Source organism: Actinomyces sp. oral taxon 181, from assembly GCF_018370895.1.
Lineage (GTDB): Bacteria > Actinomycetota > Actinomycetes > Actinomycetales > Actinomycetaceae > Pauljensenia.
Window position 1 is genome coordinate 57672 of record NZ_JAGYZL010000002.1, and the last position, 57671, is coordinate 115342.

53 protein-coding genes, 1 tRNA gene and 2 pseudogenes (2 of these 56 cut by a window edge) are annotated in these 57671 nt (G+C 55.9%); 21 read left to right on the forward strand and 35 right to left on the reverse strand.

Annotated elements, in window-relative coordinates:
- Positions 1-443, reverse strand: the beginning of a protein-coding gene (locus KHW85_RS01175) for a class I SAM-dependent DNA methyltransferase (protein ID WP_291458449.1). 1486 nt of this gene lie to the left of the window's left edge; only the first 443 of its 1929 coding nucleotides appear in the window; it begins with the start codon at positions 441-443; the stop codon falls past the left edge of the window.
- A gap of 682 nt (positions 444-1125) precedes the next feature.
- Between KHW85_RS01175 and KHW85_RS01180 the strand changes: the two genes are divergently transcribed.
- Entirely contained in the window at positions 1126-2637 is a 1512-nt protein-coding gene (locus KHW85_RS01180; protein WP_291458450.1) for an AAA family ATPase, read from the forward strand.
- Between the two features lie 178 nt (positions 2638-2815).
- Here KHW85_RS01180 and KHW85_RS01185 read toward each other — a convergent pair.
- From KHW85_RS01185 to KHW85_RS01215, 7 genes and pseudogenes are all read right to left on the reverse strand, one after another.
- Positions 2816-3610: pseudogene (locus KHW85_RS01185) on the reverse strand (DUF5692 family protein); the annotation flags it as partial.
- Between the two features lie 200 nt (positions 3611-3810).
- Positions 3811-5295 carry a HEPN domain-containing protein gene (locus tag KHW85_RS01190; protein WP_291458451.1) on the reverse strand — a complete coding sequence of 495 codons (1485 nt, stop codon included), beginning with the start codon at positions 5293-5295 and terminating at the stop codon, positions 3811-3813.
- Between the two features lie 136 nt (positions 5296-5431).
- A complete protein-coding gene (locus tag KHW85_RS01195) occupies positions 5432-6154 on the reverse strand; it encodes a hypothetical protein (protein WP_291458452.1) in 723 nt (240 codons plus the stop codon).
- Between the two features lie 83 nt (positions 6155-6237).
- On the reverse strand, positions 6238-6573 hold the full coding sequence (locus KHW85_RS01200) for a HigA family addiction module antitoxin (RefSeq protein WP_366494486.1): 336 nt from the start codon (positions 6571-6573) through the stop codon (positions 6238-6240).
- Positions 6533-6814 carry a type II toxin-antitoxin system RelE/ParE family toxin gene (locus tag KHW85_RS01205; RefSeq protein ID WP_291458454.1) on the reverse strand — a complete coding sequence of 94 codons (282 nt, stop codon included), beginning with the start codon at positions 6812-6814 and terminating at the stop codon, positions 6533-6535. The genes KHW85_RS01200 and KHW85_RS01205 overlap by 41 nt, the downstream gene beginning before the upstream one ends.
- A 147-nt stretch (positions 6815-6961) precedes the next feature.
- A complete protein-coding gene (gene ychF, locus KHW85_RS01210) occupies positions 6962-8044 on the reverse strand; it encodes a redox-regulated ATPase YchF (RefSeq protein ID WP_048714130.1) in 1083 nt (360 codons plus the stop codon).
- 81 nt (positions 8045-8125) lie between these two features.
- Entirely contained in the window at positions 8126-9178 is a 1053-nt protein-coding gene (locus KHW85_RS01215; protein WP_291458455.1) for a 4-hydroxy-3-methylbut-2-enyl diphosphate reductase, read from the reverse strand.
- Positions 9179-9289: 111 nt separating this feature from the next.
- Between KHW85_RS01215 and xseA the strand changes: the two genes are divergently transcribed.
- From xseA to KHW85_RS01230, 3 genes are all read left to right on the forward strand, one after another.
- Positions 9290-10552 (forward strand): exodeoxyribonuclease VII large subunit, encoded by a 1263-nt coding sequence (gene xseA / locus KHW85_RS01220; protein ID WP_291458559.1) that lies wholly within the window; start codon positions 9290-9292, stop codon positions 10550-10552.
- A gap of 46 nt (positions 10553-10598) precedes the next feature.
- A complete protein-coding gene (locus KHW85_RS01225) occupies positions 10599-10808 on the forward strand; it encodes an exodeoxyribonuclease VII small subunit (RefSeq protein WP_291458456.1) in 210 nt (69 codons plus the stop codon).
- Between the two features lie 93 nt (positions 10809-10901).
- Positions 10902-11849 carry a carbohydrate kinase gene (locus tag KHW85_RS01230; protein ID WP_291458457.1) on the forward strand — a complete coding sequence of 316 codons (948 nt, stop codon included), beginning with the start codon at positions 10902-10904 and terminating at the stop codon, positions 11847-11849.
- A 97-nt stretch (positions 11850-11946) separates the two neighbouring features.
- Here the strand turns inward: KHW85_RS01230 and KHW85_RS01235 are convergent, their stop codons facing one another.
- Complete coding sequence (locus KHW85_RS01235) at positions 11947-12708, reverse strand: isoprenyl transferase (protein ID WP_019126418.1); 762 nt, start codon at positions 12706-12708, stop codon at positions 11947-11949.
- 203 nt (positions 12709-12911) lie between these two features.
- Between KHW85_RS01235 and KHW85_RS01240 the strand changes: the two genes are divergently transcribed.
- Positions 12912-13589, forward strand: a complete 678-nt coding sequence (locus KHW85_RS01240; protein WP_291458459.1) for a hemolysin III family protein — start codon at positions 12912-12914, stop codon at positions 13587-13589.
- Between the two features lie 117 nt (positions 13590-13706).
- On the forward strand, positions 13707-14186 hold the full coding sequence (greA, locus tag KHW85_RS01245; RefSeq protein WP_291458460.1) for a transcription elongation factor GreA: 480 nt from the start codon (positions 13707-13709) through the stop codon (positions 14184-14186).
- Positions 14187-14284: 98 nt separating this feature from the next.
- Here the strand turns inward: greA and KHW85_RS01250 are convergent, their stop codons facing one another.
- The 12 genes from KHW85_RS01250 to galK all read right to left on the reverse strand — a co-directional run bounded on the left by KHW85_RS01250 (position 14285) and on the right by galK (position 27895).
- On the reverse strand, positions 14285-15814 hold the full coding sequence (locus KHW85_RS01250) for an AI-2E family transporter (RefSeq protein ID WP_291458461.1): 1530 nt from the start codon (positions 15812-15814) through the stop codon (positions 14285-14287).
- A gap of 25 nt (positions 15815-15839) precedes the next feature.
- Positions 15840-16238, reverse strand: a complete 399-nt coding sequence (locus KHW85_RS01255) for an FKBP-type peptidyl-prolyl cis-trans isomerase (protein ID WP_291458462.1) — start codon at positions 16236-16238, stop codon at positions 15840-15842.
- 260 nt (positions 16239-16498) lie between these two features.
- Entirely contained in the window at positions 16499-17461 is a 963-nt protein-coding gene (locus KHW85_RS01260) for a Bax inhibitor-1/YccA family protein (protein ID WP_291458464.1), read from the reverse strand.
- Positions 17462-17497: 36 nt separating this feature from the next.
- Positions 17498-17571 (reverse strand) — tRNA-Leu (locus tag KHW85_RS01265).
- A gap of 8 nt (positions 17572-17579) precedes the next feature.
- Positions 17580-18560 (reverse strand): Ppx/GppA phosphatase family protein, encoded by a 981-nt coding sequence (locus tag KHW85_RS01270; protein ID WP_291458465.1) that lies wholly within the window; start codon positions 18558-18560, stop codon positions 17580-17582.
- Positions 18561-18590: 30 nt separating this feature from the next.
- Positions 18591-19109 (reverse strand): DUF501 domain-containing protein, encoded by a 519-nt coding sequence (locus KHW85_RS01275; protein ID WP_291458466.1) that lies wholly within the window; start codon positions 19107-19109, stop codon positions 18591-18593.
- 171 nt (positions 19110-19280) lie between these two features.
- Complete coding sequence (locus KHW85_RS01280) at positions 19281-20054, reverse strand: septum formation initiator family protein (protein ID WP_291458467.1); 774 nt, start codon at positions 20052-20054, stop codon at positions 19281-19283.
- 150 nt (positions 20055-20204) lie between these two features.
- Positions 20205-21485, reverse strand: a complete 1281-nt coding sequence (gene eno / locus KHW85_RS01285; protein WP_178705348.1) for a phosphopyruvate hydratase — start codon at positions 21483-21485, stop codon at positions 20205-20207.
- A gap of 222 nt (positions 21486-21707) precedes the next feature.
- Positions 21708-22280 carry a hypothetical protein gene (locus KHW85_RS01290; protein WP_178705351.1) on the reverse strand — a complete coding sequence of 191 codons (573 nt, stop codon included), beginning with the start codon at positions 22278-22280 and terminating at the stop codon, positions 21708-21710.
- Between the two features lie 54 nt (positions 22281-22334).
- A complete protein-coding gene (gene mfd / locus KHW85_RS01295) occupies positions 22335-25832 on the reverse strand; it encodes a transcription-repair coupling factor (RefSeq protein WP_291458560.1) in 3498 nt (1165 codons plus the stop codon).
- A 135-nt stretch (positions 25833-25967) separates the two neighbouring features.
- Positions 25968-26576, reverse strand: a complete 609-nt coding sequence (gene pth / locus KHW85_RS01300) for an aminoacyl-tRNA hydrolase (RefSeq protein ID WP_291458468.1) — start codon at positions 26574-26576, stop codon at positions 25968-25970.
- An 80-nt stretch (positions 26577-26656) separates the two neighbouring features.
- Complete coding sequence (gene galK, locus KHW85_RS01305; RefSeq protein WP_291458469.1) at positions 26657-27895, reverse strand: galactokinase; 1239 nt, start codon at positions 27893-27895, stop codon at positions 26657-26659.
- 158 nt (positions 27896-28053) lie between these two features.
- Here galK and KHW85_RS01310 point away from each other — a divergent pair, with 158 nt between their 5' ends.
- The gene (locus tag KHW85_RS01310; protein ID WP_178705363.1) at positions 28054-28596 is read left to right on the forward strand and encodes a 2'-5' RNA ligase family protein; all 543 of its coding nucleotides are present in this window, start codon (positions 28054-28056) and stop codon (positions 28594-28596) included.
- Positions 28597-28600: 4 nt separating this feature from the next.
- Here the strand turns inward: KHW85_RS01310 and KHW85_RS01315 are convergent, their stop codons facing one another.
- Positions 28601-29431 carry an exodeoxyribonuclease III gene (locus KHW85_RS01315; RefSeq protein WP_178705366.1) on the reverse strand — a complete coding sequence of 277 codons (831 nt, stop codon included), beginning with the start codon at positions 29429-29431 and terminating at the stop codon, positions 28601-28603.
- A gap of 303 nt (positions 29432-29734) precedes the next feature.
- Here KHW85_RS01315 and KHW85_RS01320 point away from each other — a divergent pair, with 303 nt between their 5' ends.
- Positions 29735-30772 (forward strand): cation diffusion facilitator family transporter, encoded by a 1038-nt coding sequence (locus KHW85_RS01320; RefSeq protein ID WP_178705369.1) that lies wholly within the window; start codon positions 29735-29737, stop codon positions 30770-30772.
- A 144-nt stretch (positions 30773-30916) separates the two neighbouring features.
- On the opposite strand, the gene pgi is transcribed toward KHW85_RS01320, so the two are convergent.
- The 4 genes from pgi to KHW85_RS01340 form a co-directional block, all read right to left on the reverse strand.
- Complete coding sequence (pgi, locus tag KHW85_RS01325) at positions 30917-32584, reverse strand: glucose-6-phosphate isomerase (protein ID WP_291458473.1); 1668 nt, start codon at positions 32582-32584, stop codon at positions 30917-30919.
- Positions 32585-32626: 42 nt separating this feature from the next.
- The gene (locus KHW85_RS01330) at positions 32627-34921 is read right to left on the reverse strand and encodes a 6-phosphofructokinase (RefSeq protein WP_291458476.1); all 2295 of its coding nucleotides are present in this window, start codon (positions 34919-34921) and stop codon (positions 32627-32629) included.
- A 103-nt stretch (positions 34922-35024) separates the two neighbouring features.
- Positions 35025-36365 (reverse strand): dicarboxylate/amino acid:cation symporter, encoded by a 1341-nt coding sequence (locus KHW85_RS01335; RefSeq protein ID WP_291458478.1) that lies wholly within the window; start codon positions 36363-36365, stop codon positions 35025-35027.
- Positions 36366-36470: 105 nt separating this feature from the next.
- Complete coding sequence (locus KHW85_RS01340; protein WP_009408904.1) at positions 36471-36761, reverse strand: DUF3017 domain-containing protein; 291 nt, start codon at positions 36759-36761, stop codon at positions 36471-36473.
- Positions 36762-36890: 129 nt separating this feature from the next.
- Between KHW85_RS01340 and pta the strand changes: the two genes are divergently transcribed.
- From pta to KHW85_RS01360, 4 genes are all read left to right on the forward strand, one after another.
- Positions 36891-38384, forward strand: a complete 1494-nt coding sequence (gene pta, locus KHW85_RS01345; protein WP_291458479.1) for a phosphate acetyltransferase — start codon at positions 36891-36893, stop codon at positions 38382-38384.
- Between the two features lie 149 nt (positions 38385-38533).
- Positions 38534-39727, forward strand: coding sequence for an acetate kinase (locus tag KHW85_RS01350; RefSeq protein WP_291458481.1), 1194 nt, complete (start codon positions 38534-38536; stop codon positions 39725-39727).
- Between the two features lie 99 nt (positions 39728-39826).
- Positions 39827-40561, forward strand: a complete 735-nt coding sequence (locus KHW85_RS01355; RefSeq protein WP_178705518.1) for an NAD-dependent protein deacylase — start codon at positions 39827-39829, stop codon at positions 40559-40561.
- Positions 40562-40644: 83 nt separating this feature from the next.
- Positions 40645-42726, forward strand: a complete 2082-nt coding sequence (locus KHW85_RS01360) for an NAD(+) synthase (protein ID WP_178705516.1) — start codon at positions 40645-40647, stop codon at positions 42724-42726.
- 62 nt (positions 42727-42788) lie between these two features.
- Here the strand turns inward: KHW85_RS01360 and KHW85_RS01365 are convergent, their stop codons facing one another.
- The 5 genes from KHW85_RS01365 to efeU form a co-directional block, all read right to left on the reverse strand.
- Complete coding sequence (locus KHW85_RS01365) at positions 42789-43163, reverse strand: cupin domain-containing protein (protein WP_178705513.1); 375 nt, start codon at positions 43161-43163, stop codon at positions 42789-42791.
- Positions 43150-44001 (reverse strand): class I SAM-dependent methyltransferase, encoded by an 852-nt coding sequence (locus tag KHW85_RS01370; protein WP_178705510.1) that lies wholly within the window; start codon positions 43999-44001, stop codon positions 43150-43152. Before KHW85_RS01370 ends, KHW85_RS01365 begins: the two co-directional genes overlap by 14 nt.
- Before the next feature lie 10 nt (positions 44002-44011).
- Positions 44012-45355, reverse strand: a complete 1344-nt coding sequence (gene efeB / locus KHW85_RS01375; RefSeq protein WP_178705507.1) for an iron uptake transporter deferrochelatase/peroxidase subunit — start codon at positions 45353-45355, stop codon at positions 44012-44014.
- 93 nt (positions 45356-45448) lie between these two features.
- The gene (efeO, locus tag KHW85_RS01380) at positions 45449-46648 is read right to left on the reverse strand and encodes an iron uptake system protein EfeO (RefSeq protein ID WP_291458484.1); all 1200 of its coding nucleotides are present in this window, start codon (positions 46646-46648) and stop codon (positions 45449-45451) included.
- Positions 46645-47520 carry an iron uptake transporter permease EfeU gene (gene efeU, locus KHW85_RS01385; RefSeq protein WP_291458485.1) on the reverse strand — a complete coding sequence of 292 codons (876 nt, stop codon included), beginning with the start codon at positions 47518-47520 and terminating at the stop codon, positions 46645-46647. Before efeU ends, efeO begins: the two co-directional genes overlap by 4 nt.
- Positions 47521-47686: 166 nt before the next feature.
- Between efeU and tatA the strand changes: the two genes are divergently transcribed.
- Together tatA and tatC are read left to right on the forward strand one after the other, a co-directional pair.
- Positions 47687-47887 (forward strand): Sec-independent protein translocase subunit TatA, encoded by a 201-nt coding sequence (gene tatA / locus KHW85_RS01390; protein WP_291458487.1) that lies wholly within the window; start codon positions 47687-47689, stop codon positions 47885-47887.
- 37 nt (positions 47888-47924) lie between these two features.
- A complete protein-coding gene (gene tatC / locus KHW85_RS01395) occupies positions 47925-48704 on the forward strand; it encodes a twin-arginine translocase subunit TatC (RefSeq protein ID WP_291458488.1) in 780 nt (259 codons plus the stop codon).
- 58 nt (positions 48705-48762) lie between these two features.
- Here tatC and KHW85_RS08265 read toward each other — a convergent pair.
- Positions 48763-48846, reverse strand: a pseudogene (locus tag KHW85_RS08265) (hypothetical protein); the annotation flags it as partial.
- A 210-nt stretch (positions 48847-49056) separates the two neighbouring features.
- Between KHW85_RS08265 and KHW85_RS01400 the strand changes: the two are divergent.
- The 5 genes from KHW85_RS01400 (at position 49057) to KHW85_RS01420 (ending at position 52192) form a co-directional block, all read left to right on the forward strand.
- On the forward strand, positions 49057-49215 hold the full coding sequence (locus KHW85_RS01400; protein WP_291458489.1) for a hypothetical protein: 159 nt from the start codon (positions 49057-49059) through the stop codon (positions 49213-49215).
- Between the two features lie 58 nt (positions 49216-49273).
- Positions 49274-50683 carry a class II fumarate hydratase gene (fumC, locus tag KHW85_RS01405; protein ID WP_178705492.1) on the forward strand — a complete coding sequence of 470 codons (1410 nt, stop codon included), beginning with the start codon at positions 49274-49276 and terminating at the stop codon, positions 50681-50683.
- Between the two features lie 110 nt (positions 50684-50793).
- Positions 50794-51135: a hypothetical protein gene (locus KHW85_RS01410; RefSeq protein ID WP_291458490.1), complete on the forward strand. Its 342-nt coding sequence runs from the start codon at positions 50794-50796 to the stop codon at positions 51133-51135.
- Positions 51136-51240: 105 nt separating this feature from the next.
- Positions 51241-51492: a hypothetical protein gene (locus tag KHW85_RS01415; protein WP_291458491.1), complete on the forward strand. Its 252-nt coding sequence runs from the start codon at positions 51241-51243 to the stop codon at positions 51490-51492.
- Between the two features lie 220 nt (positions 51493-51712).
- Positions 51713-52192: a hypothetical protein gene (locus KHW85_RS01420; protein ID WP_291458492.1), complete on the forward strand. Its 480-nt coding sequence runs from the start codon at positions 51713-51715 to the stop codon at positions 52190-52192.
- A 53-nt stretch (positions 52193-52245) separates the two neighbouring features.
- On the opposite strand, the gene KHW85_RS01425 is transcribed toward KHW85_RS01420, so the two are convergent.
- Positions 52246-53367, reverse strand: a complete 1122-nt coding sequence (locus KHW85_RS01425; RefSeq protein WP_178705482.1) for a GuaB3 family IMP dehydrogenase-related protein — start codon at positions 53365-53367, stop codon at positions 52246-52248.
- A 379-nt stretch (positions 53368-53746) separates the two neighbouring features.
- On the opposite strand from KHW85_RS01425, the gene KHW85_RS01430 reads away from it, so the two are divergent.
- Together KHW85_RS01430 and KHW85_RS01435 are read left to right on the forward strand one after the other, a co-directional pair.
- A complete protein-coding gene (locus KHW85_RS01430; protein WP_009408862.1) occupies positions 53747-53932 on the forward strand; it encodes a hypothetical protein in 186 nt (61 codons plus the stop codon).
- Positions 53933-54043: 111 nt separating this feature from the next.
- Complete coding sequence (locus tag KHW85_RS01435) at positions 54044-54778, forward strand: exonuclease domain-containing protein (protein ID WP_291458493.1); 735 nt, start codon at positions 54044-54046, stop codon at positions 54776-54778.
- 67 nt (positions 54779-54845) lie between these two features.
- Here KHW85_RS01435 and guaB read toward each other — a convergent pair whose 3' ends face one another.
- Together guaB and KHW85_RS01445 are read right to left on the reverse strand one after the other, a co-directional pair.
- Positions 54846-56363, reverse strand: a complete 1518-nt coding sequence (guaB, locus tag KHW85_RS01440; protein WP_178705473.1) for an IMP dehydrogenase — start codon at positions 56361-56363, stop codon at positions 54846-54848.
- A 103-nt stretch (positions 56364-56466) separates the two neighbouring features.
- A protein-coding gene (locus KHW85_RS01445; RefSeq protein ID WP_291458494.1) for an AGE family epimerase/isomerase crosses the window boundary here: on the reverse strand, positions 56467-57671 show its 3' portion. The gene runs 88 nt beyond the window's last position; the window shows 1205 of its 1293 coding nt (coding positions 89-1293); the start codon falls outside the window, past its right edge — the gene reads right to left on this strand; it ends in the stop codon at positions 56467-56469.

Consider the following 57671-nt stretch of genomic DNA (forward strand, 5'->3'; position numbering starts at 1 on the left):
GAGAAGTGCTTGACCACTTCCAGCAGGCGATTCGCCGCGCTGAGCTTGGCGACCAGCTTCGGGAACTCAAACGCCGTCCAGATGTCCGCGATGTTGTGCGAGAAACCATTGACGTAGCTGAGGAGCGCCCTATCCACGTTATCGTCCACCGACGCGATACGAGCCAGGTTGAACGGAGAAGTGTTGAAGAAGCTCAAGCCAAAACGATTACTCACGGCGATGTCGATCAGGTACGAGGGCATATCGCCCTGAGCCTTCACGAACTCGATAACATCGTCCTTCGTGTCCTCCAACAGGCATTCGAGGCGACGAAGGACCGTGAACGGCAGGATGTAGTCGCCGTACTCCTGGGGTTCGACGACGTTGCGCAGGAACTTGTCAGCCGTGTCCCACACAATCCGGGCGGTGGTTGAGGCTGATGTTGAAGGTTTCTGAATCACCATATGCGTTCCCCTGCACCTTTGACTATACGAAGACGAGACTTCAGAAGTCTACCGCTAAGAAATGCCGAATTTGGTGGTCTTTTAGCGAAAGTCCGCTTTTGGAAACAGCACGTATGGGGGGAAGCTACGGACTTCCATTACGCCACCCACACCTCGTGCGATACAGCTGATCCTCACCCTTCCACCAGGGCGTCCACGAGGCATATCCATCCGCGGAAACCACATCAGACAAAGGCTCAAAACCTTGTTCTTCAAAAGTTTCTGGAATTCAGTCGGCCATAACGTACTTGTCCTTATCGTCGCAATGTTCGCGCACAATCGTGCGGAACTCCGCCAGCGCCCTACTTCCATTTTTCAGGTCTTTAGACAGTTTGACGATTCCGCATATTCTATTGCGAGAATCCTGTTAGGCTCAGAGATGACAGCCACACGCAAGTGATGGGAGGCAACGTTGCCCGCTCCACCTGCATGAGCTTTGTCGCCCCAAACGAGAGATCCGCCCGCCGACGACGAATGAACGATCACTCCCATAGCTTCCGCTCAACGCAATTCAGGCGATATCGATGCGTCACACCCCCAAGCCAAGCTTAAGAAAGTAGCAAAGCTGGTCTCCATCGCCGCAGGTCATCAACACAGATCAATTTTCCGACATATAGAACCCAAAACACTACAAGGAGCAAAGATGCACATTTCACACCTTTCCTTTAAAGGGATTCGTGGATACTCCACGGAAACCTCGTTTGAGTTAAGCCCAACAACTAATTATTTTGTTGGCGAGAACAATAGCGGAAAAAGCTCAATCCTTGACGCTATCTTCTATCTACGGAACGGTACAAGTACACCTGACGAGACTTTCACCATCGGCATTGATAAGTCTTATGTCGAAGCCACGCTGTCCTTCGCGCCCGATGAGGCTAAAGACGCTCTCGGCGATGAGTACAAAAAACTCGAGGACTTCTTTTCTCACAACGGAGACCGGGATACCATTCGCATTCGCCGCCAATCCTACGACGAAGATGTATTAAACAGCCAAACAAAGAAAACTTCTAGAATTACAACAAAGAATATTCTCATACAGAATCCACAAACTGATAAATTCGAAAATCCTACGGGAATCGCTGCACTTGTCCAACGACTGTTTGACACATGCTTCATCTATGCAGACGAGCAAGTCGCAGATCATGCAGATATGGGAAAAACAAAAACCCTTGGAAAGCTAATATCAGCACAGTTGTCAACGATTGAGGAAGGCACCCCCTGGCAACAGTATATCGATTCCCACGCCGCGCTCTTTGAATCAAAGGGGGCTGGGACCGTCCAAGAACAACTTCAGACTACGGCAGAACGCGTCAGCACACTCATGCGCGAACAATACGGTGATACCACTGTCACCTTCGCTTTTACACCTCCAGAGGCGAAAGAACTTCTAAAATCCGGCCAGGTCATTATTTCCGAACCGCAAGAGAAAATTGCTGGGATGCCTCTGGAAAACAAAGGTACCGGCATGCAGCGCGCTTTCATGCTCGCCTTACTTCAAGTGGTTGCCGAGACCTCAACCAACGGTCACTCAGGATCCATTTACGGTCTCGACGAACCGGAAACTTGGCTTCACCCTCGGGCGCAAATACAGCTTAGTAAGGCGCTATCACAGCTTTCAGCCAATGGACGGCAGGTTCTTATCTGTTCTCATTCACCTTATATTCTGAAGAATATTGATAGTATGCAGGACCGCGTCTTTATTGTGGAGCGAACAGAATACACCCATGAGATCAGGCACGAAGAACAACTTCGAACTGACGTCCTCCCTCACATCTCACTGAATGCGATCAACTACTTTGCTTTCAAATTGCCAACAACGGAATTTCTCGACGAACTATATGGAGAATTTCAAGAATCTGTCGGGGGGAAGAATCGTTCACTTAGCGAGAAGCAAATTATCGAGGAGCTGAATCAATGCGGCATACCAACATCGAAACATTGGAAGCGCAACACCGACACCGGCAACAGAGGTGTACACCCGGTTCAAATATGTGTCTATATCAGAAATTATATTCATCACCCCGAGAACAAATGCAACGCTGCATATACAGAAACCGAACTGAAAGCTGCAATTGACGATTTGATTTTAGCCATCATCGAATCCAAGAAGAAGCTGCATAGCCAATCAACATCCACTACGTCTCCGTCTTCATAAGTTGAAGTGGACTCTTTGACACTAAATGTGTCTAAGCGTAGCCGAGCGTAGTACGACAGCTTCACCCCGAACTTGCGTCCGCACACCTGAGGTCTCCCCGACACGCTCGGGGAGACCTCAGCGATGACCGACTCCACAAGCAACTCATCTTCACGGTCAACATCACCTTGAATCATGCTTACCTCTCCTCGCCCTTCCACCACGGCATCCACGAGGCGCATCCATCGGCAGGCGCGGTATTGGACAAGGGCTCAAAACCAAGCTCTGCTGGCGTTTCTGAAATCTGATCGACCAGGAAGTACTTATCCTTGTCGTCGCAGTGCTCGCGAACTATCGTTCGGAACTCCGCCAGCTCACAGTAAAAAACTCCGGTGATTGGATTGCGCTTAAACACCACGATCTTGTAGAGCCAATAGGTAAAGAGCATCACGTTCGCCACCAAGGCAACCACCGCACAAGCAATATTCGCTCGAGGATCCATGGTCGCAAAGTTAAAGATATCCGAGGGAGGCACCAAGGCCTCGGGAAGCAAAGTATTCATCGAAATCCAGAAGACCAGCGTGAAGCAGCGGAACCAGATCCACTGCCCCTTCGCCCAAGTGAACGCGGGGATCGTGCAGGCCAGCAGCAGCGCAAGCGTGCAGTACCACGTGTAGTCTGCCAGCGAGTTGTAGAGGAACGCGTGGTTCCACAGGTCGTAAGCAATGACCCACGGCCACACCATGTCCACCCAGATCAGCCCGCGAACCTTCTGCTTGCCCGGCGAGGTTGCGATGATTTTTCCGAGGCCGGTGATCGTGACGATATTGAGCAGGCCGGCCAGCGCGGAAAGCAGGTTCCAATATCCGCCGATCGTACGGAATCCAGTTTCAGGATCAATACCGACGTGGCGAGAAGACAGGTTCGCTGCAACTTCCTGATACCACTGCATTGAGTGGAGTTCTGCGCTGACGCCTCGCGCCTCGGGCAGGCCTGCTCAGCCGGACCACCACCATTAACTCTCAGATCAGCAAAAGCGCAACCTAAGGAATTCCCCGAGCGCCACGGGCAGCTCATAAACGATCTCACCACGATCTCCGAGAAGCTGACACAGCGTAGGTGACTCACTGCCCGAACAGAAAGCAGTAGCAGTGGGCTGACCGCGCCCTTCGCGACAGCCGGCAACGGCCTCGTTCAGGAGTCGCCCTCTGGCGGCACGAGCCACCGCCGCGCTTCTTCGCAGACCATCTTCAACTGCGAGTTGTCCCGCACGATCTCACGCTGCCGTTCTGCTGGCAGCCCAAGCTCGTACAGGATATTGAGAATTACGACAGCGCTCGTGCTGCTAACAATAGCGTTCAGCTCTTCAATGGAATGACGTGGCGCTTTCCCCTCGTGTGCGAGATCATTGCGAGCTCGCGTTGTTCGCTTCGCCCAATGATCGATGTTTGGCACAAGCTGTCTAACTGCTTCCTGATCGGGACGCGCAGCTAGGGCAAGAAGCCTGTCACAAAGTGTCGGAGAGTTTCTGATCGCTTGTTTGAACCTGCCGCGATATTCTTCAGGAACCTGATCGAGCATCGCGTTACGGATCTCCTCAAACTCTGCCTTAGGGATTGGTTTCTCCTCAATACCGAGTCCTCGATGGAGGGCCTCCGCAGCACCTACTGCCATCAGAAGATTGTTCTCAACAAAATGCGCCGGGGCGTAGCGAAGGCCCAGGATCATATTGATAGCCTCTTGCAATCGAGCTCGCACGTCGCACCAGCGAGGTATGACTTCCTGGAAAGAAAGCATCTCACAGGTAAAGAGGACACTGCGATAATCGATGGCTTTCTCATTATGTTTACCGACCGCTACAGGAGAATACAGCACATTAGCTCGTCGACGCTGCAGAGGCTTCCCCTCTTGCATTCCCGATTCTGTTCCACCAATCTCCAGTTGCATCCAGATAACACCGGCAGGACGGTGCGTTGCCAGCGCAATCAGATCTTGTATCAGTCTCACTGCTTCCAACGCAGTTTTGAGAGCGAACGCCTCAGTCCGAAGGATACGAATGGAAACCGAATCACGCATACGTCCAACTACTTCTCCTCTACGCCACTCAAAAGATGGCAGGAAATAAGCATGCTCAAGGCGATATTCTGTGTCGTTGACTACCGCTGTCTCCATTTCGACTGGCGCCACTGAGAGCATTCCGGTCCCATCAAGCTTTCCATCAGCAGTGCCGAGGAGGGATTTAAACACCGATGATTCAGCCCACAGGCATAAATCATCAACTGAAACTGCGGCCGCCGTAAATACCTCATCTTCATCTCCCCCGATATGTACGCCAATGACTCCCATCCGCGCAATAATGGTTTGTTTTTCTGCATCTTTCATTTGCAAAGACGGGAACCGCTCAGTACTGATAGGAATGCAGTCCAGAAGCGTGACGTCACGAAGCTCGACCTTGCCATGAATAACATCCCATGTCCTCGTACCCTCGTGATAGCACGTAATCCCAGGCGCAGGAGTGGAATAGATGCGATCCTCGAATGCACCAATCAATGAAAGGGAGAGCCCACCTTCTCCGTCATACCGCAAGATGCCGGGCACCCGTTTGTCAGGGAAATCTGGCAACCACCAATGGCCAGTCCATTCGGCAGCTTCGTCAAGATTCAGATGATCGTTGGCCATTGTTCTCCCCGTGATCACGATTCAATTGGTGGACCAAAAGTCCACCTCGTCTCACACTACCCCTTATAGCAGGCTTAAAAGCATCTTTTTTCTACAGAATCACTTAGGGAATATGCTTCGCCCATGAATGCAGTCGCTAAACCCAGCCGAGTGTCTTCGCCACCGCCATAGTCGCCGCTAGTAGCGCTTCTCCGCCAGCATTACTTACTGCTTCTGTCACGCACTGACGTACCCATTTCAACGTCCCTGTCACTACAGGTGATGTCGCCTGTTCGCGCCCCTCAGCAGCGTCTTGCAAAGTATCTGCCGCTTCTTGGAGGGAAGAAGCGCGTGGTTCAGACGAATTCTTCGCGTCCTGTCGAAGAGCCGTAACAAGAGCTCGTAGATTATCTCCACTCAACCTCTGCCCAAAAATCACAATCTGCTCTCCACCGACATTGATTGGACCATTAACATCACCGATGGATCCGATGGATATGTTGGGTTGAACTTTTTTGTTCATGGTCAGCTCCCAAGATTTCTGCGTCAATGCCAACGTCACTGGCGGATAGTTCATCAGAATTTCCACCAACCCCAAGCCATATGGCACGTAAATAAGCCCTCGTTGTTTCATCCAACGACAGAGGTAGATCCACTCGGAGTCACTCAGTCCAAAATTCAGCCAATAACTAGGACAGAATCGAATAGGTGCCCCCGTCTCGGAGGCATTCTCAAACAGATCCTCGACGACCAGCCACGACAACTCTTCGCATCGTTCCTCCGTCAGCCAGGGCTGACTGACCGCCCGCCATCGCCACCAACAAATTGCAATAAATGCAACAAAGCAGGCACCGTATAGCCACCACGTAAGAGACATCATTGTCATCCCCTCCACGCCCAACTATCGTAAGCCGCGCTAATTCCTCGAGCGACCTGGCCACTGCCTTATCAGACTCCGTCCACTCAAGCGACTTCCACCGTCGCAAGAGGAATAATTCCACTCAATGCATCCCCCATCGCATCTTCGGCACAGTCAAGCTCGTAGCGCATCTGCAGGTTCATCCAGAACCCCGGGGTTGTGCCGAAGTAGCGGGACAGCCTCATCGCGGTATCCGCCGTGATCCCACGCTTCCCATGGACGATTTCATTGATACGACGAGGCGGAACCCCAATAGCAACAGCAAGCTTGTGCTGCGTAATTCCGAACCCCTCGATGAAGTCCTCCATGAGGACTTCGCCCGGGTGAATCGGAGCAATTTTAGTGGTAGTCAACGATCTCAACCCTTTCTGGACCAGCATCGCTCCACCTGAAGCAGATGCGCCACTGATCATTGATTCGGATACTGTACTGCCCCGCCCGATTACCGCGCAGAAGCTCGAGCCGATTGCCCGGAGGGATCCGGAGGTCCTCCAAACGACACGCAGCGTCGACCTGACGCAACTTGCGCAACGCGACACGCGCGATGCGCGAGTCCAAGGAAGGAACAGATTCCCTCGCAAACAACCGCTCAGTCTGACGATCACCGAACGACTGGATCATGACACAACAATATAACGTAAAACGTTATTAACGCAAGACGTTATTTTTCGACACCCCATCCCACGTTCACCCTTGATTCAAGAACTTACAACAGCAAAACCGGGCCACACTCACGTGCAACCCGGCCACTGCCTCGTTCAAGAACGATTAAACATTAAACCTGAACTCCACGATATCGCCGTCCTGCATAACGTAGTCCTTGCCTTCCATGCGGACCTTACCAGCAGCCTTCGCTGCAGCCATGGAACCGGCCTCAATCAGATCGTCGTATGAGACGATTTCAGCCTTGATGAAGCCCTTTTCGAAGTCCGTGTGGATCACGCCGGCAGCCTTGGGAGCAGTATCGCCCTTGTGAATCGTCCAGGCGCGCGCTTCCTTCTCACCAGCGGTCAGGTAGGTCTGCAGGCCAAGGGTGTCAAAGCCAACGCGTGCGAGCTTGTCCAGACCCGATTCGCTCTGACCGGACTCCGCCAGCATTTCACGCGCGTCGTCCTCGTCCAGCTCAACAAGCTCGGACTCAAACTGCGCGTCCAAGAAGATGGCTTCAGCGGGGGCAACAAGTGAACGCAACTCGTCCTGCAGTTCCTTGTTGTCCATCTCTTCGGCATCCATGTTGAAGACGAAGATGAAGGGCTTAGAGGTCATCAGCTGGAAGGACTTGAGTGCATCCTGATCAAGCTTTGCCCCCGCGGGGCCGCTGAGCAGTTCACCCTTTTCAAGCAGTTCCATTGCCGCGCGCGCAGTTTCCAGCACGATCGCCTCGGTCTTCTTGCCGCGCACTTCCTTTTCCAGACGCGGGATCTGCTTTTCAAGCGTCTGCATGTCGGCCAGGATCAGCTCGGTCTTAATGGTTTCAATATCCGATTCAGGATCGACCTTGCCATCAACGTGCACAACGTCGGGGTCGGAGAAGGCGCGCGTCACCTGGCAAATGGCGTCGGCCTCGCGAATGTTCGCGAGGAACTGGTTACCCAAGCCCTCACCCTCAGACGCACCACGCACAATACCCGCGATATCAACGAAAGAAACGGTCGCGGGAATGATGCGCTGAGAACCGAAGATCTCGGCAAGCTTGTTCAAACGCGCATCGGGAAGCGGAACAACACCCACATTCGGTTCAATGGTTGCGAAGGGATAGTTCGCAGCCAGAACAGTCGCGCGGGTCAGAGCATTAAACAGAGTGGACTTGCCAACGTTGGGCAGGCCGGCGATACCAATAGTTAAAGACACGCCTCTATCCTATCCGACGAGGCCGCACTCCCGTTTGCCCGCACGCACAGAAAGTACGTGAAAAAGCAGGTGAACTTGCGCTCAGCTGGTGTGATCAGGCCCGGCAGTGCGGCGAGCGTGCGGACGAACATCGATCTGTCCGGCCTTCTTCAAATCTGAACGCAGGTCACGGGGAAGCGCGAAGGTCGTTGTTTCCGTCTCAGTTCGGACTTCCTCAACAGTCGGGAAACCACGTTCTTGCAGCCAGGAAATCACATCACGGACAAGGATTTCGGGTACTGACGCGCCCGAGGTCAAGCCCACGGTCTTCGCCCCTGCGAACCATTCTTCCTGAAGTTCTTCGGCCTTATCGATGCGATAGGCAGCGGGAACACCCGATTCGAGCGCGACATCAACCAGACGTACCGAGTTCGAGGAATTCGCAGAACCCACAACAACCATGACATCGACTTGAGGGGCAATGACCTTCACAGCGCCCTGGCGATTTTGCGTTGCGTAGCAAATGTCATCTGAAGGCGGATCAACAAGTTTGGGGAAACGCTGGCGCAAGCGATCAACCGTTTGACGCGTCTCATCAACAGAGAGGGTCGTCTGCGAAATCCACACAACGCGCTCGGGGTCACGAACAACCAGGTTGTCGACTTCTTCAGGCGTTCCAACCACTTGAATGTGTTCGGGAGCTTCACCAAAAGTCCCTTCAACTTCTTCGTGGCCTTCGTGGCCGACCAAGATGATGTCGTAGTCGTCCTTCGCGTAGCGCACGGCCTCTCGGTGGACCTTCGTGACCAGCGGACAGGTCGCATCGATTGTTGCAAGGTGACGCTGGGCTGCAACCGCATGAACTTCAGGTGAAACCCCGTGAGCAGAGAACACCACACGTGCGCCTTCGGGAACCTGATCGGTTTCTTGAACGAAGATCGCGCCACGCTTCGTCAAAGATTCGACGACAAACTTGTTGTGAACGATTTCTTTACGGACATAGACGGGCGCACCGTAAAGATCCAAGGCCTTTTCAACGACATCAACCGCGCGATCAACACCCGCGCAATATCCACGAGGCGCTGCAAGCAGGATCTTCCCACCTTCGGCGTGGGAATCGCTTTCGCTAGTACGAAGGGTGTCGTCATGAGTCATAGATCAACCGTACAGGCCGCCATGTGCATCTGCGAACCATAATTGCTTTTCCTTCCCAGTCTGGACGCAAATGCTCCTGGCCTGTGTCATGCTTATTTCGTGCCAGAGAACATGCCCCCCGCAGCAAAAGCTGCTGATACGACGCGCGAAAACCCGTGGCCGCTGCGCAGACTCACGCAGAACATCAAGATCTACGTTGACCGAATGTCTTCGCTCTGGGTGGAAGGTCAGGTCGTTCAATACAACCCGCGCCCGGGCTCGCGCATGGCATTTTTCACCCTGCGCGACACAGAATCTGACACCTCGATGACCGTTACAGCTTTCCCAAATGTCATTTCTGCCGTTGGCGCAGGATTTGAAGAAGGCGTCAAAGTCGTCACGCGCGTCAAGCCCGTTTTTTGGGAACGCAGCGGAAGCTTGAACCTCCAAGCCGCCGAGGTTCACCTTCAAGGTCTGGGCGATCTATTGGCTCAAATCGAACGCTTGCGTCAAAAACTCGCAGCCGAAGGCCTCTTTGACGAAGAACGTAAGAAACCTCTTCCTTTCCTTCCGCGCGTTATTGGCCTTGTGTGCGGGCGAAATGCAAAGGCAAAAGATGACGTCATTGTGAATGCAAGTGCACGCTGGCCCGCTGCGCGCTTCGAGGTCCGTGAGGTCGCGGTCCAGGGGCAGTACGCGGTGCGCGAAGTCAGCGATGCCATTGCCGAGCTCGATCAAATCCCTGAAGTTGACGTGATTGTTGTTGCTCGAGGCGGCGGTTCCGTTGAGGATCTTCTACCCTTCTCTGACGAGGCCTTGGTACGTGCCGCTGCAGCCGCCTCCACTCCCCTGGTGTCGGCAATCGGGCATGAAGGCGATGCGCCACTTTTGGATTACGTGGCCGACTTCCGCGCATCGACCCCGACGGATGCAGCCAGACGCATTGTTCCTGACCTTGCCCAAGAACTTGAAGGTTTGGCTGGCGCTTCTCAAGCAATGCGCAATGCGATCGAGCGCAGACTGACACAAGAACGTCATCATTTAGATCTTGTTGTTTCGCGTCCCATCTTCCTCACGCCGGCAGCAACATTGGAACCTCATCGCGTTCTCATTGATTCAGCGGTGACAAATCTGCGTTCCCGGATAGAGCGACGGCTGAGCGAGGAGCGCCAGGGAATCGTTCAGGCCTCGGCAACCCTGCGCGCTCTTTCACCACAGGCCACTTTGGAACGCGGCTATTCCATGCTCAAGCTTCCCTCTGGCGAATTGGTTCGCGATGCCTCGCAAGTACCTAAAGGCACCCTGGTCGAAGGCATCCTTGCCTCAGGCCGCTTGGTTGCCCAAGTCGTTGGCTCCACTCAAGCAACAAATAGCGCAGCACCGGCGAACGAATAACTCTCCCACTTTCTCACCAAAACACCCACCCGACTTGGAGGATCACATGGCAGAAAATACACTCCCGGCACCGGAATCTCTGTCGTATGAAGCAGCACGCGATGAATTAATCACCATCGTAAAGATGCTGGAAAGCGGACAGGCACCCCTAGAAGACACTCTTGCCATGTGGGAACGCGGCGAAGCCCTTGCCACCCGTTGCCGTTCGATTTTGGACGCGGCGACACAACGGATGGAACAGGGAACAGAAAATTAATTCTCCGTCGCTCAGGCCCCCAGAGATTGGTTAGACTGAGAACGTCAATTGTTCGAGGAAACCAGCCGAAGTGGTCTGGAAACAGGAGGAAACATGGACCTCGCAACCGACCCCCACATCCTCTCCATCGGAGAAGCCCTGATGGATATCGTGGTCCCCGCAGATAGCCCTATCCCGGCTGCCGAAATCCCCGGGGGCTCACCGGCAAACGTCGCAATGACGCTCGGACGCTTGGGCCGTAACGTTGGCCTGCAAACGTGGCTGGCACACGATGAACGCGGCGACATCCTCGAAGAACACTTCACGGCCTCCCACGTTGTCATCACCGAGGAATCCTTCGGTGCTGATCACACACCGACCGCACTCGCAAAGCTCAACGAAAAGGGCGCGGCAACCTACACCTTCGATCTCGATTGGTGTCCAAATAGCCCCATCGCCGTATCCACTCAGGCTCGAATCGTCCACTCCGGTTCCATTGCTGCAGTGATCGAACCCGGCGCACACGCCGTTTTGGATGCAATGGTCACTGCACGCCAGCACGCCATCATTACTTATGATCCCAATGCTCGCCCCGCGCTCATGGGAACGCCTGAAGAAGCATTGGCCACCGTCAACAAGTTCATTGGTATCTCCGATGTCGTCAAGGTTTCCGACGAAGATATCGCTTGGCTCACCAACGGGCGCGAGATTGACGATGTAGTGCGCGATTGGCTCACCGCAGGTCCCTCGCTCATCGTTGTGACAAAGGGCAAGGACGGCGCAGCGGCATTCACCTCGAGTGGTGTTCGCCGTTCTATCCCCGCCGGAGATGTCAAGGTCGAAGACACCGTTGGTGCAGGCGATTCCTTCATGGGAGGTCTGATCGACGCCCTGTGGTCACTCGGCCTAGTGGGTGCCATGTCGCGTCCGGCTCTGCGTGATTTGGATGCCTCAAAGGTCGACTTCATCTTGGAGCGCGCAGCAACAATTGGCGATATTACGGTCTCTCGTGCGGGCGCGAACCCACCGTGGCTCTCTGAACTCGCTGAGTTCCTAGCCTGAGGCGCTTCAATGCTAAGACGTTGAAAGACACAGGGGGCGCGTATAAAAAGATCCGCGCCCCCCACGCTGTACCAAGCTGAAGCCTTCACACAGGGAACTACTTCCCCATCCGCCGCTCTCTTTGAGCGTAGGCACGAAGCGCGCGAAGGAAATCAATCTTCCTAAAGTCAGGCCAATAGGTTTCGCAAAAATAAAACTCAGAATGTGCAGACTGCCAAATCATGAAGCCTGACAGCCGCTGTTCGCCAGAGGTTCGAATAACAAGATCCGGATCGGGTTGATCACCGGTATACAGGTGCTCGGCAATGTCCGAATCCTTCAAACGCGAAGCAAGTTCTTCAAGACTCTCACCCCGCTGCCCAGCGTCACGGATCACCTCACGCACGGCCTCGACAATCTCATGACGACCGCCGTAGCCAACCGCAATGTTGACACTCAAAGCGCTCTTTGAGGGACTTTCCTGAGCAGCCTGTCGAAGAGAATTGGCGATATCTTCAGGAAGCAGTCGCAGGTCACCAACAATTCGCAGGTGCCACTTACCGGCCTGGCTCAATGCCGAAACAGCCTGAGAAATAATCGCGAGCAGCTCAGAGAGCTCATCGCTTTGGCGAGATAGATTATCTGTCGAAAGCATCCACAAGGTGACGATTTCAACGCCGACTTCTTCGGCCCAACCCAAGAATTCGGTGATTTTCCCTGCACCAACACGGTGTCCCTGGGAGGCGGTGAAGCCAATCGATTTGGCCCAGCGACGATTCCCATCCAAAATTACGCCGACGTGGCGAGGAATTGGACGCCCCAACAAAGACGCACGAAGGCGCTTTTCATAAACGTCGTAAAGCACATTCCACTGTGACACTGCTAAACCCTCCCACGCGTGAGCGCGTCAACATGGGTTAAGAGTATCGCGAATATGACGCTCATCGCATATTTGTTCCTCATGCAAACATCGAGTTTAACTGTTCACAATCAGCGGAAGACTGCTGCCTTTCCCTTTAAATTGGCGTACCCTACGGTGTAGTAAGTTACGCATGCGTAGGTTGATCTTTCGTGGAGGCACTCATGAAAATCGCTTCCCTCAAACCCACCCAGTGGTTTCCCGGACAGAATGTATCGGTTAAGCCCCACCTGCGGGGTTGGATTCACCTTGTCGCGGCTCCACTGTCTTTGGCGGCCTCGATTGTCCTCACCTGCCTTGCGCCCACCGGCGCAACCAAAGGCGGGTCCGCAATCTACCTTGCGGCCTCGTTGATTCTCTTTGGAATCTCTGCGCTCTACCACCGCTTTTATTGGTCCCCGCGCTGGGAAATCGTGTGGAACCGCCTTGACCACTCAAACATCTTCCTTCTGATCGCAGGCACATACACCCCCCTTTCCATCGCGATCCTCCCACGTGACCAAGCAGTGACAATCTTGTCCATCGTCTGGGGAGGGGCACTCCTGGGGATCTTGCTCAACCTGTTTTGGCCAACCGCACCGCGCTGGCTGGCAACACTGATCTACGTCGCTCTGGGATGGGTTGCTCTCTGGTATCTGCCACAGTTTTGGTCCTTGGGTGGCGCTGTGATCGTGTGGTTGCTTCTTGCAGGCGGAATTTTGTACACAATCGGCGCAGTAGTCTACGCGACAAAGAAGCCAGACCTTTCACCGCGTTGGTTTGGCTTCCATGAGATCTTCCACCTGTGCACCGTGCTTGCGTGGGCATGCCACTGCGTGGCCGTGTATCTCGCTGTCTTGTAATTCTTTTTCCACAGATAGCGCAAATGCGCCCGCACCGCCTTTAAGGCTGGTAGGCTGTCAAATCTGTAGAGTCAAAGAACACGTCGATACTTATCGACACATGTCGGAGGCAAAGTAATGGCTGATACCCAGTGGCTGACCCAAGCCCAGTATGACAAGCTCCAGGCGGAGCTGACGGAGCGCGTCGAGGTACGCCGCCCCGAAATTGCGCGTCTTATTGACGCTGCACGCCAAGAAGGCGATCTGCGCGAGAACGGCGGTTACCACGCTGCGCGCAACGAACAGTCCTTGAATGAGACTCGCATTCAGAGCTTGGAAGAGATGCTCCGTAATGCGCAGGTCGGCGAAACTCCTGCAGATGACGGCATTGTTGAGCCCGGAATGGTTGTGACCGCCATGGTTGCTGGCCGTGAACAGAAGTTCCTTCTGGGTTCACGTGACGCCGGCGGCGACCTTGGTGTGCAGGTCTTCTCCGCGCAGGCTCCACTGGGCGCCGCAGTCATCGGACACCGCAAGGGCGACACCCTGACCTACGAGGCCCCCAATGGCCGTGAGATCACCGTTGAGATCTTGGACGCGAAGCCTTTCGTTGGCTGAGTAAACCCAAACGTACTGTGGGGCCCAGAGTTAGTCTCTGGGCCCCACAGCTTTATGTATTCAATCAGAACAACGCGCTCACACAAGGTCGTATCGCGCTATTCGTTCTCTTCTTCATTCGTCTGAGAGCTCTCTGCGATTTCTTCGGCGACACGCGTCCCTACAGTATCGCCCGGCTCTACACTTCCGGCAGTAACCATACGTTCACTGAGCTCTTCATCCACAGCATAGGTGTGTGCATCAACTTCATCCCCTGCAAGGAGCGGAAGATCTTCCCCATAGGAATGAGCGATCATCGCATCGAGGGTTCCGGGAGCGCCTCCGGGACGGTCCATCTTCGTCGCCAATGATGGCTCAGGATCATGGCCATGCAGGTACAGGACCACTGAGTTAATGAAGGCAATCACAGGAATACAGAAGATTGCACCGGTAATTCCAGCAACCATCGACCCCGCCGTCACGCCGAGCAAAACAACCAAGGGGTGCAAGGACACTGCATTGGACATCAGAAGAGGCTGCAGGAGGTTCCCCTCAACTTGCTGGACGACCGCAATAATCACCAGCATGATCAAACCAACGGTAAATCCTTGATCAACCACCGCGACGAGGACAGCAATAATGCCCGAGAACAGTGAGCCAAGAATCGGAATAAAGGAACCGAAGAAGACCAAAACGACAATCGGAATGACCAATGGAACGCCGAGGAAGTAAGCACCAATACCGATACTCAGAGCATCAATCGCGGCGACCTGCATCTGTCCAACGACGTAGCCACCCATCGACGCCCAACCGCGGATTGCGGCCTCGTGAACGGGTTCGCGCGCGCCCTTGGGAAGCAGACGGACGCACCAGACCCAGATCTCACGTCCATCCTTGAGGAAGAAGAAAAGACAGAAGAGCGCAATTACCGAGCCGGTGGCCAATGAAATTGCTGAAGAGGTGGCGTTGAAGGCACCAAAAACCAAAGTCTGGGCATGGGATTGGACCCAGGTGACAACCTCGGATTGGAGGTTTTGAAGATGGGAATCAATGGTTGAGGTATCAAGCCCCATGGGGTTAGTCCGCAACCAGGTTAAAAGCGCGGATACGCCTTCATTCGCGCGTGTCAGCAGCGATGGAACCTGGTTCAAAATCTGAACGCCAGCCGTCGACAGCGCCGCACCAACGACGAGCAAAGTTGCAAGTAAACCACTGAGAGCAGCCAGAGCCTGCGGGAAATGCAGCTTTCGGTGCAGCCACGACACCAAAGGACTCAAGAAGACTGCCAAGAGCATTGCAACGGCGACGGGGACAACAATTCCATAGACAAAGGTCATCCCAAACACGAGCAGCCCAACGGCAGCCGCAACGATAATCGCTCGCCACGCAACCGCAGCGCCCACGCGCAAGGACCAGGGAACAGCCTCGGCAGCATCACGAGGCGAAGCGTCGCTGGCAGCAGAAGCAGGGGCTTTCTCGGGGGCCGAGGACTGAACTGCGCGCCGCTGATCGCTCACGCGGCGTCGCAGCCCATCCAGGGATTTAAAAAGCGACGAGGCAAGGCCTGAGCTCCCCGCGCTTTCCTCGCCACGCTCCCGATCCGGTTGCTGGGAAGAACTGTGAGTACGCGGTGTTTCGTTCTCGCTCATACCTTGCCTTGTCTATCGTTCACAATCAGGAGACACCGAGGATGTCGGTGACAAAGACTAGCGTATCGCCGCCGCGGATTCCCGCCTGGGGAACACCACGGGAACCGTAGCCATAATCGGAAGGAATTGACAGCAGAACGCGAGATCCAACTCGCTGTCCGATCAGTCCTTCATCCCAGCCGCGGATTACCATGCCGACGCCGATTTGGAAGCTCAGGGGTGCGCCGCGATCATAGGAATTATCGAAAACATTGCCATCCCATACCTGACCCAGGTAGTGGCAGTGGATCGTATCGCCGGGTTCAACAACCTGGCCATCGCCCTCATGAAGAACCTCAACCAGCAGTTCATCACTTGGGGTTGAATCGGTAAATTCCAGAGCGGGCTTGCGGCCGAATTCGCCGCTGACGTTCACGTTTTCCATGGTTCCTCCTTGGGGAATCACAGTGGGAAAAATGGTAACGCTCTAGTTAAACATTCCCAGAACCCAGGCGCGCGAGATAGGCCACGCGTTCCCTAAATTGCACAAATGTTCCTAGCGATCAACCCGGATTCACTGGAGAGACGGGCATATTCAGACTCGTAGGACGCATTCGGTAAGCGGCGGAAAAATGCACTGCGCATAGGAAAGGAGCCGCCTCTATTCGAGAGCGGCCCCTTTCAAACGTCAAACGTCAAACAAGTTTATCGACGATTCAGAATTGCGAGGATGCGCAGAATCTCCATGTACATCCAGACAACCGTCACCATGATGCCAAACGCGCAGTACCACGCGAACTTTGCGGGAGCGCCTCGTTCAACGCCCTGTTTCACGGTATCGAAATCACTAATGAGGCTCATCGCAGCAAGGAAAACGGCAACCACTGAGACGACAATTCCCAGCGGAATACCCATGATGTACATCGAATCAATTGGTGCCATCAAGCCAAAGGCAACCAGCACTGCATTCGCAAGGCGGGTGATCAGCAAACCGAAGATGCCAATCAGCGTGAACTTCATGAGCTTGGGCGAGTTACGAACCTTACCGGAGGCAAAAAGCACCAGCGTCAGGCCGGTAACCACAACGGTTGCGATAAATGCCTGAGCGACGATACCCGGGTATTCCATTTCCATAACGGCCGAAACAGCACCCAGCGTGAGTCCTTCAGCAAAGGCGTAGGCAATGATCAGTGCGGGACGGATGGTCTTGGAGAAGCTATTGACCATAGCAAGAATGAAGGCAACCACGCCGCCAATAACGGCAAGACCGAGTCCCAGAAGCGGACTTGTCAGCGTCAGAATCCATGCCGGGGCAGCGCCCAAAAGCAGGACTAGGAAAGTAATCCCCGTCTTGATCAGCGCATCATCGTAGGTCATGCGACCGCGATCAACGGCATCTGCAGAGGGCGCCTGGTATGCGGCTTGCATATCGGCGTAGGCCGAAGGATCAACCGCCGGGGCCCCGCTTGGCGCACCGTAGGGGTTCTGCGCAGAAGTTTGCGCCGAGGCCTGTTGCTGAGCATAGGGGTAGCGCTGCGGGTCCAGCACCGCTGTTCCAGAAGGCTGAGCATTCGTTGGTTGATAGCCGGGCATTGTCGGGTAGCCAGCGGGAGTCGAATCAGCGCGCGACCAATCGCGCTCCATCTTTGAGAACACGGGGTTTGACATGTCAGCTTCCTTTCCCTCGGTTCCTGTTCTAATGAGTACCCCCAGTCGGACTCGAACCGACAACACACCGATTTTAAGTCGGTTGCCTCTGCCAATTGGGCTATGGGGGCACAGCCCACTATCGACGATTAAGCATCGAAAGTGCGATACCGTCAAGGATATCGTGTTCTGAGACTAACGCGCCCGAGATTTCGTGCCCGCTACTCTCACAGCGAAGAGTTACTCGATCCATGACGCGTTTCCAAATGAGCGCTCCGCCTGCAATAACGTCAGCGCGCCCCTCAGGCATAAAGCCCAGAGCCGCCTTCACAGCAAGAGGTTGCTCAAGCATAAAACGCACGGAGGAATCGGTCGCCTCGTGGCTCAAGAAAGCGCCATCAATCTTTTCGGGCTGGTAGGAGTTCAAACCCAAAGCGTGAGCAGCAATCGTTGTGATGGTGCCGGCGACACCAACAACGGCGCGGACTGAAGAAAAATCAACGACCTCCTCGGCCTCGTCAAGGCGAGCATCAATCCACTCACTTGCCTGCGCCTGCACCCCGTCGGGAATCGGTTGGTCGCTCGCGCAAGACGCAAAGAACTTCTCCGTCACGCGGACTGAGCCCATATCCGCCGAATAAGCCTCGGTCACTCCCTTTCCCAGAGTTCCCACGACCATTTCGGTCGAACCTCCACCGATATCAACGACAAGTACCTTGCCACGTTCTTGTCCAACGACGCCGCTGGCTGCACCAGCAAAGGACAGCGCGGCTTCCTCGGTTCCGGGGACGACCTCGGGATAAACGCCCAGAATTTCCTTCACAGGTTCAATGAATTCATCGCGGTTTTCCGCATCGCGCATTGCCGAGGTTGCGACAAAACGAATCTCTTCGGCTTCCAGATTGTCAATCATTCGCTTGTACTCGCGCACTGCGGTCAGTGTCCGCTCGATCGCCTCGGGAGCCAGTCGTCCCGTACGATCAACGCCCTGTCCAAGGCGCACAATGCGCATCTGGCGCGTCAGATCGCTCAGCGCAATGGCATTACCCTTGAGCACGCCATCGGCCACTAGAAGTCGAATTGAGTTTGTTCCACAGTCAATTGCCGCTACCCGCGTCATGATCTCATTCTTTCTTACTCGTGTTGTCAGTCAGCAGGTGCAGACGGCCGGGTCCCAAAGGCCGCGCTCGCGCATCATATCCAGCGCGCGGTCCCCGATGGGATTCACGCCCCTCCCAGCAGCCAAGGCGTGTCCAACCAGAGCGTGCAGACATTTGACGCGGGTTGGCATTCCGCCAGCAGAAACTCCATGAATTTCAGGCACATCAAGTTTCAACTGCGCGCCCAAGTCCTCGCGCGCTGCGATGTAGGCCTGATGGGCATGCTGGTAGGCCGCACGCAGTTCCTCGTCTTCGGCAAGGTCCTGATTGAATTCCTCCATCACCTTGGCTGCTTCCAAGGTCGAGCACGCACGGACAGCGCCGGGGCTGGTCAGGTAGAAAGTCGTGGGGAAAGGCGTGCCGTCCTCAAGACGAGGCGCGGTTGCCACAACCGTGGGTTTTCCACACGTGCATCGGGCTGCAATCCCAACAACGCCACGCGGAACACGTCCCAATTGTTCTTCAAGGACCTGAAGATCGGCGTCGCTCGCCGGCGTAATGGCGCTCATCATTCCTCACCTTTCGAATGAACCCGGTTTATTTTACTCGATCGCTCGCATATGACGGCAGTAAGCCCAATGAAAAAAGACACGAAACCGGCCGCTACCTGCACAGGTTATGCGGGATGAAAATGCCCACTATGCGAGGCCTCACTCTCAGCGTGAGCGTTGAAGAGGAAGTTAGTTTCCTGACCCCTGTGAGCTTGGAGTTTGCGAGGCGCCGCTCCCCTGCCCCGTACCCGCCGTTTCGCTGGGCTGCGGGGTCTCACTGGGAGAGGGCGAAGAATTGCCCCCCGTAGTCTGAGCGGTTTGAATATTCCCCGTTGGGTGATCTGCCTCTTCAACGGTGAGTGAAAGAACTTGGATCCACGGGCGAGCCGGTCCTGCTTCACGCGCGGCAGCAACCTGAGCCTGATCCTGGTAGTCCTTGCCGGGATCAAGAACCGAATACTGAGTTTCTCCGGGTTTGACGTAGCCCAAACGCTCTCGCGCCTGAGAAGCAATGTATTGCGGATTCGACCAAAGTTGAAGTTGCTGACGTTTGGCTTCGTTATCGGCTTGCGTCTGCTGAACCTTGTTTTTGATCGCAGACAGTTCGCGTTCTTGGCTCCACAGCTGCATAAATGAGGGAACCAGAAGAAGGGCAAGGAGCGCACCCAAAAGAAGAAGGCCCAAGATCCTCAAAGAGATCTCGATTCCGCCGAAGGACAGGGAGGCAGGGCGCTGCGCTGTTGCCGGAGCAGAAGAACGCGTCCGGACCGTTCTTTCTTTCTTCCTTCCGCCTTGCGGGCGAGAAGAACTCGCTGAAGTTGAGGCTTGCGAGCCTGCCGCAGAAGAACGCAGAGGATTTCGACTTCCTTGCCGAGGCCGCCGCTGCGCATCGGGCTCAGAGACACTACGCCGCCTACGGGCGCCTGGAACGACCGGTCGTCCCTTTCTCGGTTTCTGAGCCATGTCCCTATGGTGCCTTACAACGGGCAGTCGGGTCGACTCTAAAACTCGCGTGGTAACAAATGAGGGGCGGATCGCAAAAAGAAGGGTGGGTGACGATTTCTCGTCACCCACCCTTTTTCACGCTTCTAGGAGCGTGTCAGTGCGTTCTTCTCAGAAGGAAGCGCGGGGGAAGGAGGAACGACCCGCGTACACTGCTGCATCGTCGAGATCCTCTTCAATGCGCAGGAGCTGGTTGTACTTCGCCACGCGCTCGGAACGAGCGGGAGCACCGGTCTTGATCTGGCCGGAGTTGGTGGCAACTGCGAGGTCAGCAATGGTGGTGTCCTCGGTCTCGCCGGAACGGTGAGAGGTCATGGTGCGGTAACCATTGCGGTGTGCCTCTTCCACGGCGTCCAGGGTCTCGGTCAGCGAACCGATCTGGTTCACCTTGACCAGCAGGGCGTTTGCTGCGTGCAGCTCGATGCCCTTGCGCAGACGCTCGGGGTTGGTGACGAAGAGGTCGTCGCCAACGAGCTGGACGCGGTTGCCAATTTCTGCGGTAAGAGCGGTCCATGCGTCCCATTCGTCTTCCGACAACGGGTCTTCGATGGAGACCAGCGGGTAGTCACGGATGAGCTTCTCGTAGTAGGAGACCATGTAGTCGGTCGAACGGCCTTCGCCTTCGAACTGGTACAGGCCATCCTTGAAGAACTCAGAGGAAGCAACGTCCAGTGCGAGTGCAACATCGGTGCCGGGCTTGAAGCCGGCCTTCTCGATGGCCTCGATGATCAGGTCCAGCGCAGCGGCGTTGGAGGAGAGGTTCGGCGCAAAGCCACCCTCGTCGCCCAGGCCGGTGGACAGACCGCGTTCCTTGATGACTGCCTTGAGGGTGTGGTAGACCTCGGCGCCCCAGCGGAGGGCTTCACGGAAGGTCGGGGCACCCAGAGGAGCAATCATGAACTCCTGGATGTCAACGTTGGTGTCCGCGTGAGAACCACCGTTGAGGATGTTCATCATGGGAACGGGGAGGATGTGAGCGTTGGGGCCACCCAGGTAACGGTACAGGGGCAGGCCTGCGGACTCAGCTGCAGCCTTTGCAACAGCAAGGGAGACACCGAGAATTGCATTGGCGCCGAGCTTGCCCTTGTTCGGGGTGCCGTCCAGCTCGATCATGATCTCGTCGATACGGCGCTGATCAGATGCGTCTTCGTCAATGATTTCAGGGGCGATGATCTCGTTCACAGCGTCAACGGCGTCTTGAACGCCCTTACCCTGGTAACGGCCCTTGTCGCCATCACGACGCTCAACGGCCTCGAATGCACCGGTGGATGCACCAGAGGGAACTGCTGCGCGCTCAAAGGTGCCGTCTTCAAGGACGACCTCAACCTCGACGGTGGGGTTACCGCGGGAATCAAGGATCTCGCGAGCTCCGATTGCTTCAATGCTTGCCACGTTAATTCTCCAATCGATTAACTACGTGACTACTGTCGTGTCTAACGCTAGTACATTCGGCGCTCAAGCAGAACTGCTACACCCATGCACCACTGCATATTCATGACGGCATTCGTGCGTTATTTGGCGAAAATTAGACATAGGTCCCCATAAATGCCGTATCGCCCACCCTCTCGGGTGGGCGATACATCACATTTAGACGATCGATCAGTCTTGGTCGAGCTACTGCTGCGCTCCACTATTGGCGCGGATAACATCACCAAAAACACCTTGAGTCAGCGAACCGCTTTGTGCATCCAAGGTGCCGTACCGGGGATTGATTTCAACCTTGGTTGTTTGAATCGTATTCGCCAATTCCGCATTCACCTGGGCCAATTGCTGTTGAGACATCCCGGAGGAACGCAGCTTCTGCTGGGCGATCGAGTTCTTAATGATGGTCTTCAGCAATGAGCTGGGATTCGTAATGGGCGTGCTCTTCCCACCACGCTGAACAACTTCTTGTCCCATTTCAGCAAGGCTGTCAGTGATTTCCTGGTCAGAGACCGTGATGCCGTTCTTCTCGGCAAGTTTGCCGATGGCCAGGTTCTGGTTCAGAGTCGGAAGCAACTGTGAGGCATCAACATCTTGACCAAGCAGCCCACTGAGCTGCTGGCTGGTCAAGCTCACATCGGCTTCACTGATACGCGTATCTCCAACGATTGCGGCAGTTCCCGGGTGAGCAGAGCAAGCTCCGAGTCCCAAACCACACACGGCAAGAAGGATCGCGGCCTTTGATGCGCGCGCACGTGAAACCATGAAAATATCCTCCGGTTCATTCACTTCGTAGTCAGTGTCAGTGTAGCGCTCTCATCAGCGCGTTGACGCCACGGTCGGATTGAGAACCTTTGTCAGAAGGTTCTCAATCCATTCAAGCAAGGCATGATCGGTCAAAGGCACTCCCCCGACCCGCGCCGTCATGGGGAGCGGAACCAAAAGTTGGCGAACCGCAGCCTTAACAACACAACCGGGGTACAAACGCTTCAGACGAAGCGCCTGAGATTCCTTCAACTCGATCGGGTGAATACGCAGGTACTTGCCCTGCGTAGCGACTTCGTCGATTCCGATTTGCCGAAGAAGAGCACGCAGACGCGCAATTTCGAAAAGCAAGTCCACCTGAGGCGGAATGGGACCATAGCGGTCTGTAATTTCGTCGCGCAGATCCTTTTCCTGCTCGCTGTTTTCCACCGCGGCGATCTTTCCGTAAACCTCCAAGCGCAAGCGTTCTGCGGAAATATAGCTTTCGGGAATATGCGCATCAACGGTCACGTCTAGGCGCAGATCCTTCTTCTCTTCCTTACGCTGACCCTTGAATGCCGCAACCGCATCGGCAACCATCCGCACGTAAAGGTCAAAGCCCACACCTTCAATGTGCCCCGACTGTGCACCGCCCAGAAGGTTACCGGCGCCTCGGATCTCAAGATCACGCTGCGCAACGGCAAGACCCGCCCCCAGATCAGCGTTCTGGGCAATCGTCTGCAACCTCTCATGAGCGGTTTCTGAAAGCGGGCGATCCGAGGGATAGAAGAAGTAGGCATAGGCGCGCTCGCGGCCTCGGCCCACACGCCCACGCAACTGGTGCAATTGGGACAGACCAAAGGTATCCGCACGGTCAACGATCAACGTATTTGCATTGGAAATATCCAGACCGGTTTCCACGATGGTCGTGCACACCAGCACGTCAAAATCGTGGTTCCAGAAATCAACGATGACGCTTTCCAATTGATGTTCGTTGAGCTTTCCGTGGGCCACTCTAATTCGCGCTTCGGGAACAAGTTCTTGAATATGTGCTGCAACCGAAGAAATCGAATCCACTCGGTTGTGGACGTAGAACACCTGCCCATCACGCAGGAGCTCTCGGCGAATCGCCGCGCTGACCTGTGCATCGGTGTGGGCACCCACAAAGGTAAGGACGGGCTGTCGTTCTTCGGGAGGAGTCTGAAGAATCGACATTTCACGAATACCCGAAACCGCCATCTCCAAAGTTCTGGGAATAGGCGTTGCCGACATCGAGAGAACATCGACATCCGCGCGCAGAGCTTTGAGCGTCTCCTTGTGTTCAACACCAAAACGCTGTTCCTCATCAATGATGACCAAGCCCAAGTCCTTGAAAGCAATGGCACCGCTGAGTAACGAGTGGGTACCAATCACCAGGTCCACTCCTCCCGAGGCCAATCCTTCCTTGACTTTCTCTGCTTCCTTCGGCGTTGAGAAGCGCGAGAGGGTACCGATCGTCACTGGGAATCCCGCGTAACGCTCCGCGAAGGTTTCCGCGTGCTGTTGAACCAAGAGGGTCGTTGGAACCAACAGCGCGACCTGCTTGCCATCTTGGATTGCCTTAAAAGCCGCGCGCACGGCAATTTCGGTCTTTCCGTAGCCGACATCACCCGTCAGCAGACGGTCCATGGGCATCGGCTTTTCCATATCCGCCTTGACCTCATCGATGGTCACCAGCTGATCGGGAGTCTCGACGTAGGGGAAGGAATCTTCCAATTCACGTTGCCAAGGGGTATCTGGACCGAAGGCATGCCCCTTCGTCGCCTGACGGACGGCGTACAGGCGGATAAGCTCTTGCGCGATTTCCTTAACAGCTTTGCGCGCCTTAGCCTTTGTTTTCTCCCAGTCGGCACCGCCCATCTTGGTGAGGGCAGGCTGATCAGAGCCGGTGTATTTCGAGATCTGATCCAGACTATCTGTGGGGATGAAGAGACGGTCTCCGGGCTGGCCTCGTTTCGAGGGAGCGTATTCCAAGACCAGGTAGTCCCTGGTCACCTGGCCATCACCGCGTCCAACGGTGCGGGACACCAATTCAATGAAGCGCCCAATGCCGTGCTGGTCATGGACGATGTAGTCGCCCGGATGCAGGCTGAGCGGGTCAACACCCTTGCGTCGCCGCGAGGGCATCTTGCGCATATCGCGAGTAGTTGCACCAACTCGCCCAGAAAGATCCGACTCAGAGATGATCGCCAGTTTCAGATCCGGAGCGACAAAACCCTTCGTGCGGGGAGCCGCCACAACATCAAGAACCGATGAATCCTGTGTGGGGTCGATTTCTTGAACAATTCGGCTTCCAATTCCAGCGTCGGTCGCAATCGAATACAGACGCCGGGCCGGACCTTCGCCTTCTGCGGCGAGGATGAGCGTCCATCCGCTGCGAATGAGCGTTCGGATATCTTCAAGTGCGCGAGTGTAGTCCCCTCGGTAGGGACGAACATCGCGCGCACCAAGCGCGACCAAGGTATCCGACACGATGACCGAGTGCGCTTCCTTTTTGAGCAGCGCTCCCGATGCGACATCGCTTTCGGCCTCTTCTCCGAGGCCGTGGGAATTCTTGGCCATGGCCTCGGCAAGTTCAGCCGGGGGAAGCGCCGTCAGCTCCCACCACGGGCGTCCCTGCGCTCCCCAAATTTCCTCTAGGGGAATGAAGGAGGCATCGCCCGCCTCGAGGGGGACCGCTCCCCCACCTGCGGCCTGTGACCATGCGGCAGAGAGAAATTCTTCGGTAGTTGCAACCAAGTCAGCGCCGCGAGCGCGAATACGTTCGGGATCGATTGCGACAAATAGCCCGCCCGCGGGGAGTAGGTCGAGGAAGGAATCCATTCCACCGACAAGGATCGGCGCTAGGGATTCGAGGCCGGGGGCGGCGATTCCTTGAGAGGCAAGCTCGAGGATCTCTGCGGCGCCGGGCAGACGATCCATCTCAGTGCGAGCCTTTGTGCGAACTTGAGGAGTCAGCAGTAATTCGCGGCAGGCAACAGCCCATACACCCGAATCAACAACTCCCAATGTTCGTTGATCTGATAGGGAGAAGGCGCGAATTTCATCAACTTCGTCCCCCCACAATTCGATACGCAGGGGGTGTGCTTCCTGGGGCGGGAAAACATCAAGAATGCCACCGCGAACCGAGAATTGTCCGCGTTGCTCCACCATATCGACGCGCGTATAACCCAGGTTTTCGAGCTCCCGGGCAAGGTTGGGCAGATCGACAATATCTCCGGCTTTAACGCGTACGGGAGCGCGATCCGCGATCCCGTGAATGATGGGCTGCATGAGAGCGCGAACTGGGATGACGACGACATTCAGTGCCCCCGCATGTTCGTCTCCCGATTGCGGGTGGATCAGACGGCGTAAGACGGCAATTCTTTGCGCCATAGTGTCGACCTGTGGCGACAGGCGCTCGTGAGGCAGCGTTTCCCATGAGGGGAAAACCTCGACGTCTTCAACCCATGCACGCAGGGCACTTGCGGTTTCTTCTGCTTCACGTCCCGTAGGAACAACGACGTAAATTGTCTGATGACGGCGTTGAGCCATCGATGCGATCAGAGGAATGCGAGCACCCGCAGGCGCAACAACGCATCCTGATTCACCACGATCGATGGATTCAAGGACGCAATGAAGCGCCTCATCCTGAGCAAAGACGGGAAGAAGAGCAGAAAACTGTGGCACTTAGGCTCCCTGACGCGTGTGCAGGCGCTGCTGCGCCTCACTGAAACTGGTGGTCACAATATCTTCGACAACATCGGCGGCCTGAGCGATGGTGACGGCGAGGTCTTCAAGCTCGCTGCCATTCATCCGCGCTAAGACATAGTCAGCTGGATTCATTCGCCCCGGCGGACGTCCAATCCCGATACGAAGGCGGTTGTAGTCTTTTGTCCCCAGTACCTGGGAGATCGACTTCAAGCCGTTGTGCCCGCCTTCGCCACCGCCTGTCTTCAAGCGCAATGAGCCAGCGGGAAGGTCCAGATCATCGTGGACAACCAGAAGATGTGAGGGATCAACATTCATGAACTTTGCAAGGCGCCCAATGGGTCCGCCGGAGGTGTTCATGTAGGAATCGCTGGTTGCGACGATAACGCGGGGTCCGGGGATCCCTCCGGGGAGCATTCCGAGCCGAATATCCGCACAGTGGGTTCCCGAGCGGTGCGAACTGAGCTGAACTCCCGCATTGTGGGCAAGAAGATCGACGAGCATATGGCCGACATTGTGACGGGTATTGGCGTACTGAGCGCCAGGGTTACCCAGGCCGACAACCATCCAGGGATCCGTTGAAGTCATAGAACGATTGTGCCACCCCCTTCCTGCATCTGCGTCCAGGAAAGAGGTGGCACACCTCGCTCATGCGTCAATCAGAGAAATCAGAGTTTGCCGGCTGGCGCGGAAGGTACAGCGACAATGAATGCCGGTGCATCCAATCCGCGTTCGCTATAAGCCTGCGCGACCGCCTGCGCGGTTTCCTCTAGGCGCTCGCGGTCAACAAGGGCGATTGCACTTCCACCAAAGCCGCCACCGGTCATCCGTGCTCCGTAGGCTCCGGCTGCTCGCGCGGCCTCAACAGCAACATCGAGCTCCAGGCATGACACCTCGTAATCATCGCGCAGTGAGTCATGCGAATCATTCATGAGAGCGCCCACAACTTTAAGGCGATCCCCCTCAAGCGGCCCCTCCTTCAGGAGCTCAATAAGGGCACGGGTGCGCGCAATTTCAGAAACAACGTGACGCATACGCTTGATCAAGCGCTCATCACTCAAAGCTTGAGTGGCAGCCTCGAGGTCCTCGACGTCAACAAGCTGTTCAACGCCCAACTGGCGTGCGGCCTCTTCACAATCGGCGCGACGCTGACCGTACTGTCCATCTGCGAGTGAATGAGCAGCACGGGTATCAATGACCAGCAAAGCAAGCCCTTGCGATTCCAGATCGAAAGGAATGTGCTCAACGCTCATATCTCGACAATCCAGTGCCAGCGCGTGTCCACTGAGGCAGCGCAGTGAAGCAGTCTGGTCCAGGCCGCCGGTGTTCGCGCCTGCGATCTGATTTTCTGCCATGCGAGCACACTCGACAAGGATTGCTCGACCCTTATCGTTCGGCGCACTCAGCGGGCCCGCCAACCCCAGCCCATCGGCCTCGTCAATCGCGACAGCCATCGCGCACTCGAGTGCAGCCGAAGATGAAAGCCCACCACCGCGGGGCACGCAGGAGTAGAGCGCGGCGTCAAAACCACGAAGGGGGCCATACCCCGACTTTTCGAGGGCCCAAGCAACGCCAGAAAGATATGCGGCCCAGCCATTTACTTCACCCTCGCAGCCGCGCGGAGCAATGAGGTCGAGGTCTAACTCATCCACGGCCTCGCGAGTCTGGGGCGACACCAGGCGCAGCAAACGGTCTTCGCGAGGGGCATAGGCAATGAACGCCCGATGCGGCAGTGCGATTGGCAGACAGGGACCACCGTTGTAGTCGACGTGCTCGCCAATAACGTTGACACGTCCAGGGGCAGACCAGACATCTTGGGGCTGGTAGCCAAAAGTTTCTTCAAAGAGTTGAGCAGCTAGTTCGCGTCCTTCTTCGGCGCTTAAAGCCGCTGACCATGACAGTTCCACGTGCACACTTCCTTGGGTGTTTCAAACTCGTACGCTACCGACAATCCTAGCCTATTCAGGCAGTTCTCTACGCAACGATCTTTGCCAGCTCAATGTGCCCCGAAGCCCCACGTCCATGTACCATGAGCAGGTTCCTATTCCCCATTTCAGGTAGTTCAATGTATCTTCCACAGCGCTTACCGGGCCAAGAATGGCTGGGCGTTGTTGTTGCCCTGCCTGAACCATGGGTGAGCGTTCTTACCGATATCCGCGTGAGCCTTGGGGATGATCAGGGCACGAAGGTGCCCGCGCACATCACAATTTTGCCGCCCACCACAGTGGATACGGAACGGCGCGAAGAAGTGATTGAGCACCTTCGCAGCGTCGCGCAGCGCTACACGCCTTTCCGCGTCACTCTGGGAGATACCGGCACTTTCCGCCCCGTTTCTCCCGTCGTTTACCTTTCCCTTGCCGAGGGCGAGCGCGAGTGCACGATGTTGGCCGAAGATATTCGCTCGGGTCCCTTGGATGCACCTGTACGCTTCCCCTATCACGCTCACGTCACCTTGGCGCAGGGCGTCCCCGACGCGGTCCTTGATCGCGCAATGAGTTTGGGTCCCTGCGACGAGGCCTCGTGGATGGTTCCCGGATTCCGCTTAGATCGCGTGGATGAGAACGGCGTTTACTCTTCCATGGCCCTCTTTGATTTCGAGAGCGCCTGAGTACTTAGAGTTCGTAGCTCACCGACAGCGGGGCGTGGTCGCTCCACCGTTCCTCGTACGAGGCCGCACGGCCAATTGAGAAAGACTGGGCCTTTGCAGCCAGCGCGGGTGTTGCGAACTGATAATCGATACGCCAACCGGTGTCATTGGTAAATGCCTGACCGCGCTGGGACCACCATGTGTAAGGTCCCTGAACATCTCCAGCAAGATCACGCATGACATCATGCCACCCCGCATCAAGCCACTGATCCAGGAATGCAATTTCCTCATCGAGCACGCCCGCACGCTTATTGTGGTTCGACGTCCAATTCTTAATATCGGACCTGGTGCGAACGATATTGAAATCTCCGGCCACAACGGTTCCTAAGATGTCCGTAGAGCCTGCTTCGGCCTCGGAAAGGAGCTCCCCCATGCGCTGACCAATGCGCGGAAGGTGAGCCATCTTCGCGTCCTGCTTGGGGGTGTCTTTTTCACCCGAGTGGAAGTATGCCGAAACAACGCGGACGCTCCCCGCCTTGGTTTCAACCACCGCTTCTAGCCAGCGTCCCGAATCAACATCGGTTTCCTGATCATCAAGGGAAAGGCGCGGTTCTGCGCTGATATGAGCGCTATCCTTGCGCACTGCAACTGCAACGCCAGCACGTCCCTTGATTCGACAGGGAAGAATGATGCTGTCCCACGAATCGCCCAGCAGTTCAGTGGCGATTTCTTCATCCGCACGGACTTCTTGGAGAAGAAGAACATCACAGGGGTTGGCATCGAGCCATTCCATCATGCCCTTGCGGTGTGCGGCGCGGATTCCGTTGACATTAACGCTGGTAACAGTGAAAGCCATGGGCTTCAGTGTACTTGCTTACGAATCAGCGGGCTGAGAAAGCGTTCTTTACCTTCAGTGAAATCGCGCTCTATCAACTGCAGTATCAGACGTTGACGAACTAGTTTTATGGAAATAGACCTTCCATCCAAGGAGTGCCATCCGCACTGTAGTCATACACGAACGCCGCTTGAGCAGGCTGCCGAAGGATATGCCGCAATGGACGAGCGCCGCGCAACAAAGGTGATGTTGGAACTCTAATCATCAGCTTCATCAACTCTCAGTGCCCTGTCTTCAATGAAGATAGGGCGCTATACTTGCTTTATGCGTTCTTCACTCACTCCTTCTCCCAGAGATGAACATGTGACGGCTCCGTGTGTGCCCGGCGTGAAGGAAGATCCCTGTGCAGAGTCACTGAACACCATCGAAGAACGTCCTGAGTCCACAACGCATTCCCATGCTCACGACCATTCGCACGGACATGCTGCTTCTCGTCAAAGGCTTGCGATTGCGCTGGCAATTTCAGCGACGGTTTTCATCGCAGAACTTGTTGCCGCTTTCTTCACGTCGTCTTTGTCTCTTGCAGCCGATGCCGGGCATATGGCGGTTGATTCTGCGGGACTGGTCATCGCTTTTATCGCGGCAACGCTTGCTTTGCGTCCCCGCGATAACCGAAGGACATGGGGATGGGCGCGTTCAGAAGTTCTTGCCGCAGCCTTCCAAGCGGGCATGTTGGTCATCATCAGTCTTTTAGTTGCGATTGAAGGCATTCAACGCCTGCTATCCCCCGTCGAGGTTCATGCAGCACCCATGCTGTGGGTTGGAATTCTGGGTTTGGCAGCAAACGCACTCTCACTATTGGTACTGATCGGTGGACACCAGGCATCGCTTAATATCCGCGCTGCCGTTCTTGAGGTGGCCAATGATGCCTTGGGATCGTTGGCAGTCATCATTGCTGCAATCGTTGAATTGATCGGTGGATGGAATCGCGCAGATGCCGTGGCATCGATGTTCATCGCGCTCTTAATGGCTCCGCGCGCATGCATGTTGTTGCTTCGAACCTTGCGGATTTTGATGGAGGAAGTCCCCGAGGAAATCGACCTTGCTCAGGTCCGCCAGCACATGCTCTCGATTCCCTTGGTCAAGGACGTTCACGATCTTCACGTGAGTTCGGTGGCTTCAAACCTGGTCACCGTCACCGCGCATATTGAGGTTGCCGAGGCCGTCACTGCCAATCAGCGAGACCAGATCATTCACTCTCTGAACGAGTGCGCAATGCACCATTTCCCCGTTGAAATTGCCCATTCAACCTTCCAGGTCGAATCAATCTCCCACGCAAAACACGAGCATCTTCAACACTAAAACCATTTTTCGACTCTGCGCCTTCCGCTTCTCTCAGACTGCTCAGGGATAGACCCACACGGCACTGCGCACGCATAAGCGAGGGCCGCAGCCACTGCCTCGGCAATGACCACGGCCCTCAGACGTTTACTCGGTGGCCTAACCTCAGCGGTTCGTGCGATAGAACTCAATGAGCGAACGAGTCGAGGAATCCTGTTGGTCCAAGACCGCCTGATCGCCCTCAATTGCGGGAAGAATCTGCTTGGCCAAAACCTTGCCCAGCTCAACACCCCACTGATCGAAAGAATCCAGTCCCCAGACCGCGCCCTCAACGAAGGTGATGTGCTCATAAAGCGCAATGAGCTGTCCCAAGACCGAAGGAGTCAGCGCGGGCGCCATAATCGAGGTCGTGGGACGGTTACCCGTGAAGACGCGGGCTGAAACCAGTTCTTCTGCAGTGCCTTCAGCGCGAACCTCTTCCACGGTCTTACCGAAAGCCAAGGCCTTGGTCTGAGCAAAGAAGTTCGACAAGAACAGCTCGTGCATATCCGCATCAGCGTCACGAATCGGCCACGAAGGCTGCGCAAAGGCGATGAAGTCTGCGGGAACCATGCGGGTTCCTTGATGAATCAGCTGGTAGAAGGCGTGCTGGCCATTCGTTCCCGGCTCGCCCCAGAAAACCTCGCCGGTGTCATAGAAGACCGGGCTTCCATCGCGACGCACGGACTTGCCATTCGACTCCATGGTGAGCTGCTGCAGGTATGCGGGGAAACGGTGCAGGTACTGCGAGTACGGGAGCACTGCATGCGTGTCCGCACCCAAGAAGTTTGAATACCAGACATTGAGCAAGCCCATGATGAGCGGGACATTATCCTTGGGTGCTGCCGAAGCGAAATGCTGATCGATTGCGCGCATGCCTCCAAGGAATTCCTCGAAGTGCTCAGGACCGATCGCGATCGCCAGTGAGGTTCCAATTGCGGAATCTACCGAGTAACGGCCGCCAACCCAATTCCAAAAACCGAAGGCATTTGCCGGATCGATACCGAATTCTGCGACCTTGTCCAGAGCCGTCGAAACAGCAACGAAATGCTTGGAAATTGCTTCCTTTTCTTGTTCGGGATCAACGCCGATGATTCCCTTTTCACGCAGCGACTTCAAGAACCAATCGCGAACCGCATGGGCGTTGGTGATGGTCTCCAAAGTCGTGAAGGTCTTTGAAGCGACGATCACCAGAGTGGTTTCGGGGTCCAGATCCTTGGTGGTCTCTCCCACGTCGGTCGGGTCAATATTGGAAATGAAGCGGCATTCCAAACCCTCTTGGACGTAGGGCTTCAAGGCTTCATATGCCATGACGGGGCCAAGATCTGAGCCGCCAATACCCACGTTGACAACGGTTGCGACGCGCTTACCAGTGACGCCTAGCCATTGGCCGCTACGCACGCGATTAGCGAAGGAATAGACTCGATCGAGGACCTCGCGGACATCTGCAACGACGTTGCGTCCATCGACGATCAGTTCCTCACCGGGGGCGCGACGCAGCGCGGTGTGGAGGACCGAACGGTTCTCAGTGACATTGATGCGGTCACCACGAAGCATGGCATCACGAAGGGGAAAAACCTCGGTCTGATCTGCTAGTTCAAGAAGCTGATTCAGAGTCTCTTCGTTAATCAGATTCTTGGACAGATCAATGTACAAGTCCCCGACTTTCTTCGTCCACTTCTGGGCGCGCTCTGGGTCTTGCTGGAACCAGCTACGCAGATCAGGGTTGAACACTTCTGCATGCTCATCCAGTGCTGCCCAAGCGGGGGTTGTCGTCGGGTCAATTGCGCTCATCGTGCTTTCTCCTGATGATCGACGGTCACGGGAATTTCCCGCTTAGTGATTAAAGCTCTCTGCTTGCATGATAGTCACCGGCTCGAGCTCTCGCGGCTGGGACTGCATGGACACTGCGGTAAGAATCGGGCGAAGATCGCGCCACCACTGATCAAAGGGACGACGATTCGCCATGTCCAAATCATCGAACATTCGGTCTACCGGACGGACCTGGATTGCATTTCCCACGTCACCGATGTAGACAGCCTGCGAACGTCCCTGCGAGAACTGGCTGTCCAATTCACCCAGAGCGGCAAAGACTAGGCGAGTCGCAAGAAGACGGTCATAAGGACTGGGAGCACCGCCCTGCTGGAGATGTCCAAGCGCAGAGGAACGGACGTCGTAAAGCCCATCACTTTCAGCCTCGAAAACATTCGCAAGGAACTCGCGGTTGTAATGCACGTCCGCTTCCTCGTTGACAACAACAAGGAATAGACGGCGACCGGCCTCGAAAGTTTCACGTAGGCGGTGCGCATCCTCATCAATCTCTGCCAGGGTCGTGTTTTCCTCATTCAGATAGGCGTATTCGGCGCCCGAGGCGATTCCTGACATGAGCGTGAGGTAGCCGCAGCGTCGTCCCATGAGTTCAGCGACGAAGCAGCGCTTAGAGGCGGCAGCACTTTCCTTAATACGGTCCAAAGCCCACACCGCATTATTCAGTGCGGTATCAGTGCCGATCGCCAGTTCAGCGCCGGGAAGGTTATTGTCGATCGAGGCCGGAACCAGAACAATGGGGATACGGAAAGCCGGGTACCGATCGAGCTCCGAGGTCATTTCCTTGACAGCCAGGTATGCATTAAGACCACCGACCACCAAGAGGGCGTCAATTTCATTGCGCTCGATCGCGCGCCCCAAGGCGTAGTACTCGTTTACTGAGGGAACGGGGCGACGCGTCCCAAGTTCAGCACCACCGTGGAATGCCCATCCTTCAACGTCATCCCACGTCAGCTCACGAACCTGATTATCGGCAAGTCCTGCCCAAGAACCATCGATTCCAAGCATGGTCCAGCCCTTAGCGATACCGAGCCTGACGGCAGCGCGCGCAGCAGTATTCATGCCGGGGGCAAGTCCGCCCGCGTGGATGATCGCCACGCGCTTAGCGGATCCGCTGGGAGGATTTTCTGCCAGCGTCGGAGGCGTCGATAGAAGTTGGTTAATTCCGACCATCACGGTGAAAGAACGTCCACGAGCTGCCTGCGCGGCTGCGAAGTCCCCCGCCTTGATGAGGTCCTTAACGCCTCGAGTCTGATGGACCGCTTCCATGAGCGGAATTCGGGTCACCCGATTGTGGCGGACAGCCAGAATTGTCGCGACATCGGGATCAGCAGGATTCAAGATCTCTTGGACTGCGGCAAAGCCCAAGAGTGTGGACATCCAGCGGTCATACGCGGAAGGAACACCGCCTCGTTGAACGTGACCGAGGATGGTGATTCGCGCGTCTTCGCCGGTACGCTCTTTGAAGGCATCGGCAATGTCTTGCGAAGAAATGGGGTTACCTGCACGGTCAGTCGCGCCTTCAGCGACGATGATGATGGATTCTCGTCGCCCTGCAGCACGCCCTTCTTTCAGACGCTCGACCATTTCATCTTCCCAGCCGTCACGTGCCGGATCCTCGGGAGTGAAGACATAGTCAGCACCGCCGGCTACCGCTGACATGAGCGGTAGATACCCGCAGTGACGTCCCATGACTTCGACAACAAAGGTGCGCTGATGCGAGGCAGCGGTCGAAGAAATCTGGTCGATGGCGTCAACGATGCGATGGAGCGCGCTATCCGCCCCGATCGTCATATCGGTACCGACCATGTCGTTATCGATAGAGCCAACCAAGCCGACAATATAGAGGCGCTGGTGCAGCTGCGCTTGCTGCGCAGAGATCGCCCCTTCGTCGACCAGCTCGCTGAGATGTTGGGCCCACTCGGTACGGAATTCTTCCGTACCTGACAGCGAACCATCACCTCCGATGACGACCAAGCGGTCGATTCCTTTTTCAATCAGGTGCAAGGCTGCCGCGTGACGACCTTCGTATTCACGAAATTCCGGGCAGCGAGCGGTTCCAATGACAGTTCCGCCTTCTGCAAGGATTCCCGAGGCGTCCGACCAGCTCATTTCGCGAATGCAAGCTCCGCCTTTAACTGCTCCCGACCAGCCGTCAAGGATTGCGTAGGGCTGAGCACCGCGTGCCAGCGCGGTGCGGACGACCGCACGAACTGCAGCGTTCATTCCTTGGGCATCGCCACCGGAGGTGAGGACACCAATTTTTACGGGCTCGGACGCGCTTGCGACACTCACTTGCTCCACGAGTCGTGCTCCATTTCCACAGTGATCATCGGTGAACAACTGCTTTAAGTCTATTGCTTAACGCACGCAGTTGCATCCACCCTAGATCCCGGGTGAAAAACGTTCAGGAACGCGGGCTTTCGGTGATTGTCGTACCGTTCAAGGCCGCGGATTCTGCAAGTTCTTCCGGAGTCACAACACCCTCGACCGAGACCTTGTGCAGGTAGGCCATACCGTCGAAGGCAAGCTCACGCGTGTGCTCTGAATCGCCCTCGGGCCCCAGCTTGCCGCCGGTCAGACGGTCCATGATGATCGCGATCGCACCATCTCCCGTCACGTTCGTTGCGGTACCGAAGGAGTCCAGAGCAATGTAGGTGGCGATCATCAGGGCAACTGCAGAATCATCGAAGCCCAGCATCGACTGCAAAATACCGGTCGCAGCCATAATTGCGCCGCCGGGAACGCCCGGAGCAGCCACCATGGTGATGCCGAGCATGAAGATAAATCCGACCCACTGTGTGGTGGTGACCGTCATGCCCTGGGTGTAGACGATCGCAAAGGCGAAAGCGAAAATCTTCGACGTCGATCCCGCCAAGTGAATCGTCGCGCACAGAGGAATCGTGAAAGAGGAAACGGCATCGGACACGCCATTCTTACGGGTCTGTCGCAAGGTGACGGGAATCGTCGCTGCCGAGGACGAGGTTCCCAAGGCGGTCAGGTACGCCGGAAGCATGGTGAAGATGGCCTTGAAGGGGTTGACGCGGCCAACCGCACCGGCAACAAAGTACTGCGTGAGCAGAATGACTACTTCCAGAATCAGAACAATGACAACCACGCGAATCAGGGTTCGCATGATGTGAACCGCTTCGCCGGTGTAGGTGAGGTTCAAGAAGATGCCAAAGATGTGCAGGGGCAAAAGAGGAACGATGATGTTCTCGATCAAGCGAGTGATGATCGCGCGGAACTCAATAAAGCCCTTACGCAGAACACCCCGGGGCACCAAGGACAGGCCAATTCCCACGACGAAGGACAGCAAGAGCGCGGTCATCACGCCAACGACCGGAGGCATTTCGATGGTGAAGTAGGTCTTGAGGACTTCCTTCGGAGTTTCGACCTGAGTCAGCTGCCCAACAAGAACCTTCGGGAAGAAGTAGGCACACACTCCGTAGGTCAGGAAGCCCGCAAACATTGTCGAGGCGTAGGCCAGAGCCGCAGTCAGACCCAGCCAGTGGCCTGCGCCCTTGCCCAGGTCAGCGATTGCCGGGGTCACGAGACCAATGATGATGAGCGGAATTGAGAAGGACAGGAACTGCCCGAAAATAGTAGAGAAAGTTACGAAAACATCGCCCAGTGCCGACGGCATAATGTGGGAATCACCAATGGTGACAGATCCCAGAACTAATGCCAGAACGATCGCTACCAGCACCCAGATCAGGATGCCGCTCTGTTCAAGAAACTTTCTCATTGCTCAAACCTCGTATAAAGAAGTACGGACTTGGCAAGAGTGACAGCTTTCGCCTAAGAAGTCACCATCGACCACATTATGGACGCTTTGTCTACCGCGTCACATTCACCCGAGCCCCAGCGTTGCAGTGTAGGGCGAGAAGTACCAAATGACGGCTCCAAGCAGGACATACAATCCAACATCCGCCCACCGGCGCCTTGAAGCGAACCAAGGACGCCCAGGCCACACCGCACGCATCACCGCCATGATGAACATCGTCACAACCAGGACCAGGACAGCTTTGTGCGGGTGATTAAAGACAGCAAGAAGGGTAATCAGCACGCATGCAAGGACAACGAAGGCGACGCTCACTAAGGTAGCGACCCCACCTGTCGATCCTGAGTACTGATCTTCCATGCCTTCAGGGTATCGCGAAAGCAGACATAAGCGCGACGCACTTAAATGAGCTGACTACGATAGACCCGTCGGCTCACTTGATTGTTAACCAATCCAGCCAAAAATACATACCGATATAAAGGAGTAGACGTGAGCACCCGTTTTATCGTCATTGCCGCCCAGGCAGAAGCCGCCTCACAGGTCAGTGACGACTTCGCAGCGCTTGTCCCCGCTTCAACGCTGGCACGGGTGAGCGCCGCCGGCACCTCCACTTCCGAGGCCATCACCTCCGACCCCGAGCAAGCCCTCCCCCGCGTCGTGGAAGATATCCGCAGCCGCACAGAAGATGTTGTCCTGATCGACGCACTCCCCGAAGGCTCCGTTTCGACTTTCGACACCTTGGGATGGAACCTCGACGTGGCGGCATCGACCAACACTCGCGTCATTGCAGCTTTCGATACCGAAGGCGCCTCCCCCGAACTCATTGAACGCGAGATCGAGGTTCTTGATCGCCGCGCGCGTCAGCACGCAACTCGCGTCGCAGCGGTTGCTCTCCCCTCAGCAGTCGCCTCGCACGTTAAGACTCAACTTCCCGTTCTCGAACTGCCTTTCAACGCACAAACTCTGGATGCGGCCTCGGCACTGGAAGCCCCCCAGGTTGTTACTCCCCTTTCCTTCCAGGCGGATCTCATTGATCGCGCACGTTCCAACCGCAAGCGCATTGTCTTGCCCGAACCGGAAGACGATCGTGTCCTGCGCGCAGCAGCCATCGTGCTTGAACGCGGAATTGCCGATCTGGTACTGCTCGGCAATGCGCAGGCAATCAACGCACGCGCAGCGGAGCTTGGCTTGGATGTTTCGGCAGCTACCGTCGTTTCCGTCGACGACCCCGCATATGCAGAGCGCTATGCGGAAGAGTTCGCACGCCTGCGCGCCAAGAAGGGCGTGACCATCGAACAGGCTCGCGATAAGGTTCGCGATGTCTCCTACTTCGGCACGATGATGGTCCACATGGGCGACGCCGATGGCATGGTGTCTGGTGCAATCCACACCACCGCTCACACCATCGTTCCCTCCTTCCAGATCATTAAGACCGCTCCCGGTGTCTCGATCGTTTCTTCAGTCTTCCTCATGCTGCTGAAGGATCGCGTGTGGGCATTCGGCGACTGCGCCGTCAACCCCAACCCGACCCCTGAGCAGCTGGCAGATATCGCGATATCCTCGGCCGCGACCGCGCGTCAGTTCGGACTTGATCCGAAGGTTGCCATGCTCTCCTACTCGACCGGCACCTCTGGCTCCGGCGTGGATGTGGACGCGGTTGTCGAGGCCACTCGCTTGGCTCGCGAAAAGGCCCCCGATCTGGCCCTCGAAGGACCGATCCAGTTTGACGCTTCCGTTGACGAGGCCGTCGCCTCGGTCAAGCTTCCCGACTCCCCCGTTGCCGGCCACGCGAACGTCTTCATCTTCCCCTCGCTCAACGCTGGAAATATTGGCTACAAGGCCGTTCAGCGTTCCTCCGGTGCGGTCGCAATCGGCCCGGTTCTGCAGGGACTCAACAAGCCCGTGAACGACCTCTCACGCGGCGCTTTGGTTGAAGACATCGTCAACACCGTCGCCCTAACTGCCGTTCAGGCGCAGGGCTGAGAATTCTCGGGGGTGTGGGGACAATCCCACACCCCCGAATTCCGTCTCCATCACTTCCACGCGTAAACTGCACTCATCAGACCACTCATCCATGCATTACATTGCGCCGCACACCGCGGCCTCGCAGGTGATTCTTAGAAAGGCACGTCGTGACCGACACCGTTCTTGTTATTAACTCTGGTTCTTCCTCTATCAAGTATCAGCTCATCAACCCCGACAACGGCGATGCGATCGCCAAGGGCTTGGTTGAGCGCATCGGCGAATCCGAGGGCCACATCCAGCACAAGTACGGCGAGAAGGTCGTCGATGTGAACGAGCCCATTGCTGATCATGAAGTTGGCATGCGCGAAGTTCTGCGCCTCTTCGATGAGGTCGGTCCCTCTCTTGCCGAGGCCAACATCGTGGCCGTTGGTCACCGCATCGTTCAGGGCGGTAAGTACTTCGACGGTCCGGCTCTGATCACCGACGAAGTTCGTGACCTCATCGATGAGCTGTGCGCACTGGCTCCCCTGCACAACCCCGCGCACCTCAAGGGCATCGATGTTGCTCGCGAGCTCATGCCCGATACTCCTCACGTCGCGGTTTTCGACACCGCTTTCTTCCAGCGCTTGCCTGAGGACACCGCAACCTACGCGTTGAAGCAGGAAGTTGCCGAGAAGTATTCAGTCCGTCGTTACGGCGCTCACGGAACTTCTCACCAGTACGTTTCTGAAAAGGTTGCCTCCCTGCTGGGCGATAACGCCCTGCGTCAGATCGTTCTTCACCTGGGTAATGGCGCATCGGTGTCCGCCGTTAAGGCTGGCCGCCCGATCGATACCTCCATGGGCTTGACCCCTCTCGAGGGCTTGGTCATGGGAACCCGCACCGGCGATATCGATCCCGCGGTTGTTTTCCACCTGCAGCGTCAGACCGGTTGGAGCACCGACGAGGTCGATGACCTCTTCAACAAGCAGTCGGGTTTGAAGGGTTTGACCGGTGAGAATGACATGCGCGCAGTCCGCCACATGGCCGATTCTGAGGACCCCGAGGTTGCACGCCGCGCACGCCTGGCCCTGGACATCTACGTCACCCGTATCATCAAGTACATCGGCTCCTACACCGCTGAGCTCGGTGGTCTGGATGTCATTACCTTCACCGCTGGCATTGGTGAAAACGATGCTGATCTGCGCCGCGAGGTTTGCGAGCGTCTGCTCCCCTTCGGTGTGCGCATCGATGACGAGGTGAACAACCAGCGTTTCTCTGCTCCCACAACCATTTCGACCGACGATTCCTCGATCACCGTCATGGTTGTTCCCACGAACGAAGAACTCGCGATCGCACGTCAGGCTCTCACTCTGATCTGAGTCTAGACGCGACTTTTCATCGCAATACGAGGCCGGGGCTGCCATGTGCACCCCGGCTTCGGCGTATTCTAAAAAGGTTCCATGGACTAAGGAGCCACAATGACCAGTGACATCTCAACCCTTGCGAATTGGATTCGCGCCTCTGCGTCAACGGTATTTTTCGGCGGTGCGGGAGTCTCCACGGAGTCAGGTATTCCCGATTTCCGCGGCGCAAACGGCTTCTACTTCCAAGAGCGCACAATCCCCCTGGAGCAGGTCCTCAGCATTGATTTCTTCTCGCTCCATCCCGAGGCCTACTGGGAGTGGTTCCGCGAGGTGCACAAGCCGGTCGAACCCAACGGTGCCCACCGGGCACTTGCTTCGCTGGAGTCCTCCGGGCTTCTCGAATGCGTCATTACCCAAAACATTGACGGCCTTCACCAGCGGGCGGGTTCACGTACAGTCTGGGAGCTTCACGGAAATTGGGAGCACATTCTGTGCACCGCTTGCGGGTCCGGCTATCCCCTTTCCTCTATTCCCGAGGCCTTTGAAGAGTTAATCCCAACCTGCCCGCGCTGCCACGGACAGCTCCGTCCCGATATCGTCATGTATGGAGAGGCACTGGATGAGGAAGTCATCAGCGGAGCCGTTCAGGCGATTGCGCACGCCGATCTCTTGATCGTGGCTGGAACATCTCTGGTCGTCTATCCCGCTGCGGGACTGCTCAACTATTTCTCGGGTTCACACCTGGTCTTGATGAACGCAACGCCAACGAACGCCGATGCTGACGCCGACCTCATCATCCGCGACCCCATTGCTCAGTCTTTTGAAAGCGTCATGAAGGAACTGAATTAGACACGCCAGCTCAGGTACGGCCTCGGGAAGGCGCAAGGCGCCCAAGTAGGCGACAATAGCCCTAGCAACTCAGGAGGAAAGCCATGAACTTCCATTCCCTTTACGACCAGGGCTTCGCACGCGTGGCGGCAGTGACGCTCCCCGTTCATCCCGCACAGCCACTGGCCAATGCTGAAGAAATCATCGCAGCCGCGCAAAGTTGCGACGAACGCGGTGTATCGATCGCGCTCTTCCCTGAGTTGTGCGTTTCTGGCTACGCCATCGATGACCTGCTCCTTCAAGACGTTCTTCTTGATGAGGTCGAGCGCGCGCTCACTGCAATCATCACCGCCAGCGTAGATCTTCTCCCCCTGATCGTCGTCGGAGCACCACTGCGCAAGGGAGCAGCCCTCTACAATTGCGCAATTGCAATCCACCGAGGCCGCGCACTTGCAGTCATCCCGAAGTCCTATCTTCCGAACTACCGCGAGTTCTACGAAAAGCGCCATTTCGTCACTCCACCGAGCTTTGACAACGATCTTCTTCAGGCTCCGTGGGCACCAACAGAGCCCTACACGGGTGACGCTCCCCTATTGCCTTTCGGCTCCGTGACGATCGATGTCACCGACATTCCGGGACTGTGCGTGGGGATTGAGGTCTGCGAAGACATGTGGGTTCCCGTCACCCCCGCTTCGCTCCTTGCGCTCTCAGGCGCAACCGTGCTGCTCAACCTAAGTGCCTCCCCCATTACCGTCGGACGAGGCGATGAACGCAAGCTCCTGGCACAGTCAACTTCCGCGCGCTGTGCTTGCGCCTACGTCTACACTGCCGCTGGTCCGGGTGAGTCAACGACCGACCTCGCTTGGGATGGGCAGACCCTGATCTACGAGGCCGGTCAGCTTCTTGCTGCGGGGCAGCGTTTCGCCTCGGGAACCCAGATCACGATTGCGGACGTGGATGTCGAACATCTGCGCACCGAGCGCACGCGACAGAACTCTTTCACCGACAACGCTCAAAAGATGCTCGACGGACTCTCGATTCCACGCCCGTACAGCATTGCCATTGAGATGAACCCGCCGCGAACAGATCTGGGGTTGGAACGCGAAGTCGATCGCTTCCCCTTCGTCCCCGATGATCCAAGCCAGCTGGAACAGGACTGCTACGAGGCCTACAACATTCAGGTTGCGGGACTCGCGAAGCGCCTGAGCGCAATTGGTCAGCCCAAGGTTGTCATTGGCGTCTCAGGTGGCTTGGATTCGACGCACGCACTGATCGTCGCGGCTCGCGCAATGGACCTCTTGGGTCGCCCGCGCACAGATATCCTGGGCTACACGCTTCCCGGCTTTGCAACTTCTGCGCGCACGAAGACCAATGCGATCGCGCTGTGCGAAAGCTTGGGAGTGTCCTTCAAGGAAATCGATATCACCCCTGCCGCTCGGCAGATGCTGGCCGATATCGATCACCCCTACGCCGATGGCCACGACGACTACGACGTCACTTTTGAGAACGTTCAGGCAGGGCTGCGCACGGACTATCTTTTCCGCCTCGCAAATCACCTGGGCGGTATCGTCTTGGGTACTGGCGATTTATCAGAGCTTGCACTGGGTTGGTGCACCTATGGTGTGGGCGACCAGATGAGCCACTACGCCGTCAATACCGGCGTCCCCAAGACGATGATCCAGCACTTGATTCGCTGGGTGGTGTCTTCCGGCCAGTTCTCTCCCGAAGTTGGCGAGATCTTGCTATCAATTCTGGGAACCGAAATTTCTCCGGAGTTGGTTCCCGCAAAGCCCGGGCAGAAGATGCAATCCACTCAGGACAAAATCGGCCCCTACAACCTTCAAGACTTCAACCTCTACTACGTGCTGCGCCGTGGAGCTCGTCCGTCGAAGATCGCATTCTTGGCAGAGCACGCATGGTCGAACGCTTCTCAGGGGGACTGGCCAGCTGGCTATCCCGAAGAGGACAAGGTTTCGTATTCCTTGGACGAGATCGTGAAGTGGGAGCGCCTGTTTATCCGTCGTTATTTCACTCAGCAGTTCAAGCGCAGCGCGCTCCCCAACGGCCCCAAGGTTATGGCTGGCGGGTCGCTTTCCCCGCGAGGAGACTGGCGTATGCCCTCGGATGTCTCCGCCGAGGCTTGGCTGCGTGAGTTGGACAGCGCCGTCAGCGGCCTCGTCGCCTAAATCTCTCATGCGAAAGGGGCTGGGTTACTCACAAACCCAGCCCCGATCAGCATTTTCTCACTTTACTTCTTTGGTGATCGCTCGCGCGAGTCGAGCATGAAAAGAGCCAACTTCGAGGGCTCCAATGCGCGCACTGCGTGAGGCAGCCGCGTTCCGAAGTGGATAACATCGCCCGGAGGCAGAATCACTGTGCGGCCATCAGCAACGATTTCCAGAGCACCCTCGAGGGTCTGAAGAATCACGGGCATTGCCGCGGTGTGCTCACTGAGAATCTCGTCCTTATCGAAAGAGAAGAGCACCAGACGCATTCCTTCACAGTGCATGACGGTGCGCGAAACCGTGGCCTGTTCGTTGATCTGGATCATCGAGGCGATGTCTTGAACATCAGTCATGATCGGCACGGGAACCTCGAGATTTGTGTCGTCACTGAGCGTCATGGTCTTCTCCTTTCAGTGGCTTATGAGCCACAATTGCCACTCCGCACATCCACTGTTGATATGCGCGGAAAGTCTTCCTCATTCCTAGCACACGGGCACGTAGCTCTCGATCTGAAAGAACATTTCGAATGATTCGCAGAGTTTGAAGAAAACCCTCATCGCGAATATTCCGCGAGAAATCGAGGAGGGCCATAGGCGCGGTGTGAACGCTATCAACGACCAATCCGCAGTCTTCCAAAAGCTGCGACCACTGCGCGCACGTGAGGGGACGAGCATTCACGTGAATTGCACGCGCCAAGTCCTTGCGAATCTGCGTATGCAATTCCTCGTCGATGGTATCGGGTTGAACGGCAAGCTCATGGATCGCATAGCGTCCTCCCGGTGCCAGCAGCCGCACGGCCTCGGAAATGATGGCTTTCTTGGACTTCTCTCCCTGCATGGTGAGCATAGCCTCGCCCACGACTACGTCGGCGCTTCCCGCGTCCAATCCGGTCGCCGCAGCGTCAGCGTTCACAACCGTCCCACGCGCGCCAACCAACTCTCTTACGTGTTTGGCAGCAACCGGGTCTTTGTCGACCCCAGTGTACGAGGCCGGGCGTGCAGCAAGGATTTCCGATGCGGTTCGCCCCAACCCGGGAGCGTATTCGACCACCCGGGAGCCCGTGAGCTTCGCCTCGGAAAGCATCTGAAGAGTCAGTTCCAAGCCGCCGGGACGTAGAACTTTCTTTCCGACTCTTGCGAGAACCCAGTGCCCTGGTGCGGTAGATGCAGGACGCTGCGAAATCGGAAGGGTCTCGCTTGCGTTTGCGTGTTCGTCCGTCTGATTCGAGTCACTCATCACATACCCCTTACTCAAAAAGCTTCTGGCCGACATAGGTGTCCTTCTCACGCACGCCGGGGAACATGAGGTAGACACCCGATGCTAGGTGCTGAAGGTATTCAGTCAGCTGATCGCTCTTCATCTTGGAAAGGACGGGGATGAAGCCTTCAGCCGGGTTACGAACGTAGGCGATGAAGAACAAGCCCGCATCCAAGCGTCCCAGGTAGTCCACACCTTCAAGGTAGTTGTATCCACGGCGTAGCATTCGCCGTCCCGAATTGTTATTCGGGTTCATCATGGCGACATGCGAATCGGGAGCGATTGCCAGACCTGAAGATCCAACGGTGGGGTTACCCTGCTCTCCTTCCTTGGTGAAATCTGGGTAGGTGAATTCTTCTCCACCCGACAGCGGTGCACCGTGGATCTTGTCACGGCCAATGATCTGTTCTTGTTCAGCCAGGACCAGTTCGTCCCAGACTTCCATCATCATCTTGATCTTGCGCATGCACATATAGGACCCGCCAGCAGCCCACGAGCCCTGATCATCACCGGCTTGGATCCACAAGTGCTTATCCAATTCGGCTTGAGAGTCTTCGGCTTTGATGTTGGATGTCCCATCCTTGAAACCAAAAAGATTACGAGGCGTTTCCTGAGACTTTGAGGTCGATGAGGTTCGTCCGTACCCCAGTTGGGTCCAACGCATGGTGGCGCGACCAAATGCGATGCGCGTGAGGTTGTGAAGGGCATGAAGATTGACCATGGGGTCTTCGGAACAGGCCTGGATGATGAGGTCTCCACCGCCGCGCTTGGGGTCGAGTTTTTCTGCTGCCATGGGCGGAATACCGTCGCGTAGGGCAATGGGAAGTTTGTCGCCGAGACCGAAGCGATCTCGACCTTCATTGTCAATGAACAGAGTTTTTCCTACACCGAAAGTGATGGTCAGACCTGCGGGGCCAAGCCCCATCGATTCACCGGTATCAGCCGGCGCCTTCGTCAATGAAGTTGTGTAGTCCTTGACGAGTTCGCCATGAGTCATTCGTTCAGCGGCCAAGGTCCAGTCTTGGAGAAGTTCAATGAGCGTGTCACGGTTGGTGGTCGTCAAGTCGAATGCGGCTGTGTGCATCTGCTGCTGAGCTGGGGTAATGATTCCCTGCTGGTGTTCACCACGGAACTCGTAGGTCTTCTTCATAACATCGGAATCGATGCCATCACCCATGTGGCGACCGAGAGCGAATCCGCCGGTGCCGCCTAGCCCAAGGGTAAGTGCGCCGAGGCCGGCTAATCCTAAAAATTGGCGACGCGAGAGTCCTTCTTTGGTACCCTCGTGGTCGGCATTGCCATTGTTTTCAGCTGCTTCGTGGTGCTGAGTCATGACTGGGTCCTTAAATGACAGATGGATTTTAATGATGCGGTTGGGCGTGGCCCCCTTAAGGTGCGCCACGCCCAACTCGCTGTGTTCGAATAATTACTGAACGATTGCTGCGGTCAGCTGAGCCAAGTGAAGGCGCAGGGCGTTGACTTTGTCGGCAAGAGCCTTGCGGCCGGCTTCGTCAATGCTGTCGTAAGAAACGTATCCGTCACCATCCTTGTGCTTATCGAGCTCGTGTTGAAGCTCGGTGAAGGCATCAGAGATCTGTCCTGCCAGCTTGGCATCCTTGGCCTTCGCAAGATCTTCAACCTCGCCGTAAGCGACCTTCGAGCCCTCGACGTTTGCGGCGAAGTCATACAGATCAGTGTGAGAGAAGGCTTCTTCTTCACCGGTGATCTTCGTGGTGGCAACCTCTTCAAGCAGCGAGATCGCACCGTTGGAAATATCTGACAGAGAGATCTTGAAGTTGTCGGAGTAGACCAGATCGTAGAGCTTTTGAGTGTCTTCGACCAGCTTGTCAGCCATCTTCGAACGCTGATCCTCATTCAGGCCCTGGTAGCCATTGGGACGCCACAGATCCTTTTCAATGGCGTGCCAGCCGGTCCATTCACCGTCAGCGCCTCCTTCCTGCCAGTCAGCTTCGCGCTGGTCAAGAGCGGGGTCAATGTCGCCGAAGGCCTCGGCAGTGGGCTCAATGCGCTCGTAGTGCATGCGCGTGGGAGCGTAGGCCTTACGCGCTGCCTCAAAATCACCCTTCTTGTACAGCTCAGCGAAAGACTTGGTTTGCTCCAGGAGCTGACCGGACTGATCGCGGAGGTATGCGGTGTAGTTGGTGACGGCAGCGTCGATCTGTGCCTGCTCGTTAGAACTGACCTCGACGGGCTTGCCCGAGTCGCTCACGGTGAACTCAGTGGCGCCAACCAGCGCGCCAACCATATTCTTCTTGCAGGCGGTGAAGTACTTTCCGGGCTGCAGGGTCACGGTGTAGTCAACCGAGGTTCCGGGGCCCAGGTTTTCGCGTTCACCGACAATGCGGAGCTTGTCTTCGGCAAGAATTTCGAACTCATTGCGAACGGTTCCGTTGTTCGTCAATTTGAAGTTCACGACACCGGAAGGTGCGCTTGCGTCAGAGACCTTGCAGGTGTCATCGGTGATGGTCACGGTCAGGGGCGCATCGCTTGCACCCGCACTTCCCGAGGCCGAGGTACTTGAAGGGTTGTTGGCGACACATGCGCTCAAACCCAGTGCTGAAACAGCCGCAACTCCAATGACGAGGCGCGTGCGGGAGGCGTTCATTTCTCTCCTTGTAGGGTGTGGTGGTGTTGTGAGCCGATCATCCCGGAACGCACCAGGAAAAGCGCCAGGATAATGATGATGTAGAGCACCCAGCCAATAAACTGCAGGTGGGTGGGTGAGGCATTGACGTTGAACATTGCTTCCAAAAGCGTCCACCACCACGAGGAGGTGGTCAGCCACGAGTAGACCGAGCCATCTAGATATGCGGTGATGTCATAGATGTGGGTTCCCCATCCCGGAATCACCGAGGATTCCTGAAGGTCGCCAATACCGTAGGAAACGATTCCGGCCGCAACGAAAATCAGGAGCAGACCGGTGATATTAAAGAAAATAGAGAGGTTGATGCGTGCGGCTCCGGTGTAGATGAGCCAGCCGATAATAACAGCGACCACGAGGCCGGTCACAACACCAAGAGCAGGTGCTGCAATTGCATTTTCAGCAGAAGATTTAATTGTTGCCCACACGAAGAGTGCGGTTTCAATTCCTTCTCGCGCCACGGCAATGAAGGCAATCCATACAACTCCCCACTCTGAGCCAGATGCAAGTTGTGCCGCTGTATCCTCGCGAAGTTTGCGCGCAAATTGGCGGGAGTTTGAACTCATCCACAAGATCATCCACGTCACCATGGCAACCGCGACCAAAGAGAGCGTTCCGCCAAGGATTTCCTGCGCCTGGAACGACAGCGTGTAGGGCCCCCAGGTCATGATCGCGCCAAGACTCAAGGGCAGAGCTGCGGCAATGATGACGCCAAACCAAACTTTAGGAAGCAGGTTCCTGCGTCCAACCTTCACCAAGTAGGCCGCTACGACCCCGACGATTAGTGCGGCTTCAACGCCCTCTCTCAGGGCAATCAAGAAGTTCGCGAGGAACATTCATCTCCCAACCGAATAATTTACGATAACCATTCATAACCTAATTAACTGAACTTAGGATAACCTGTGTGACCTAAGCATGTCCCCTTTCCTTGTCTTTCTCACGCTGGGATCACGAAAGGCGGTGTAGGCTCATCCTAGGAATCCTGCCCAAGAAGGAGAAAACATGCGTCCAATCCACTGGATCATCGTTCTTGTCGTCGTTCTTGTACTCTTCGGCGCCCAAAAGCTCCCCGACTTGGCTCGATCCATCGGCAAGAGCGCAAAAATCCTCAAAGAGGAAATGAACGAGCTGTCTCAAGACCCCTCATCCGTCAGCGATCAGGCGTCTACCTCTCAGCCGGAAAACACGGATTCGTCGAAGTAATTTCCCGCTAAACGCACCATCATTTCACTGCGAACCAATGACCCGGGCTGATTCTGACGCATATATGTCATTGACGCGCCACCTCCTCGAGCTGCGCGCGCGCCTTCTGCTCAGTCTTGCAGGCATCCTCGTCGGAGCAATCGGCGCGTGGTTCCTCTACGCTCCGGCAACCACGTGGCTCACGCGCCCCCTCGCCTCAGCCGGGGCCTCGGGAATCAACTTCCGCACGATCATCGGCCCCTTTTCGACCCACATCACTTTCGCGCTCTGGGCGGGCTTCGTCCTGACGACTCCGTGGTGGCTGACCCAACTCTGGCTCTTCATCGCACCTGCCCTCACGCGCACGGAAAAACGACGCACCGCACTGATCGCCATCCCTAGCGCGATTCTTTTCCTTGCGGGAGTCGCCTCGGCGCTGTGGTTCCTTCCCCACGCGGTCAGCCTCTTACTCTCCGAGCTCCCCCAAGGCACCTCTGCGCTTCTGGATTTCGATTCCTATATCAGCTTCGTCGTGATTCTGACCCTGGTGATCGGTGTTTCTTTCCTTTTTCCCATGATCATTATTGGGATTCACGCCTTGGGACTCGCCTCAACTGGGCAGATCCTTCGGCATTGGCGTTGGGCTGTCGTTGGAGCAACCGTATTCGCCGCGATCACAAATCCGCTTCCCGACCTATGGTCGATGATTCTTCAGATGTGCGCGCTTCTGGCTCTGTATTTTGGGGCGATTGGGGTGTGTTGGCTGCGCGATCTTCTTGCACGGCGCCGTCAGCGTAAGCGCGAAGCTGCGCCATCGCCTGGTCCGACTGCTGTCTGAACGAGGCGGTGAGCGCTTGGTAACGCCTGCGTACATCAATGATGCGCCGCGCCGCTTCACTCATTCCTTTGGGGCCTAGAACCGCAAGGATCACCACAGCGATGATGATCGCTTCGGGTCCGCTGATTCCAAGAAAGTCCATGTCTTCACTTTTGCACGCGTAGCTGCCTGGGTGCAAGCACAAGGGACGTCGCCATCAATGCATCGCACACGACGCATCGTCGACCCCAGTTTCGCGCGTGTCTCCCACTGAACCGACCGATTGACCACATCGGCAATTTTTCGTGCGATTCGCGGAGTCAAGGCAAGATTTTGATTCTCTACACCGCTTCCCGCAACCAAGGAATCCCCAATGGCAACCAATCGCAGCGGTCGGGCCGAGGCCTCGGGACTGAAAGAAGAAGAGTCTTGCGCACAGGATTCATCCTTTGACCCTATGCAGATGCTGAGTGTGCTTCTCTTGCATTTTTGCTCAGGTGTCAAAGTAGGACATGTGACCCCTGAAATGTGAAGCTCTACGGGTACGCTTAAGGGGTACAGTCCTGATCACAGAGGTGAAGGAGATACTCATGGCTGAGAACACCCGTACCGAATCAGATTCGATGGGAACCGTTGAGGTTGCCGCAGATCGTTACTGGGGAGCACAAACCGAACGTTCACTGCACAATTTCGACATCGGCCGTAACACTTTCGTCTGGGGCCGCCCCATGGTGCGTGCACTGGGAACACTGAAGAAGGCCGCGGCACTGGCAAACGCCGAGCTGGGAGAGCTGCCCCAAGATATCGCAGACCTGATTGCACGCGCCGCCGATGAGGTCATCGAGGGCAAGCTTGACGACCATTTCCCGCTGGTTGTCTTCCAAACCGGTTCGGGCACTCAATCCAATATGAATGCCAACGAAGTGATCTCGAACCGCGCCATCGAACTTGCGGGTGGCGTCATGGGCTCCAAGACTCCCGTTCACCCAAACGACCACGTTAACCGTGGCCAGTCCTCAAATGACACCTTCCCCACCGCGATGCACATTGCCGTGGTTCAGGAGCTTCAGGCGATGTACCCGCGCGTCGAGCAGCTGCGCAACACCCTGGACAAGAAGTCGAAGGAATACGCCGACGTCGTCATGGTTGGCCGCACCCACCTGCAGGATGCAACGCCCATTACGCTTGGCCAGGTAATTTCCGGCTGGGTTGCACAGATCGACTTCGCACTTGACGGCATTCACTACGCGGATTCTCGTGCACGTGAACTGGCAATTGGCGGAACCGCGGTGGGAACCGGACTCAATGCTCACCCCGCATTCGGCCAGCTGGCTGCTCAGAAGATTTCTGAGGAAACCGGCATCGAGTTCAAGCAGGCCTCGAACCTGTTTGCAGCACTGGGCGCACACGACGCGCTGGTGCTGGTTTCTGGTGCGCTGCGCGTTCTGGCAGATGCACTCATGAAGATCGCCAACGATGTACGCTGGTACGCTTCCGGCCCGCGCGACGGCATCGGAGAGCTCATCATCCCCGAGAACGAGCCCGGATCGTCGATTATGCCCGGCAAGGTCAACCCGACCCAGTGCGAGGCCATGACTATGGTCGCAACCCAGGTCTTCGGCAACGACGCAACCGTCGGTTTCGCTGGTTCACAGGGCAACTTCCAGCTCAATGTGTTCAAGCCCGTCATGGCATGGAATGTTCTGGAATCGATCCGCCTCCTGGGTGACGCCTGCGTTTCCTTCGATATCCACTGCGCATACGGCATTGAGCCGAACCGCGAAAAGATTCAGCACCACTTGGATATCAACCTGATGCTGGTCACCGCACTGAACCGCCACATCGGTTATGACAAGGCCTCAAAGATCGCGAAGAACGCCCACCACAAGGGCATTTCACTTCGCGAGTCCGCTCTGGAGCTCGGTTTCGTCACGCCCGAAGAGTTCGATGCATGGGTTGTTCCCGCGGATATGACACACCCCAGCGCCGCTGACAAGTAAGCCTACTGGGTATCACGCGCAACTATGCCCCGGTTTGGATGGTGTCCAAACCGGGGCATAGTTGCGCGTATTAGAATACAAGCATCAATCTTGAAGGAAAGAGGATTCTGGTGGCACTTTTCGAACGTCAAACCGACGGCGGCTTCATTGTTGCGCTTCCATTTGAGAATGCATTTTCTTTGCTGGTTCAAGAAATACAAAAGCTGGGGTGGGGAATTCATATGGTTGACCCCACGACAGGTCACATTAATGCAACAACCGGTATGTCCATGCTGACCTTCGGTGAAACGATTTGGATCTCAGCCTTCTCCGTCCCGCAGGGCACATCGGTAGCAATGCGCGTTGAAGCTACAGGTTTTGCTCCCGCATTCCAGGGGAGGCAGAACCGTAAGAACATTAAGAAGCTTCGCGATAACATTTCGGTCTTTGCCCAGACCTTTGACGCCCAATAACTTTTGCTTCTACGGAACCTTCAGGAAGATTAGTACACTTTCGATTAACTGAAATCACAGGCTTTTTCACTGAGAGTGTCCTGAGAATACCCCTATGATTTCTTCGTGAGAAAGTCATTTGTTACTGCCGCCTGCGTAACGCTTCTTCTATTCGCAGGTCTTTTTATACCCGGCCTACGCGTCACCGTTCTGGTAACCGGTTTACTTGCGGCTATTTTCCTGCCCTTCACAGCAATCTGGAACCGTTCTGAAGCAGACGGCCCATCCTATGCGCACAATCTGGGCTACGCCCTTGTCATGGCATTGATTCTTCTCAGCCCATCTGTCACGGTTCTGTTGATCGACTCGGCAGCTTAATAGGCAGAACCTTTTTTATTTCGTGGGACGGCACTTCGTGGCCGTCCCACTTTTATGCCTGATCTGCATAAAAGACTCTTGACAAGAGCTCAAGAGCGCGAGAATAATAATTCATGGATGCACCAAAGAATCGCTGCATGCCACCTGTGATTTCATCGCGGTTTTCCGCCACCGCCAGATCGGCACTTCATTTCAACTTTCTCGTCTCCAAGGAGACATTATGAAAATCATCGACGAGAAGAGATCATCACTCGATAGCTTGATCTACGTCTTTTTCTTCCTTGGCACCCTTGGAATCGTCTTTTCATTGAAGGGAATGTTCAGCGATCAGCCGATGTTGTGGCTCTCCAAGCCACTCGCATGGGGCATCATCATTGGGTTTGTATTAACTCTTGCGGGATTGATCCTCAGGCTGGCGAATCTGGTCCAACTTTCACGGTCAATCCGCTGGATCGCGATCGCCTACAACTTCGCAATTCCATTCGTAACTCTGGGAGTTCTGATTGGAACCTTCCAGATGAACGCAATGCCCAGTTTTGGTGCTTTCCTCAACGAATACGCTGATGTGATCACCGCGCCAGCACTACTGCCATGGCTGTTCACAGGTACTCTTCTCTCCACCCTTTTCCTTCCATACAGGATGGGAGAACTCAAGTCCCACACTCCAACTTTCGGCTCGGAAACCGAAAAGACAGCATAGGTGAACACCTGTCATTCTGGGTGGTGAACAATCAAGTTCACCACCCAGATCTATTAGCGCCAGTAGGGGCTGACAACGACTTCGGCCTTCTGTAAGTCCTTCACTTCCGAATAGCCCGTCGAGGCCATTGTCCGCTTAAGGGCACCAATGAAGTTGAGCGTTCCATCCGCTCGCGTTGACGGCCCATAGAGAATCTCGCTAAAGGTCCCCGAGGTCCCCACACGAACACGGTGTCCTCGCGGAAGCTCTGGGTGAGTAGCCTCGGACCCCCAATGCCATCCACGTCCGGGAGCTTCTTCGGCGCGAGCCAGGGCCGCGCCCATCATGACGGCATCTGCTCCACAGGCAATCGCGCGTGTCATATCACCAGAGCGTCCAATCCCACCGTCTGCAATCACGTGGACATAACGACCACCCGATTCATCCATGTAATCACGACGCGCTGCAGCAACATCTGCGATCGCCGTTGCCATAGGCGCATGGACTCCAAGAGCCTGGCGCGTTGCATGCGCCGCTCCCCCTCCGAAGCCAACCAAAATGCCTGCGGCACCGGTACGCATAAGGTGCAGGGCAGCAGTATCTGTTGAGACACCGCCAACAATCACCGGAACGTCGAGTTCATAAATAAAACGTTTAAGGTTCAGAGGCTCCGCACGCGATGAAACATGCTCAGCTGAAACGGTAGTCCCACGGATGACGAAGAGGTCCACCCCGGCCTCGACAACTGCACGCCAGTAGCGCTGAGTGCGCTGGGGCGAGAGTTTTCCAGCGACAACGACACCTGCCTTGCGGATATATTCCAAACGTTCGGTGATGAGGTCTTCTTGAATGGGAGCAGAGTAAATCTGTTGCAGACGCGCAATCGACCCGTCTGCCGGAAGCTGCGCAATCTCATCCAAAATCGGCTGGGGATTTTCGTAGCGAGTCCATAATCCATCCAGGTCCAGAACGCCAATTCCACCGAGTTTGCCGAAGAGGATCGCAGTATCGGGACTCATCACCGAGTCCATAGGTGCTGCCATGATGGGGACGTCGACGTGATACGCATCGATCTGCCAACCAACATTCACATCCGCGGGATCCCTGGTCCGGCGTGCCGAAACTAGTGCAATGTCATCCAAGGTGTACGCGCGACGACCACGTTTTCCCCGACCAATTTCGACCTCGTTAGCCATGCCGCCATTCTAGTCGCACAATCTCGCCGGATGCGTCACCAAGGGGCGCAAGACACGAAGCCTTCCCACCGCATTAATGTAAGGCATTTCACATATTGTCTACATGGCGATACGGCTTTACATTCGATCAATAACACCTGTGGACACATGACAAAACGCCCAAAAATTTTACTTTAATTTTATTTTCTTTATGAGGATGCCTTGGCTAAACTTCACCAGTTCCTCACCTTTACTCAATCGCGATTTTCCCTTGAAGTGAAAGAGAAAAAGCCCCTTCATAAAACACTTGAAACGGGCTGAGTAGACAGGCACACTGTGTATGTCATCACAGAGATACACCTACTACCGGTGTTCGTCATTTGATCCGCAGGAGGTCACCATGTTGACAGCAGCAGCTGCCGTTACCAAGGATTTCCGACGCAGTTCACGCACGGAAAACCGTAACCGTCAGGATGTATCGCGCCGTACAAGCGAACGCGCACCCCGGAAGCTCGGATCGCGAGATCGCGCTCAGATGCCCTGCGCATACACGCGTTTTTCCTTCCCCTTGCCTTTGCATCCCTGATCACTGGTCAGTTCCACTCTGTCCCGCTTCTTCGTCGAAGCGGGACACTTTTTTGTGCCGCGAACTGAAAAACTGGACGCAAATGACAATGCGCTGATGCACACTTAAGTCATGGCAGACACACACCCCCATTCTTGGGCTCAGCTTCCCTGGCTGGGCTTCGATACCGAAACGACAGGCGTCAACCCCCATCGCGACCGTCTTGTCAGTGCGGCTCTGGTTCTGCGCAGCGAAGGCGCATCTGGATCACCCAATTCCGACGCCATTACAACGTGGTTGGCTGATCCGGGCGTCGATATCCCGGATACAGCCGCACAAATCCACGGCATTACCACCCAGTACGCACGCAGCCATGGACGTCCCATCGAAGAAGTCCTCGAAGAAGTGGCATCTGCACTGACAGCACACATGGCGCAGGGCTACCCAGTCGTTGCCTTTAATGGAAGCTACGATCTGACCCTGCTCGAAGAAGAGCTTCGCCGTCACTCGCTTCCAACACTCAGCGACAGACTCGGAACCCCAGAACCGGCACCGATCATTGATCCCCTGGTCTTGGACCGCCATCTTGAGCGCTACCGCAAAGGAAAGAAGCAGCTGTCATTAATGGCAGCGGCTTACGGTGTTCCGGTCTCAGAAAACGCACACACTGCCGAATACGACGTAATCATGACCCTTGACGTATTGGCTGCTATTGCTCGGAAATATCCGGACTGTGCATCTAAAGACTGCCGGGAAATCCACACCTTCCAAAAGGACGCCCACGCAGCTTGGGCAGAAAACTTTGAGAATTTCATGCGTTCAAAGGGCAGGGAGACACACATCGATCGCCGCTGGCCCCTGCAATAAGGACACACCGCAAATACATTAAGGGCACGGCTTTAAGCCGTGCCCTTAAAGACTTCCTACTGACGAATCACTTCGCCGAAGAGTGATAGTTCGGAGCCTCAGTCGTCATCTGGATGTCATGCGGGTGCGATTCACGCAAGCCTGCAGAGGTGATGCGAACGAAACGACCATTACGCTTGACCGCGTCAATCGTCGAGGCACCCAGGTAGAACATCGTCTGATGCAGACCGCCAACCAGCTGGTAGACAACTGCAGCGAGCGAACCGGTGTACGGAACCTGGCCCTCGATGCCCTCGGGAACGATCTTGTCGTCCGAAGAGACATCGGCTTGGAAGTAGCGATCCTTCGAGTACGACTTGCGTCCGCGCGAACTCATCGCGCCCAAAGAGCCCATGCCACGGTAGCGCTTGTACTGCTTGCCATTCGTGAAGACGACCTCGCCGGGCGATTCCTCGCAGCCAGCAAGAAGCGAACCCAGCATGACGGTGTCCGCGCCGGCAACAATTGCCTTACCGATATCACCGGAGTACTGCAGGCCGCCATCAGCAATCAGAGGCACACCTGCCGGCTTGCACGCAAGAGATGCCAAATAGATCGCAGTCACCTGAGGTACACCCACGCCCGCAACAACACGCGTTGTACAAATTGAACCCGGGCCAACACCCACCTTCACAGCGTCAACGCCTGCATCAATCAGAGCCTGAGCACCTTCGGTTGTTGCGACATTGCCGCCAATGATCTGAACACCATCGAAAGAAGAGTCAGCCTTGATCTTTCGGATCATTTCCAGAGCCAAGGCAGCACCACCGTTAGCGGTATCAACAACTAGGACGTCAACGCCGGCATCACGAAGCGCACAGGCGCGTTCCCAAGTGTCTCCCCAGTAGCCAACTGCAGCACCGACCATCAGACGACCGCGATCATCCTTCGTCGCATTCGGATACTGCTCAGTCTTCACAAAGTCCTTCACAGTGATCAGACCGGTCAGATGCCCGTCCTCATCGATAATCGGCAGCTTCTCAACACGATTTGTCGCAAGCAGTGCCTTCGCTTCCTCACGACTGGTCCCAACCTTGCCCGTCACCAGACGTTCGCGAGGAGTCATACAGTCACGAACCTTCAGTGTTGACCACTGATCGGTAGGAACAAAACGCAGATCGCGGTTCGTAATAATGCCAATGAGCTGCTGCTGATCGTCAACAACGGGAAGGCCTGAGACACGGTAGTGGCCACACAAACGATCCAGTTCCTCGATGGTTGCATCGGGACCAATAGTCACCGGGTCCTCAACCATTCCTGATTCAGAACGCTTCACCTGACGAACTTGGGACGCTTGCTCTTCAATCGAGAGGTTTCGGTGCAAGATTCCAATACCGCCCTGGCGAGCCATTGCAATCGCCATGCGCGCCTCGGTCACCGTATCCATCGCTGCGGAAAGCAGAGGAATACGCAGGCGAATCTTCTTCGTCAACTGAGCAGATGTATCAACCTCAGAGGGAACAACATCGGTCAGTTCAGGAAGAAGCAGAACGTCATCGTAGGTCAGTCCGGTCAAAGCAAAAGGATCATTGTGAATGTCTGCCATGAACAGAGTCTAGGCCCGAAAGTGGGCCAGAGCATACTGGGTTTGACCTAAAACCCAGTATGCGTGGCTAAGCTCACCCCAGAAAAGTGAGAGCAGAAGCGGACTAGGCCTCTTCTTCTGCCTTCTCCTTCAAAGCCAGAGCAAAGCACGGGGTATTACCAACCTGCGGCAGAAGCAGCATCTGCGCGACGTGGTAGGCATCCGCCTTCCCTTCCCAGGTCGTCCCAGACTCCACACCCGAGGCGTCAACTTCGTGGATCCAGCGACCGGTGGCCTCGCGAAGGTAGCGGTCCGCCCAATCAGCCCACTGCGCATACAGAGAACTCAGCTCCGCAACACGCGCGTCGTCTCCGGCCTCTTCATGAACGCGACCTAAGACACATGCAGAATTGACGGCCTCGCACAGCACCCAGTGCATGCGAGTATCCACAACCGCGCGCCCATCCCAGTCAGTGGTGTAAACGAAACCTTCCGCACCATGTTTATCCCAGCCATCAGAGCAGGCACGGTTGAAAAGCTGCTCAGCAGCTTCGAGCATCCAATCGTCGCTCTCTCCCATAGCCAAGAAGGCCGCACGAGTGTGGAGGATCAGTCGTGCCCATTCCATCCCATGTCCGGGGGTTGCGCCATAGGGACGGAAAGGATCCGAAGGACGATCGATATTGTGATCGGGAAGCATATTCCACTCGACATCGAAGTGTTCGGGAATGCGCCAATGCAGCTGCTCAGCGACCTTGGCAACGAAACGACAGATTCCACGTGCACGATCCAGCCAGATACGCTCTCCCGTCGCATCATAAGCAGCTAGGTAAGCCTCAACGGTGTGCATATTTGCGTTGACACCACGGTAGGTCTCGCCACGAGTGTAATCGCGGTTCCAGGATTCACAGACGCGCCCAAACTGAGGCTCCCACCAATGGAGCTCTTGGTCAGCCAGCGCACGATCAAGAAGCTCACGGGCACCCGGACGTCCAAGCACTGTTGCAGCGCTTGAGCAGAGGATGACAAATGCATGTGCGTATGCCTGCTTCAGACCGTCATTGGCTGGTTCAATCGCCTTCCAATGCGGGCCATCCTCGCGTTCAACAATCTCTGTCACGAGCCCGGAGAACCAGCCGCCATATTCAGCATCGTGCAGAGGGCCTTCAGTCAGGCAACGAATACCATGATCAACCAGGGGGATCGCCCAGTCGTAACCCTTAAGCGCCGCGAGCGCGAAAACATAGGTCATTCGCCCAGTAATCCACAGTTCAACTGGCTTTGAAGGATCCACTACCCCATTGCGATCCATGTACCCGAAACCGCAAT

Coding starts and splice junctions, on each gene's coding strand:
- KHW85_RS01430 (WP_009408862.1), top strand. CDS start 53,747: ATGTTGACAGCAGCAGCTGCCGTTACCAAGGATTTCCGACGCAGTTCA.
- greA (WP_291458460.1), top strand. CDS start 13,707: ATGGCTGATACCCAGTGGCTGACCCAAGCCCAGTATGACAAGCTCCAG.
- KHW85_RS01205 (WP_291458454.1), bottom strand. CDS start 6,814: ATGATCCAGTCGTTCGGTGATCGTCAGACTGAGCGGTTGTTTGCGAGG.
- KHW85_RS01270 (WP_291458465.1), bottom strand. CDS start 18,560: ATGACGCGGGTAGCGGCAATTGACTGTGGAACAAACTCAATTCGACTT.
- KHW85_RS01240 (WP_291458459.1), top strand. CDS start 12,912: ATGAAAATCGCTTCCCTCAAACCCACCCAGTGGTTTCCCGGACAGAAT.
- KHW85_RS01230 (WP_291458457.1), top strand. CDS start 10,902: ATGGACCTCGCAACCGACCCCCACATCCTCTCCATCGGAGAAGCCCTG.
- KHW85_RS01425 (WP_178705482.1), bottom strand. CDS start 53,367: ATGGCTAACGAGGTCGAAATTGGTCGGGGAAAACGTGGTCGTCGCGCG.
- efeO (WP_291458484.1), bottom strand. CDS start 46,648: ATGAACGCCTCCCGCACGCGCCTCGTCATTGGAGTTGCGGCTGTTTCA.
- mfd (WP_291458560.1), bottom strand. CDS start 25,832: ATGGCTCAACGCCGTCATCAGACAATTTACGTCGTTGTTCCTACGGGA.
- KHW85_RS01260 (WP_291458464.1), bottom strand. CDS start 17,461: ATGTCAAACCCCGTGTTCTCAAAGATGGAGCGCGATTGGTCGCGCGCT.
- KHW85_RS01370 (WP_178705510.1), bottom strand. CDS start 44,001: ATGAGTGACTCGAATCAGACGGACGAACACGCAAACGCAAGCGAGACC.
- KHW85_RS01190 (WP_291458451.1), bottom strand. CDS start 5,295: ATGGCCAACGATCATCTGAATCTTGACGAAGCTGCCGAATGGACTGGC.
- KHW85_RS01195 (WP_291458452.1), bottom strand. CDS start 6,154: ATGATGTCTCTTACGTGGTGGCTATACGGTGCCTGCTTTGTTGCATTT.
- KHW85_RS01420 (WP_291458492.1), top strand. CDS start 51,713: ATGAAAATCATCGACGAGAAGAGATCATCACTCGATAGCTTGATCTAC.
- pgi (WP_291458473.1), bottom strand. CDS start 32,584: ATGAGCGCAATTGACCCGACGACAACCCCCGCTTGGGCAGCACTGGAT.
- KHW85_RS01320 (WP_178705369.1), top strand. CDS start 29,735: ATGCGTTCTTCACTCACTCCTTCTCCCAGAGATGAACATGTGACGGCT.
- tatC (WP_291458488.1), top strand. CDS start 47,925: ATGACCCGGGCTGATTCTGACGCATATATGTCATTGACGCGCCACCTC.
- tatA (WP_291458487.1), top strand. CDS start 47,687: ATGCGTCCAATCCACTGGATCATCGTTCTTGTCGTCGTTCTTGTACTC.
- KHW85_RS01180 (WP_291458450.1), top strand. CDS start 1,126: ATGCACATTTCACACCTTTCCTTTAAAGGGATTCGTGGATACTCCACG.
- KHW85_RS01215 (WP_291458455.1), bottom strand. CDS start 9,178: ATGACTCATGACGACACCCTTCGTACTAGCGAAAGCGATTCCCACGCC.
- KHW85_RS01365 (WP_178705513.1), bottom strand. CDS start 43,163: ATGACGCTCAGTGACGACACAAATCTCGAGGTTCCCGTGCCGATCATG.
- KHW85_RS01200 (WP_366494486.1), bottom strand. CDS start 6,573: ATGCTGGTCCAGAAAGGGTTGAGATCGTTGACTACCACTAAAATTGCT.
- KHW85_RS01250 (WP_291458461.1), bottom strand. CDS start 15,814: ATGAGCGAGAACGAAACACCGCGTACTCACAGTTCTTCCCAGCAACCG.
- KHW85_RS01290 (WP_178705351.1), bottom strand. CDS start 22,280: ATGGTTTCACGTGCGCGCGCATCAAAGGCCGCGATCCTTCTTGCCGTG.
- KHW85_RS01310 (WP_178705363.1), top strand. CDS start 28,054: ATGTATCTTCCACAGCGCTTACCGGGCCAAGAATGGCTGGGCGTTGTT.
- xseA (WP_291458559.1), top strand. CDS start 9,290: ATGCCCCCCGCAGCAAAAGCTGCTGATACGACGCGCGAAAACCCGTGG.
- KHW85_RS01400 (WP_291458489.1), top strand. CDS start 49,057: ATGGCAACCAATCGCAGCGGTCGGGCCGAGGCCTCGGGACTGAAAGAA.
- KHW85_RS01340 (WP_009408904.1), bottom strand. CDS start 36,761: ATGGAAGATCAGTACTCAGGATCGACAGGTGGGGTCGCTACCTTAGTG.
- KHW85_RS01360 (WP_178705516.1), top strand. CDS start 40,645: ATGAACTTCCATTCCCTTTACGACCAGGGCTTCGCACGCGTGGCGGCA.
- KHW85_RS01355 (WP_178705518.1), top strand. CDS start 39,827: ATGACCAGTGACATCTCAACCCTTGCGAATTGGATTCGCGCCTCTGCG.
- KHW85_RS01225 (WP_291458456.1), top strand. CDS start 10,599: ATGGCAGAAAATACACTCCCGGCACCGGAATCTCTGTCGTATGAAGCA.
- KHW85_RS01275 (WP_291458466.1), bottom strand. CDS start 19,109: ATGAGCGCCATTACGCCGGCGAGCGACGCCGATCTTCAGGTCCTTGAA.
- KHW85_RS01255 (WP_291458462.1), bottom strand. CDS start 16,238: ATGGAAAACGTGAACGTCAGCGGCGAATTCGGCCGCAAGCCCGCTCTG.
- efeB (WP_178705507.1), bottom strand. CDS start 45,355: ATGACTCAGCACCACGAAGCAGCTGAAAACAATGGCAATGCCGACCAC.
- KHW85_RS01280 (WP_291458467.1), bottom strand. CDS start 20,054: ATGGCTCAGAAACCGAGAAAGGGACGACCGGTCGTTCCAGGCGCCCGT.
- KHW85_RS01335 (WP_291458478.1), bottom strand. CDS start 36,365: ATGAGAAAGTTTCTTGAACAGAGCGGCATCCTGATCTGGGTGCTGGTA.
- fumC (WP_178705492.1), top strand. CDS start 49,274: ATGGCTGAGAACACCCGTACCGAATCAGATTCGATGGGAACCGTTGAG.
- KHW85_RS01315 (WP_178705366.1), bottom strand. CDS start 29,431: ATGGCTTTCACTGTTACCAGCGTTAATGTCAACGGAATCCGCGCCGCA.
- KHW85_RS01435 (WP_291458493.1), top strand. CDS start 54,044: ATGGCAGACACACACCCCCATTCTTGGGCTCAGCTTCCCTGGCTGGGC.
- pth (WP_291458468.1), bottom strand. CDS start 26,576: ATGACTTCAACGGATCCCTGGATGGTTGTCGGCCTGGGTAACCCTGGC.
- guaB (WP_178705473.1), bottom strand. CDS start 56,363: ATGGCAGACATTCACAATGATCCTTTTGCTTTGACCGGACTGACCTAC.
- efeU (WP_291458485.1), bottom strand. CDS start 47,520: ATGTTCCTCGCGAACTTCTTGATTGCCCTGAGAGAGGGCGTTGAAGCC.